Origin of the sequence: Moorena sp. SIO3A2, assembly GCF_010672265.1 — a bacterium.
Lineage (GTDB): Bacteria > Cyanobacteriota > Cyanobacteriia > Cyanobacteriales > Coleofasciculaceae > Moorena > Moorena producens.
In genome coordinates, this window is the sequence record NZ_JAAHHC010000003.1 from 57,672 (window position 1) to 107,702 (window position 50,031).

A 50,031-nucleotide genomic window follows, 5' to 3' on the forward strand; every position below is an offset into this window, starting at 1 on the left:
CCCAAGCTTCAGTACCGTTAACAACCAAGTCCACCACATACTTCTCTATATTCAACGCTCGCTTAATTGCAGCACCCAAGTCTGGCTCATCTTCAACTAGCAGTACTCTCATCTGTCTTTTCTCGCTGGATACTTTGTCTATAGTAGCGATATGCGCGAAACAAAGCGGGGCAGAGTGTAACTTTCTGTGGATAAATTAGCTTAAAGCTGCACGCACCTATAGTCAATGTATGTAATAGCAAAGGGAATTTCGGAGCAGGGAATAGCGAGTAGCAATTCTAGAATATGGCATCAAAAAGTATCACAATTACTACACGTAGCCTAAACCATTAATTCTAAAACATAGAATTAAATTGTGACATTAATTAAAAAAAATAATTAACAAATCAATTTCCTACTCTCAGAAGCTGAAGGCTTACCAAAGTCCTAAAAAAAATAATTTCATTGATACCTAAAATTTCATCCTGATTTCATATTTGCTTGTGATACTTAATCAAGACGACAGCAAATGACCATCTGGATGCAAACCTTAGGTATCTGGGTGGAGGCTATGGTGACTACTTGCACCCTCTGCTGAGCATCAAAAGCACTGATCCATTATGCACAAGACAGAAAAAATCCTGGCTTCAACGTTTACCTTTTTGCTGGTGATAGCGATCGCACCAGTTGCTGTTTTCGCCCATGCCGGGCATGGAAATGAGTTCCAAAGCGGAACCGAAGCCACCAGCAATCCCGAAGGAATTAAGGTAGATGCCACAACCGCTAGTCAAATTGGGATTAAACTCCAATCCGTCTCTAGGCAGTTTTTGGATATTGGTATTCAAACCACGGGGCAAATTGAAACCCAGCCCAACCAACAGGCGCAAGTAACAGCACCGATTCCCGGTACAGTTGCTAAACTTTTGGTCAAACCAGGTCAGAGGGTCAAGAAAGGTCAAGCGGTTGCTGTCATTTCTAGCTTGGAGTTAATTGAATTGCGGGTTGAGTCTCTCGACAGACTGACTGAAGCTAAGGCCACATTGGGAGAAGCTCAGGCAAATCTGGAACTAGCTAGGGAAAATTTAGAACGTCAGCGTCAAATTGCTGCTGCTGAAATCGATGAAGCTGAAACTCAGCTAGCAGTAGCCCAAGAAGAGTACGATAAAGACCTAGCATTAGCAATCGAAGGTGCTCTGGCTCGACGTCAGATGCTAGAGTCGAAAACTAAGCTAGCAGAGGCTAAAACGTTACTGAAAAGAGCATTTAGCCGTCGGGAAGTTCTCGAAGCAGAAGCGGAATTAAAACGGGCTCAAACAGCGGTTAAGGCTGCCAAATCCCGGGTTCAACTGAGCGATACTACCTACAAAACCCGACTGCAACAACTTAGTAATTCTGCTAATGAGCAAGGAAAGGTAACGGTGCTTGCTCCAATTTCCGGTACAGTAGCGCAGTGGAAACTAACCTTGGGTGAATCGTTTGAAGACGCAGGTGGGCAACTGATGACGATTGTTAACAATAATCAAGTCTGGGCAACTGCTAATATTTATGAAAAAGATTTATATAAGGTAAAAATAGGTCAGAAGGTCAGATTAGAAGTTTCTAGTCTGCCTAATCAGACTTTTACAGGTCAAGTTACCCAAATCGACCCTATCGTGGCAGGTCAGACACGAGTAGTGCCAGTGAGGGTAAAGTTGGATAATCCTGGAGGGCAACTAAAACCAGGAATGTTTGCTCAATTAAATATTCTTACTGATAAAACCAGTGTAGCTACTTTAGCGATTTCTCAAGATGCTTTGGTGGATGCTAATGGTAAACAACTGGTTTATGTAGAAAATGGTCAGAACTTCTATGAACCTGTAGAACTTACTCTTGGTTCAACTTTTGGGGATTTGGTAGAAGTCAAGAATGGTTTATTTGAAGGTGACCAGATTGTGGCTGAAGGCGGGGTGATGTTGTATGCCCAATCCCTAAGGGGTGGCTCTAAAGCTGATCACCATGACCATGAGCAAGAAGAACATAATCATAAGGCAACATCGACTAATGTTAATGTTGCTAGCCTACCCTGGTGGTGGGTTTTTCCTGTAGGAGGGGTAATTACAGCTGGTGCTTTTATGCTCGGACGCCGCACTGCTTCACAATCAAGACCAGCACCTATAGAAATTTCCGATGGGCTGACCAATAATAGCTATCATCCCACTGCTGATGTAAAAGGAAATGCCCAGAGCAATGGGGATGGCTATTTAGATTCGGCCATTCCTAATAGTTTCGTAAACAGGCAATAATCAGCAAGGCTGTAGGTAAGACCAAAATGCTTAACTCGATCCTGAAGTGGTCTATTGCTCGACGCTGGCTAGTTGTAATTGGCGCTATCATCGTCACAGTTTGGGGATTTGGCATTGTTTCCCAAATGCCCTTAGATGTATTTCCCAATTTTGCTCCTCCCCAAGTTGAAATTCAAACGGAAGCGCCGGGATTGGCTCCAGAAGAAGTGGAATCTTTAGTTACAATGCCTGTCGAAAGTGCGATCAATGGCATTCCTGGATTGACTACAGTACGATCCTCTTCGGGAGTGGGCATTTCTGTAGTAAAAGTTATCTTCAAATGGGATACTAATATCTATCAAGCTCGCCAGTTAGTAACTGAACGATTACAACAAGCTGCTGCCAGATTACCAGAAGGAGTAGAATCACCGCAAATTTCTCCCCTTTCCTCGCCCATTGGTACCATTCTTTCCTACGCTTTTACCATTGACGAAGATGTAGAGACAGGAGATGTCCCCTCTGAAATTGACCTAATGGCTGTGCGTCGATTGGTTGACCGAGATATTACCAACCAATTATTGGCAGTAGCGGGGGTAACTCAGGTAATTGCCTATGGGGGAGATGTACGTCAGTATCAGGTACTGGTTGACCCTGCCAAGTTAACCGCTTTTGATGTTTCCTTAGCAGAAGTTACCGAAGCAGCAGCAGCAGCAAATACTAATGCAGCGGGTGGCTTTCTGATTAGTCCAGACAAGGAACTATTAATTCGAGGCATTGGACGAGTTGAGTCAATAGAGGATTTAGAACAATCGGTGGTAGTGGCACGTAATGGCACACCATTGCTGCTTTCTGATATCGCCGATGTCCGAATTGGTGCTGCATTGAAGCGGGGTGATGGTAGCTTGGATGGAAAAAAAGCGATTGTGGTGCTAGTTAACAAACAACCCCTGGTTGATACTCCTACTGTTACCAAAGCCGTAGAAGCAGCCATGGAGGAAATTAAAGAGGGTTTGCCGGAGAATGTCAAGGTTACTGTTACGTTCCGCCAATCCGATTTTATTGATGCCTCAATTAAAAATGTCAGGAATGCCTTGCGCGATGGCATCATCATTGTTTCTATTATTCTGTTTCTGTTCTTGATGAACTGGCGCAGTGCCATTATTACCCTCAGCGCCATTCCTCTGTCTTTGTTGATTGGGATGATGCTACTCAATCTCTTTGGTTTGGGAATTAATACCATGACTTTGGGAGGACTAGCTGTAGCAATTGGGTCAGTGGTGGATGACTCGATTGTGGACATGGAAAATTGCTACCGGGGATTACGGAAAAATCAGCAAGCAGGAAATCCCCTCAACCCTTTACAGGTGGTTTATAACACTTCAGTGGAAGTGCGAGTAAGTGTGCTGTTTTCTACAGTAATTATTGCTGTAGTCTTCGCACCAATTTTTACCCTTACTGGTGTTGAAGGTCGTATCTTTGCACCGATGGGAGTAGCCTATCTAGTCTCAATTTTTGCCTCTACATTTGTAGCCCTGACCCTGAGTCCAGCTTTGTGTGCTTTCTTGCTTGCTACTGTACAGTTACCGGAGGAAGAAACTTGGGTAGCGCGCTTTTCTAAAAAACTATATCAGCCATTAATTCGGTTTTCTATTCATGCTCCCAGTCTAGTTTTGCTAACAGCAGTAGCAGGGTTTGTCGCTTCTCTAATTATTTTTACCTCTCTAGGACGAGTCTTCTTACCAGAGTTTCAGGAGCGATCGCTTGTCAATGCTTTCACTCTCTATCCCGGTGTCTCTCTGGAAATGACGAATCGCGCTGGTTCAGCGATGCAACTAGCTCTCAAAGATGACCCCCGGTTTGAGTCAGTGCAGTTACGTTCAGGGCGTGCTCCCGGTGATGCTGATGCTGGTAGTGTTACTCTCGGCCATTTGGATGTGGAAATTTCAGAGGAGGGGATGAAAGACCGAAAAGCAACGATTGAGAAACTCCGTGAGGAATTTGCTAAGTTACCGGGGGTAGCCCCTAGTATTGGTGGTTTTATTTCCCACCGCATGGATGAAGTCCTCTCAGGAGTCAGGAGTGCGATCGCAGTAAAAATTTTTGGTCCGGAACTTTCGGAATTACGAACTATTGGTGCTCAAGTTCGAGATGGGATGCAAGAGATTCCTGGTGTGGTGGATCTAATTCTTGAACCCCAAATTCCGATCAAACAGGTGCAAATTAAGTTTGACCGCGCTGCTGCTGCTCGTTATGGTCTTAGTGTTGGTCAGCTGGCAGAAATTGTTGAAACTGCTCTCAATGGTAGAGTTGTCTCCCAGGTACTGGAAGAGCAACAGTTATTTGATTTGGTAGTGTGGTTAAAAGCCGAATACCGCAATAATCTTAATACCATTAGCAACCTGCTAGTTGATACTCCCACGGGCACTAAAATTCCTCTTGCCCAAGTTGCTAACATTAGTTATGGTAAGGGACCAAACACAATCAACCGCGAAAATGTTTCTCGTCTGATTGTGGTCTCAGCTAATGTTGCTGATCGAGATTTAGGTAGTGTAGTTGAAGAGATTCAAGCCACAGTCAAGGAGAGAGTAAAATTACCTTCCGGCTACTTTATCCAATATGGAGGACAGTTTGAATCAGAACAACGAGCATCTCAAAATTTACTAGTATTCGGTACTCTGGCACTGATTGTGATTGCTGTTTTAATGTACTTTGCCGTCAAGTCAATTTCAGCAACAGTGATGATTATGCTCAATCTACCTCTAGCATTAACTGGGGGAATTTTTTCCGTTGCCCTCGGTGGTGGTATTATCTCTGTTGCTTCCATGGTAGGATTTATCACTCTCTTTGGTGTTGCTACCCGCAATGGTTTACTTCTGGTAGATAATTACAACAATAAATTGGCTCAAGGAATGCCTTTGAAGCAAGTCATTATTGAAGGTTCAACGGAACGATTAGTGGCAATTTTAATGACGGCGTTGACTTCAGCTTTAGGGATGGTTCCTCTCGTAATTGGCACGGGGGCAGGGAAAGAAATTTTACAGCCATTGGCAATAGTTGTTTTGGGAGGATTGTTTACTTCTACAGCTTTAACCTTATTGGTATTACCAGCTTTGTATGCTCAGTTTGGTCGCTTTTTCATATCTAAACCCATCAATCCAGGGATTTTACCTGAAGACTTAAATTCATCCTTTAAACGTGGTTCAGTGGTGGGTCAATAGGTAAGTATTCAGCTGTAAGCTGTCAGCGGTAAGCTTAGTCAGTATCAACTTTTTTACTGGTTATCAAAAAAATCAATTAGTTTGAAAGGAGTAAAAGTATGGGTTTGTGGTTGCAGTCAAGTTTAATTGTTCTCTCTAGTGTGGGACTGATGTTTCTAGCCTCCTGTGGCAATAGTACGAAAGAGACTAGTCAAACTACCTCTTCAGAAACTGTCACCAAAACTGAGAAGGTTGATTCCTCCAGCCATGGTGATGGTTACTCCCAAGGTGGTCAAATCATTGAATCTGGCCTTTATCATTTAGAATTGTTGCCTATTGTCGAAAAACAGGGAATTCACTTAGACTTTTTTCTACAACAGGGTGAGGAACACAAAAGTGTATCTAATGCCAAAGTCAAGGCTCAAATCCAGTTACCAAATGGTGAACAAAAGAATCTAGATTTCAGCTATGATCAGGCTGGTAAACATTACGCTGCTTTTTTACCTGGGAAAGCTACTGGGGAATATAAGGTGGTCATTCAAACTGACATTAACGGGAAAAAAATCAACGGTCGCTTTTCCTTTAAACAATAAATATTGAATAACTTTTGTGGGTAAAGACATCATGAATCGTTTGGTTAGCGCATTACTAGTTAGTTCTACTTTATTGCTGGCTCAAAGTTGTTCAACACTAGGGCAATCTGGAGATGCATCTGTTGAGGGAGATAAACACCATGGTCACCATAATCACAATGAGCATGGTCATCACCATGGTAGCCATGGTCACGGAAATAAACCATCAGTAAAGACTAAAGCTATACTAACGACTCCTTCAAAAATTACTTTAGATAAACCAAATAGTTTGGTAATTGATATTCAAGACTCTGAGGGAAATGCTGTTCCTGATTTTGAGGTTTTCCAAGAAAAAATAATGCATTTAATTGTCGTCAGTGATGATCTGGATTTTTACGATCATATTCATCCTGAATACAAAGGTAATGGAAGGTTTGAAGTTGAAGCTAATTTTCCTAAACCCGGTGATTATACTCTTTTTAGCGATTACAAACCAACTGGAAACCCAGAGCGAGTTTCGGTGCTAAAAGTAAAAGCACCAGGCATTAATTCATCTCTAACTGATAAAGAAATTAAAAATACTAAAGTCTTTGGCAAGACCAAGATTGAGTTGAGTTTTGATAAACCCAAAGTTCAGGCGAATGAAGAAGTAATGATTAGCTTTCAGTTAAAAGATGCTGCTAATAATAATCCGGTTACTGATTTACAACCTTATTTGGGAGAATTTGGTCATTTAGTAATTGTTAAACAATCAGAATCTATAACAGCATCTGATTACATTCATGCTCACGCACTTCCAGGTAAAACTACTGAACCGATACGTTTTGCTACCCAATTTCCTGAAACAGGCACATATAAAGTCTGGGGTCAATTTAAGCGTAATGGTGAGATTGTAACTGCTGATTTCTGGGTCAATGCACTTTGAGCAAATATCTAATTTGGTAAGCACTCAGTAGTTGGCGATCAGCGATTAGCTGATCGCACTTACCAATAATCACAATAAGGGATATCATAATTACTCTACTGGAGTTGATCAGATTTCTAAATCTTCTCCTGTCATCCTTTATCCTTGATAAGTCAGCCTGGAAATGACCGAGTCTTCCTATCCCAATTACAGTGAACAGTTGCGACAACTTATGGCAAAAGTGGATATTCCTAGTTTTAGGCAACTCAGTCTCAGGGCTGATGTTTCCGAGTTGCAACTGAGGCGTTTGCGGAAAGGTCAGGTGTCGCAGATGCAGCTAAAAACGCTGCTTAAACTTGCTCAAGCGTTGCAGGTGTCGGTGAATCACTTACTGGTTCTGTTTTTGCCAGATTCTGTTTCTACGTTACAGCAGGAAGACTCAACATTCAAGCAGGAGTACCAGCGTCTGGAACAGCAGTTGGAACAGCAGCGCGAGACTTTAATGCAGGAGTTTCAGCAATCTAGTTTACAAGTGCTAGAATCCTGGCTAGTGCAATGGCCCACTGCTGCTTATGCGGCACAACAGAATCAGCAGTTACCAGCAGTGAGATTATTGCCCCTGGTAAAGCCAGTGGAACAGTTGTTAGAAAAATGGGGTGTGGAAGCGATCGCATCTGTGGGGCAAGAAATTCCTTACGATCCACAACAACACCAACTCATGTCAGGCAGTGCTCAACCAGGTGATCGGGTTAGGGTACGTTACACTGGCTACCGCATTGGTGATAAGTTGCTGCATCGTGCTAAAGTTAGTCCAGTTTAACAGAGTGAGCGGGAATTCCCCTTCCTCGCGCTAGCAGGTGGGGGATGAGAGCGAACACCAGGATTTTATTTTTGCCCGGAATATAGTTATAACAAATTGTATATAATAATAACAAGGAGGTGATCAAAAGATGAGACACTACGCAATCAAAGTCAGGATCTATCCGAGCGATGAACAAAAAGAAATATTAGCTCAACACTTTGGTTGCGCTCGGTGGTGGTGGAATTATGCTCTAAACCATTGCATTGAAACCTACAAATCCACAGGGAAAAGTGTAAGGCAATCTAGTCTCAATGCCCTGCTTCCAAAGCTTAAAAAAGCCGAGGAAACAGAATGGCTAAAAACCTGTTATTCTCAGGTGTTACAAGCTGCTACCTTAAATCTGGTCACGGCTTATAAAAACTTCTTTCAAGGTAGGGCTAGGTTCCCTAGATTTAAGTCAAAGAAGCGTAAACAATCTATTCAATATCCCCAAAAGGTAAAACTAGTTAATGGTAATTTGAAATTTCCTGGGAAAGTTGGTGTAATCAAAACCAAGTTTGACAAACGTCCAATTGAAGGAGAAATCAAAACTGTTACTATTTCCATGACACCATCTGGGAAATATTTTGCATCTATTTTGACTGAGTTAGAAGGGGATAATCCTCAACCTAATCATGAGGGAAAAGTAGCAGGTGTAGATTTAGGGGTTAAAGATTTTGCCATAGTTAATGATGGGAATAAAACCTCCAAGTTTGCTAACCCTAGACACTTGTACAAATCCGAGAAAAATTTAGCCAGAAAGCAAAATAAATTATCTAGAAAACAAAAAGGTAGTAACACCAGAAACAAAGCCAGAAGAATAGTTGCTAGGGTTCACGAACGTATTAGCAATACCCGTCAAGACTACTTACATAAGCTATCAAGAAAGCTTGTTGACGATAACCAAGTCATCGTAGTTGAAAACCTCAATACTAAGGGTATGCTTCGGAACCACAATCTAGCTAAAGCAATATTGGATGCCGGATGGGGGATGTTTGTCAATTTCTTGTCTTACAAATTAGAAAAGGAAGGCAAGGTACTAGTGGAAATTGACAAATGGTTTCCTAGCTCTAAAACATGTTATAGTTGCCTTTATCAAGTGAGTGAAATGCCATTAGATATCAGGGCTTGGAAATGTCCTAACTGTGGCGCTCACCATGATAGAGATGAGAATGCAGCCAAGAACATTAGAGCAGAAGGTATCAGGATATTACAATCCTCTGGGACGGGGGATTCTGCTAGTGGAGGGGATGTAAGACCAAAGCGAGGAAGTAAACCCAAGCTAAGGCAATCCCCTGTGAAGCTGGAAACCACCTGCTCTGCGTAGCAAGCAGGTGGTAGTTCATCTAACTGCTTTGATACCATTCAGACGCCCATCTTCCATATTAACAATCCGGTCAGCAATATCGAGAATTCGATTGTCGTGAGTAACGAGTAAAATTGTACAGCCCTGTTCTTTAGCTAACTGCTGCATTAAATCCACCACTTCACGACCGGATTTACTGTCTAGTGCTGCTGTTGGTTCATCGGCTAAGAGTATCTTGGGATTACCCACTAAAGCACGAGCGATCGCGACTCGTTGTTTTTGTCCTCCAGAAAGTTTATCTGGGTAGTAATTCACCCACTTACCTAAGCCCACTTCTTCCAATATAGCTACTGATTTAGTAATAGCATCTTTAACAGAAAGTTCTGGGTGTAGTTCTGCTGACATTTGCACATTTTGGCGAGCTGTTAAACTCTTGAGTAAGTTATGAGCCTGGAAAATATAGCCAATATGACGCCGCACCGCTATCAAATTACGTTTATTGGCTCCCAGCAGTTGCTGTCCTAGGATTTTAAGACTACCAGATTGAGGCGATCGCAATCCTCCGATTAGGGTTAGTAATGTCGTCTTACCCGATCCAGAAGGACCAGTCATCAACACAATTTCTCCTTGGTGGATGTCTAGGTCAATATCAAACAAAACCTGTTTCCGTAGAAAACCTTTACCAAAGTAATGATTAAGATGCTTAATGGATACAACTGCTTCGTCCACCATGACAGTTTTCCTTCCTAGCTAGTTATTGGTTATTGATTATAGTTTTAGCAATAGTTTAAAAAATATCAGCGGGATCGGCTGCTTGGAGTTTCCCGATCGCGATCGCACCGGAAATACAACACATAATAATCGTCAGAATCAAAACTGTCACTGCCCTAGCTAGACTCATGGCTATGGGTAAACTGGTAGCATTTTTCGTTAAACTATACAACCCTAGTGCCAGTCCATATCCAGGAAAATAACCTAAAATTGCCAGAATCAGAGCTTCTTGAAAAACAACTATCAATAGATACCTGGTTTTATAACCCATGGCTTTAAGGGTAGCATACTCAGGCAAATGATCCGCGACATCAGTATATAGAATTTGATAAACAATCACTGTACCCACGATAAATCCCATAGCGCTACCGAGGGTAAAAATAAAGCCTATTGATGTACTGCTTTGCCAGTAAGCTTTCTCCCAATTAACAAACTCTTCCTTGGATAAAACTCTAACATCCTTAGAAAGTTCGCGCCTCATATTCTCTACAACTATCTCCACATCTAACCCTGGTTCTAATTTAATCAAACCGATATCAATTAGTCCTTTATGGCGATCAGGGAAAAGGCGTAAAAAGTTTAAATCACTGGTGATCACATTTCCATCTGCTGCAAAGGAAGCCCCTAGGGTGAATAAGCCTCCTACTCGAATGCGACGTTCTTTGACTTCAGTGGTTATCTCCTTGCCCTGATTAAACTCTTCAGCAATAGGACCATATTCAGGTCTGGAGCTGTCATCGAACAAAACTACATCGGGCATTTTTATCGTATCCAGATTGCTGGTTACTCCAGATAAATTGAAGACGTTGTCAGTAGGATTAAACCCAATCACAAGTACATTGCGAGTTTCACGGGTTTGAGGATTTTTCCAGAGGCCATAGTCCATATATATCCCACGGATCGATTTGACCCCATCAAATGCAATACTTTGATACAACCTGCGACTAGGAAAACTTTTCAGAGCGAGTATTGATTGGGACTGGGGACTAATCAAAAAAATGTCACCCTGTAAGCTATTATGTAGTGTCACATTACTGGCAAACAGGGCATCCCTAAAACCCATTTGCATAAACATTAAAATATCGGCAAAAGCAATTCCTGCCAGTGCCACCAGCAAACGCATTTTTTCATGGGTCAATTGTAACCATGCTAAAGGTATTTTCATGATTAATATTTACTGGTTAATTACTATTTTTTAATTAAAAATTAAAAATTAAAAATTAAAAATTAAAAATTAAAAATTAAAAATTAAAAATTAAAAATTAAAAATTAAAAATGAATAACCTTATACTTTGTAAGTGTTTCCACCGGATACAAGCCCACGAATTAATTTATAGGTTAGTTTTGAATTTTGAATTGATAATTTTTAATTGGAGCAAAGCGATTGACTAATTACTAATAACTATTTTTACGATGACTTGGGAGTTAGTTAAATCAGTCACGGTCTTGCTGTCTTCTGGATTTAGACGAATATCTACTTCAACAACTCTGGCATCTACGTCAGCGGCTGGATCAGTGTCAAGAACATCCTGTTTGTCAATTTGTTGCCCAATTCTAACTACACTGCCATTGAGTTTACCCTCAAATGCCTTGCTTTCACTAATAATTGTTACTTTCTGTCCTAGCTTGACTTTACCAATATCACTTTCGTAGACTTCAGCAACAACCATCATTTGGTCAGTTTGCCCTAGTTCCACAATTCCCTTTTCTTGATCTACGGTTTCTCCTGGATAAGTGTTAATTTTCAAAACTTGACTATCTAGTGGAGAATGGACGTAAGCAAATTTTAATTCTGCTTCGGCTTGCTTGACTTGTGCCATAGCCATTTCTAGCTCTGCGTCAGCCTGTCTAATATCTACAAGACGTACTTCTTTAATCTCTTCTAGGGTAGCTTTGGCTTCGTTAATCTGTGCTTCTACTACAGCTAGGGTCTGCTTGCGGTTGACCATAGCTTCTTTGAGTTGTTCCCTGAGGGTGCTTATAGTTTGGGTGCGGTTGGCTATGGCTTCACTCACGCTCTCTTGGGCAGTTTCTACGTTTAGGCGGCGGCTGTCCAATTCGGAAATTGCGATCGCACCGTCTCGTTCTAACTGCTGATAGCGCTGAAAATCTGCTTGGACATTCCTTAACTGAGCCTCTAATCGCCTGACTGTGGCATCTTTCTCTTGTTGTGTTTCTTGCAGCTGAGTCTGTAAACGGTCAATGCGAGTTTGTAGCGCCTCCTTCTGCCCCCGATACTCTGCCTCTAGTCGTTTAATCTTAGCCTCCTGAGCAGCAATGGTGCCGCTTTTAGCACCGGCTTTGACTTTCTCCAAGTTCGCACGGCTTACTTTAACCTCCGCTTTTGCCCGTTCTAAATCCGCTTGTAAGCGTCCGCGATTTTCCATGATGGCAATCAATTGATTGGCACCTACTTTATCCCCTTCCTTAACCAGTAACTGAGCCACCCTTGGTGCTTGAAAAGTTGTTGGAGCAGCTAATTGAATAACTTCCCCCTCAGGTTCGAAACGTCCTAGAGCCGTGACAGCTCGGATAGCTGGGGTTTTACTGGCGGATGGCACTGGTTCTGGTGGGCGCTCACGGACCATTTCCAAACTATATCCGCTAGCGACCACAGTTGCCAGAATCCCAACACCAGCCAGTACAATCACCCAACGGCTTAGGGGCTTTGAGAATCCCTGATCTTTTATGCCAATTTTTGGCTCCATGACTCCTCCGGTTAAATCAACCTTTGTCGGTTATATGAGTCATAACCATCTCTTGTGTGCCATATTATATGGCTCCTTACTATTTAATTTACCATAAAGTAAATACTAGATGAGCACCGCTAACAGATTTTTTGAGCAATCCCTCATTACTGGCTCAGCTGAAATTCAGCTGAGTGCATAGCAGGGGTTCCCGCTCGCAACTTTGCTAAAAGTTTAACGAAGGTTTTCTTTTCTGCGCCAGTCAGGTTAGCCATCAAACCTGTCACCCGATTAAAGTGCTCGGGAAGCATTTGCTTCAAGAACTGCCAACCGTTTGGAGTCAGGTTAACCATCAGCATCCGTCGGTCATCTGGGTGGGGCTGGCGTTTAACTAACCCTTGACGTTCAAGACCATCAAGCAGACCTGTGATCGTCCCACGAGTAACACCAGCCTGTTGAGCACATTCGGAAGGAGTCAAGCCTAACGAACCCGCTTTGTGTAATAGCATGAGTACAGTAAACTTACCGATTGATAACTCGTAGCGACCCATATGAGTGTCAATCGCTTCGTAGATTTCAGTGGTAGTTTTCAGGAACGACAGACAAGTAAACACTGATTCTATATCTAGCTCAGGGTACTGTCTCGCGAAATTTAGCAGTTCCTGCTCTGAGGGAAGGTCACGTCTAGTGAACATAGTCTATCCCCTTAAAAAAGTTTGCCGACTTATTATTATCGTGCCTTACTATAGTATTTCTCAAATAGGTGAGGTATACAAGTTGTGGATTTTAGGGAACAGGGAACAGGTAACAGGGAACAGGTAACAGGAAAAAAATCCTGTGTACCTCATTAATATGAGAACCGCTATCATCCATTGCTCCATCCCTAAACTAATCAGCAAACTAATCAGCTTTACGATTGATTAAGTATCAAGATACTGGCAAGTCAAATAGTACCGAGGTCATATAGTTCTCTGCCCATTCAACACCAAAAGCTTTTTCAAGCACCCGCCGGGTTTTGTCATTCTGCCGCTGCTTGCTGCAATAATAGTGTTGACTAGCAATAATTTCTGCTTGCTTTTCTCTAGAGACCGGTAGGGCATTAGCAGCATGGGCACAGTGAATCTGTAATAAATCATCCACCCATGCCAGGAACTGTGCTTCTTCTTCTGGACCATTGGGACGCACAAAAATGCAAAATTCTGAAAAAATGTCTGCCCAAGGTGGTAAGTCACGGGGCTGTTTAAACTCAGGTTTTGGTAGGGTCTGTAACGAACAGTGATAGGCTTCTGGTAAGGTACGTTTAGGGTTGAGTGGAGAAAGGTCTGCGATCGCAGCACTAATTTGTCCTCTAGCTGCCACCACATCACAGCCAAACATGGGCAGAGCATACTCTGGACGAGGAAACATTACACAGTGTAAAATGTCCAACATCTTACCTATTTTTGCCAATTCCAGGTGCATTTTCCGAAACTGACGTGTCTGATAGCAACGGTTTTCGATAGTCAGTTTCTCTCCCTCAAGCCGTCCTTCCACGTAGCCTAACTCGGCTGGTAAATGATAAGGAGAAAGGTCGAAGTAGCGCCGCCAGTTCGACTCTATACAGTCTGCCAGCTTAGCGCACAGAGGGTTTTGTTGGGTTCTTAGGGATGGCGTGGAAGTGGTTGACATTCCTTAACACTTAAAGGCTATGGGTAAAATGGAGGCAACAGGCTTGCAGACAAAAGGGTTGGATGGGTTCTCCCCCCATTATCCCCCTTAACAAGAGGGGTAGGCAAAAGACAAAAGGCATGCAAGACTTGAAGTATCAACCATTGCATTGATTGTAACCTTTGCAAATGGTATATTTTTATACTTTATCTTTCCTCCTTCATCCTTCGACCTCTATCTTCTCACCTTATCGGTCACCATCAATTGCAGCAAGATATCCTAGTATGGACTTCGGATAAGCTTAGGATATCAGCTTGCCATGGTCAATCCTGTAACGCTACACAAAACTTTGTTACTGCTGGGATTGGATAAAGGATTTTGTTTGCGATCGCATAAAATTCCTTGCTAGTAGCATGGACTAGCGGGGCATTGCTGAATCTTCGGATGAAGGTGAGTGGGGTGGGCATCCTGCCCGCCCGAAAATGACCAAAAATTTGGGTCTCAAGCCCCGTCCTTCTAGGAGACGAAACCTGTTTATTGTGGAGTCTTAATCAATAAGTTTTAACCCTTTTACGCATAGCCTGCCAACCATAAAGACTCCACTATCTTACGGTAACTTGGCCGTAGGCCACGCTGCGCGAACAACGGACGGCTTTTTCTTTTTGTGCTACAATGTTACCTAGAGTTGTCCCACGTCAAGATGATAGTATTAGAATTTAAGGTCAAAGGGAATAAAACTCAATATGCCGCCATAGATGAGGCGATACGTACTGGTCAGTTTGTACGAAATAAGTGCATCCGTTACTGGATGGACAATAAAGGGATAGGACAAAAAGACCTGTATCGCTATAACACGTGGCTCAGAGCTGAATATCCTTTTGTTAAAGACTTAAACTCTCATGCCTGTCAAACTTCAGTGGAAAGAGCCTATAGTTCAATTTCTAGGTTTTACGATAAGTGTAAAAAACAAGTCCCTGGCAAAAAGGGTTATCCCAAGTTTAAAAAGTTTTCCCGGTCAGTTGAATACAAGACATCAGGCTGGAAACTTTCCCTTGATACCAAATCAATAAAATTCTTAGACAAAAAAGGAATTGGGAAACTAAAACTCAAGGGAACCTGGGAACTGTGGCGTTACGACCAAAAGCTGATCAAGCGAGTTAGGTTAGTACGTCGAGCAGATGGTTACTATGTCCAGTTTTGTGTCAAAGCTGATGTTAAAGAATCTCTAGAACCATCACATACCAACATTGGGTTAGATGTAGGACTGAAAGAATTTTATACCGATTCCAAGGGAAACACAGAGCCAAATCCAAGGTTTTATCGCAAGGGCGAGAAGCGGTTGAAGTTTCATCAACGCCGAGTTTCTCGCAAAAATAAAGGCTCATCTAGCCGTAAGAAAGCCGTTAATAGATTAGGCAGGATGCACCTTAAAATAAGTAGGCAACGTGAAGAACATGCGAAGAGACTCGCGCGTTGCGTAATCCACTCTAATGATGTGGTCGCTTACGAAGATTTAAGGGTGAGAAATTTGGTCAAAAATCACTGTCTCTCCAAGTCTATTAATGATGCAGGTTGGTATCAGTTTAGAAAATGGTTAGAGTATTTTGGACGAAAGTTTGGTAGAGAAACTGTAGCAGTCAATCCTACCTATACTAGCCAAAATTGCTCAAACTGTGGTGAAGTTGTCAAAAAATCGCTATCTACTAGAACCCATACCTGTAAGTGCGGGTGTGTGTTGGATCGCGACCATAATGCAGCTATCAATATTCTAAAAAGAGCCTTGGGTACTGTAGGGCATACAGGAACCTGGATCATTGATCCGAACGCTTATGGAGAACTGTCCTCTACTTTTCCTGGCTCCGGCCTGGTCGAGCAAGACGGCTCTGTGAAGTAAGAATCCCCGTCCTAGAAGGACGGAGAGTGTCAATACTTTGAGTGGGCGACCGAGATTGACCTAGGTTGATTGTGCGCCTGGTAAAACCGTAAAGTAGATTTGTTAGAGAATTTTTTTGCTTGGCCGTGAAGTAGGATGGGCTAAGTGCTATCAAGCAGTTCAAGGTTAATTCAAAGTTAACAGGAGTTTGGAGAAAATTGGTATGTTTGGTTTAGGATGGCCCGAAGTGATGATTATTGGCGTTGTGGCAGTTGTGATTTTTGGACCGAAGAAAATTCCTGAAATCGGCAGCGCCCTAGGGAAAACCCTCAGAGGCTTCAAAGACGAGATGAATAATCCGACATCAGACCCTGAGGAGTCACAAACTGAGCAGAAAGATTCATAATTAATAAAACGTTCAGGGATTGAGTCATCCTACGCTGACTTTACGGTTAAGACCTGGTTATCCCAGGCGATGGAAGCTATATCAATTCCTGCAATCAGCACGTTTCTCATAGTAACGAGGTACAAACGAGGTACACAGGATTTTTTCCCGATTCCCGACTCCCGACTCCCGACTCCCTAGTCTTTTCATCCTTCGTTGTCCGCGATCGGCGTTCGCGCAGCGTGGCCAAAGGCCTCAGCCGCGCCAAAGGCGATCGCATCTAACTGCTGCCAGTCATTGATAATAATTTTGCCTCCCCGCTTGTAGGTAACCACTGAATTGATGGCATTTATCTTTTTGAACAAACGCACGCATTCTTCATAGGTTATACCTATACTGCGAGCAATTTGATAGTAAGGAAGGTTGATATTTAAGGAGTCTCCCTGAGCAACAGACTCAGTTCCATAGCGAGTTGCATAGTATTGCAGCAGACGCACCAGTCGTACAATTGCCCTTTCAGAAATTAGTCCATGTACGGTGTTATGAATTTGTTGCAGGCGTTGGTTAAAGACTTCCAGGATTCGCAACGCCACTTCTGGGGTATGGCGAATGGTCTCTAACAGCGCCTCTCGTTCTATGGTTAGCACTAGGGAGTCCACCTGACAAATAACTGTTGCGGGTGCAATACCATTACCAAAAATTGCCGGAGCCGCAAAAATATCACCCTCAGGGATGATGCGCAAAAGGCTTTCTTTACCATTAGTCCCGGTTTTTTTAATTTGCAGGGTTCCCTTGATTAAGGCATAGAGTTGGCAGGGGAGGCGATCGCCCTCGTAGATCACAATCTCATCCCGAAAATAAGCCCGTACATTGGTATAAGGCTGAAGATTCTCTAGCGCTGAGGTTTCTAGGTCTTTCAGCACCCAGACTTGAGCTAATTGTTCTATTGAGACCATGCCTACCAGTCCTTTGACAGTGTTTGATAGTTATAGTATTTCTGAATTTGGTAGGGAGCAGGGAACAGGGAACAGGGAGCAGGGAGCAGGGAACAGGGAGCAGGGAACAGGGAACAGGGAACAGGGAACAGGGAACAGGGAACAAGGAGAAGAGTGTGGGGAGAGGGGGTAGTGTGGGGAGAGAGGGGAGAGCACAAGAGTGTGGGGAGAGGGAGGAGAGGGAAGAATTAGTTTGAGATTAATTTGGTATCTTTAAATACTTTTTTTCTAATGGTCTTGATGCATATCCTCATCTGACTCCCCATTTCCCCATCTCCCCATTTCCCCATCTCCCCATCTCCCCATCTCCCCATCTCCCCACACTTCCCTCCCTTTCCCTACTCCCTACTCCCTTTGCTATTACTCCGTTTATGAGCTAGCTCAAGGACAGGGCTAACTTTTTCTGTCACAGTAAAAGTAGCAACGAGTTCAGAGATATTTACCAATCTTAGAAGTTTCTAAATTTGAGATGAGGAAAGGATAATGGTTAATGCGATCGCTACAGCAAACACATCGTTTAGCACTCCCCTACAAAAATTAGCTGACTATCCAGATACAGGGATGATTAGCAAAGTTTTGCTCAAGGATAACAATTGCCAATACACCCTATTGTGTTTGGCAAAAGGTACAGCAATTGAGGAGCATACTTCACCTCGTAATGCCGCAATCACGGTAATTGAAGGGAAAGGAATTCTGACCTTAGACCAGAAAGAGATTACCTTAGAACCAGGAGTCTTTATCTTTATACCGGCTTTTGCACCTCATAAGTTACAAGCCCAAGAGAATCTGAAATTTTTGCTAACCCTCTCCGAAAAGCCCAAACCGGTGAATCAGGTGAGCCAAGAAACTATAGATATCATCAAGTCCACAGCTCCCCTGCTCAAAAAGAATGGTAAGCAAATTACTACTCGGATGTATGAAATCATGTTTCACAACCATCCAGAGGTAAAAGCACAGTTTGATATGTCAGCTCAAGCCAATGGTTCTCAACCAGCTAAGTTAGCGACAGCAGTCTATAGTTATGCTACCAAAATTGATAATATGGAGGCTTTAAAATCCATGGTTGAGGTGATTGCTCATCGTCATGTAAAAACCCATGTTAAACCAGAACAATATCCCATTGTGGGAGAGAGTCTACTACAAGCGATGAAGGATGTGTTGCATGAAGCGGCGACAGAGGAAGTGATAGCAGCTTGGACAGAAGCTTATCAGATATTAGCTGATGTTTTTATTAACCGAGAACATCAAATTTATGAATCATTATAGCAATCTAGGAGTAGGGAGTAGGGAGTAGGGAGTAGGGAGTCGGGAGTCGGGAGTCGGGAACAGCGATGCATCGCTTCTGCCTTCTGCCTTCTGCCTTCTGCCTTGCTGTTGTGCATTTTAAATGCACAACAACTTAGTTTAAATTCCCAGCAGTCAAAACTTGCTCAACGGTTAACATCAGCTCAGGAAACGTAGGTGATGTTAACCGTTGATTTCCAGTTAACACTGTTTCCTGATATAACCCTTCCTCTAACACCAGCAGTGAAACCTTTTTCTTCGGGGGGTCAACAATCCAATATTCAATGATTCCCAAGGCAGCATACTCTGAACGTTTGTAACGATAATCTCGCTTAACAGAATCAGGACTCACCACCTCTACTGCTAATAATGGAGGAGTATCACATACTGCTGAGTGATCTAGCAATGCCATTACCTGATCTTTGGTTACCACATAGACATCACTTAGCCGTGACTTGCGCCATCCTGTCCGAATTCTAGCTTCTTTAAAACACAGCCAAGGCAAACCCAAACGATTAATTTCTGCTTCCAATACTTGTTCAATAAACTTAGCAATCAGCAGATGCCTAAAGGTTGGTGGATTCATGATTTCTAACCTCCCATCCACCAATTCATAGCGGTTGTCGGTACCATCATCATAGTTGAGGTATTCTTCAAAGGTGTATAATCCTTCTGTGGTTATAGTTGTCATGTTGAGCAATCCGGGAAAGTTTACATTTGGTAATCTATAGCAAAGGGAACAGGGAGTAGGGAGTAGGGAGTAGGGAGTAGGGAGTAGGGAGTAGGGAGTAGGGAATAGGGCATCACAAATTCTCACAATTCAATTAGGATACCTATATATAGGGTTTATAAATAGGTCATGAACAATCTTGCTGATTTTTAAGAACACCAAAAAATCATCCAAGCTCTTTCCTACTGCTCCGAACGCGCCCCGCGTGGCCTACAGTCCCTGCTCCCTCCTCCCTGCTCCCTTTTCCCATCAATCCTATATTCACAACTCAAATACAAACGCTATATATACCAATCCTAATTGAAACCTCAGAGAAATTAGTCCCACCTAAAAAGCAGTAAGGGGGCGGACGGCTATACCCGTTAGGCTAAACCCAACGGCGTTGCTGATTATGGGTATGGTTTTGCCCCCCTAGCCCCCCAATTTTGCGGTGCGACCCGTGGCGAATTTAATTCGCCGACGGAAAGCGCACCGGTGGGGGAACAAGACTTTCTTGCGTCCCTTCCGGTGCGCGCCTCCTAGGGCGAGTAAATCGCCCTTGGGTCGCACCGCAAAGTTGGGGGACCCACGGGGGCTTGACCAAAACCAGATGATCGCGCATTCATTCCTTGATTCAGCAACGCCAACCCAACTGCCCACCAGGCAATAGACATGGCGTTGCTTAATAATGGAATGATTTTAAGAGTTTTGTGGAACGGGCATGTTGGCGGAACGGGCATGTTGGTGGAACGGGCATCTTGCCTGTTCCTTAGATTGTCGGGCAGGCAGGATGCGGGGCATGTTGGTGGAACGGGCATGTTGGTGGAACGGGCATGTTGGTGGAATGGGCATGTTGGTGGAATGGGCATGTTGGTGGAATGGGCATGTTGGTGGAATGGGCATGTTGGTGGAATGGGCATGTTGGTGGAATGGGCATGTTGGTGGAATGGGCATGTTGGTGGAATGGGCATCTTGCCCGTTACAATTCCCAGACGGCCAGGATGCCCACCCCACTCCTATTCATCCCTTGATTCAGCAATTGCCTTGCATTCAGCTATCAGCCATTGGCCAACGGCTGACGGCTGACGGCTGACGGCTGAATGCTTACGAAAAATAATCCGAGTTGAAAATTCCTAAAAATATTACGATATATTTCATTGTTGAAAATCCCGAAAAATATTACGATATATTTCATTTTTCGGGATTTGCTCTCTTTCTTTGTTTTTCATGTTAGTGTTATTTTGGTGGCAGTTAGAAGTATAGAAAAGGTATTTCCCTATTCCATCATTCAACTCCAAGGGTACTCCCGTTATAGTCGAAGACTTAGCGGTAGGGGAATTGGAGAATGAATTTGTAGCGTATCTTGCCTATTTTTGTTAGGATAAGATTACACGATTAGCAAGATTGCTATCGATCACAATCCCAAAATTAAACGATTAAGGGACACGAAGCAATCAGAGTTTTCTCAGGTTCCAATATATGCATTAAAAGACAAGCTGAAAAGCCTCTGTCGCATGGAATTAAGCTGATCATAAACATACAAGTAACCCCAAGGATTTTATCGGAGGGTCTAGAGGCTGTTTGGTTCAGCCGTTAAGGGTTTTATACTCTTAAGAATCCCTCGCTATAATCTTCGATTTAGCGACGGGAGTATCAAAGTCTTCTGGTCAAGATTATCCTCCAATTATTAGGCGGGATAGATACTAGCTATGTTGGAACATGTTCTCTCGTTTCTTAAGGAACAACTCAACAGCTACATCCGAGTAAAAACCGGAGGTCAGGCTTTTGAGGTCTTATTTCTTCAGGATCGCAACGGGAAAGAAGTTTCCTTAGAAGAGAATGCCATTACTACCTTATTAGTTAACTTAGAAGAAGACTATACCTTTCGTTCTGGTGCTGCCTATGACAGGATGCCTAATCAGGGGGGGAAGCAGCAAAACAACCCTAATCTTTACCTCAATTTATACGTTCTATATGCTGCTAATTTTACTAATTACAGCCAATCTTTAAAGTTTTTGTCCCTAATTATCAAATACTTTCAAAGTCATCGGTTATTTGATTGTCGTAACTCTCCAACCCTCAGTGCTGAGATCCAAAAATTGACCATCGAACTGGTTAATTTGCCTTTTACTGAACAAAGAGAGGTTTGGTCTGGTTTAGGCATGTCTTATATGCCTTCAGTCATTTATAAAGTCAGAATGGTTGTCTTTGCCGATGGGGATACGGTGGAAATTGGCTCTGATGTAACTGATAGGGAAGTTAGTAGTTCAAGAATCTAGTATCGCCGCCAAACTCAAACCCAAGGGTCATCTAGATTATGCTTTATAAGCAACTCTTTGAATTAAGTATTCTTCACGACTATTATCGGGATAAAGTCTGCCCGGACTTAAGTGTTGAACCAACACCTGAATGTAGCAGGGTACTTAGGGGTCATCGTCTGATTGTTAAGAATAAAGTTAACGGAATAGTGGTCATTACCCCAGTATATTCAGAAAATTCAGAAAATTCAGAAAATTCAGAACAGAAACCCTGGGTAGAGCTTGCTGATAATTTGCAGTTTACTTTTATATTAAAACTCAAAAATCAAGATTTTATAGATTTCACAGATATTGACTGGAAACCCGTTGATAATGTTAGTTATCATTTTAGTAATGAAAATAATAATGAAAATAAAGCGTCAGATTTAGATATAATTCATACTCAATGGTGTTACATAAAAGTGCCCAGGGTACAAACTATTTTTGGCATTGTGGATATTTATAATAACTCCTCCATGTCTAAAGATTTGAATCAGGGGAGTGACTATAAAATCACCTTTAACGCCAAAAAACAACCGTGGTACTATTACCTGGTAACGGATCAGTTAACTAATGGCGATGAATTCTTGATTGAAGATAAAGATCCGACCAGGAAACCAGAAATTAAATTTACTAGATCTACGAGTGCCGACGCTAAAGAAACAGATCCAATATTTTCTGCTCTTAACCAACAATTTCCTGAATCTCAACAATATTGCTTTAAATCTGACTCAGAAATTGCTTGTCAGGAAGCTGGGAGACAAAACATTCAACTTTTAATAAAGAAAAAGAATGAACTTGGCGATCCCTCTGTGTGGATTGATCATTTACCTAATCCCCCTAATCATAACGGAATTAAAGTCATTAATGCCCTGAAATACCTATAAAAATTGAAACCTAAGGATTGAACCATGGTAACGTATAAAACTCCTAATGTTTATGTCGAGGAAATTTCTACATTTCCCCCTTCAGTCGCTGAGGTATCTACAGCGATTCCAGCTTTTATCGGTTACACAGAGAAAGCTGGAATAGGCGACCAATTAAAGAATAAACCCACTCGAATTAGTTCACTGCTTGACTATGAAACTTTGTTTGGCAAAGCTCAAGCAACCAGCTTTGAGGTAACAACAAAGGTTGATGATACAACTAAGGCCGAGGTAATTACTAGCATTGACACTCCTGAACTCAAGTATTTAATGTATTATGCTTTGCGCCTGTATTTTGATAACGGTGGAGGCAGTTGTTACATTGTTTCGGTAGGTGATTATAGTCAAGATAAAGATAAAGGTAAATTTGAGGACGGATTAAAAGCTTTAGAAAAAGAAGATGAACCCACCTTAATCCTGCTTACCGATGCGGTAAGTTTAGGTGATACCAATTATTACGGACTTTGTCAAAAAGCTTTAGAGCAATGCAATAAATTAAAAGATAGGTTTGCCATTTTCGACGTTCTGAAAGTTGATGGATTCCGAGAGGGAATTGGCACAGATTATTTAAAATATGGCGCAGCTTATTATCCCGACCTCCAAACATCACTCAACTACTATTACACCGATCATTCTGTAACTATCAAGGGAGGTGGAGGAACCACCGATACAGGAGGAACCACCGATACAGGAGGAACTACTGAATCAAACCTGAGTAACAGCAAAACCAAGAACACCGATATTTATAACAAAATTAAAGCTGAACTAGCTAAACAGCGAGTTGTATTACCTCCAAGTGCTGCTGTAGCAGGGGTATATGCCAGGGTAGATCGGGACAGGGGAGTTTGGAAAGCACCTGCTAATGTCAGCTTGGCATCGGTACTTGCGCCTACGGAAAAAATTACCAACGAGGAACAGGAAAATCTCAACGTTGATCCCACCGCTGGTAAATCCATCAATGCTATTCGCAGTTTTACCGGAAAAGGAACTTTAATTTGGGGAGCAAGGACTTTAGCGGGTAATGACAATGAATGGCGCTATATCCCTGTGCGCAGACTGTTCAATCTCATTGAAGAATCGATTCAGAAAGCCACTGCATTTGTGGTCTTTGAGTCTAACAACACCATCACCTGGCTGAAAGTGAAGTCCCTAATTGAAAGTTATCTAGAGGGATTATGGCGACAAGGTGCCCTGGCTGGTAGCACTCCTGAACAAGCTTTCTTTGTTAATATTGGACTGGGTAAAAGCATGACAGCACAGGACATTTTAGAAGGACGGATGATTGTGGAAATTGGTCTGGCACCAGTTCGTCCAGCTGAGTTCATTATCCTGAAATTCTCCCATAAATTACAGGAAGCATAGGGGGAATTAAAAATTAAAAATTAAAAATTAAAAATTAAAAATTGTAAGCATTCAGTGGTCAGCGGTCAGCGGTCAGTGGTCAGCTTATTTTATTCAAAAGCACCGATTGCGCTACGCGCATTAGCTGTTCGCGTAGCGTGCGCGTAGCGCTTAAGCTGATAACTGATAACTGATAGCTGATAGTTGATAGCTGATAACTGAATGCTGATAACTGAATGCTGAATGCTGAATGCTGAATGCTGAATGCTGAATGCTTAAACTAAACCTAAAGTAATTAAGGAAACATAAATCATGGCAACCACACCAGAAGAAATAAAAAACAGCTATCCAATTCCGGTATTTCATTACCGAGTCACCATAGAGGGAGATGATGCCCACGCTTTCTCAGAGGTATCGGGATTAAGCATTGAATACGAAACCATTTCTTATCGAGATGGCATGAGTTATAAAAATGGGGTAAAGCATATGCCAGGATTAAGCACTCCCGTTAACCTAACCCTACAAAAAGGAATTGTCAGAAAAGACAGCTATTTATTGGAATGGATTAGTAGCGTTCGATTAAATACCGTCGTAAAGCGGGATGTCAGGATTGACTTGTTAGACGAGTCAAGTGAAGCAGTTGTCTCCTGGACAGTTATAGATGCTTTCCCCAAGAAATTAGATGCACCGTCATTTAATGCCACTAGCAACGAAGTCGCCATTGAGAGTTTAGAACTAATGGCTAGCGATCTCAAGGTTGATTATTCAGGATAATCATTAGACTTCGCGGCAGTTGTCGGGAACAGGGAATAGGGAACAGGGAACAGTGGACAATAATTGAAAATAACACTATCGGACAAATAACTATTTTTGCAAGAGGTCTATTAATTCAAAACTCAAAACCCAAGGTTGACAAGCTGATTAGTGATGGCAGATAAGTGATGGCAGATAATTTCCCCATTCCGGAACTTACTTTCACTGAAAATCCCCCGGTTGGATTTAATTTTATGGTCGTCTTTTTCATTGCCGGAATTGTGCCTAATCCCTTAGATATTCGCTTTCAAAAGGTATCGGGGATTTCTGCGGAAATAAGCACAACGGACATCCGTGAAGGGGGTGAAAATATTTTCAGACATCGTTTGCCTAATCAGGTTACCTATAATAATCTGGTTTTAGAAAGAGGAATGGTGATTGGCTCTCCTCTGAATATAGAGTTTAACGTTGCTATGAGTACCATTAAATTTGCTCCCAGCAATGTCTTAGTCATTTTGCTTGATGAAAACACTGCTCCTGTTTCTAGTTGGTTATTTAAGAGAGCTTATCCAGTAAAATGGACGACATCTGACCTAGATGCTAATGCCAATGCTGTGGTTATAGATACGATGGAATTAGCCTATGCCAGATTTAAAAGTGTGAGGATTTAGCTATGCCAGTGGAAATCAAAGAATTAATTATTCGTGCCAACATTGTGGATAATAGTGATGCTAATTCAGAATGCCAGATTGAAGGGACTTCTGGACAGAAACAAGAAATCATTGCTGCTTGTGTGGCACAGGTACTAAAAATACTGGAGCGGAAAAAAGAGAGATAAGAAATAGATATGCTCAAAAATACTTTCAAACTAGAAAAGCTAAAAATTAAAGTATTCAGCAAAAGGCGGAGAAAAGAAACTGATTATATCGATACTTTCGAGGTCATGTTCAACCCTGAATCTTATTCTTTGAACTATGAAAATACTTACGATTCAAAACAAGGTTTGAATTCGAGTGGGAAAGAAGTGAAATATCTTCTAAGTAAACCAAGTCAGTTATCTCTGAAGTTACTCTTTGATGACACAGGTGTAGCAGATTATGGACTTTATGGGAGGAAAGATGTCTATACGCAAGTAAAAAAATTCCGCGAACTAACAACTAAAATGGCAGGGAAAGAGCATGAACCATACTTTCTGATTATTCATTGGAGTCGGCTTTATTTTAAATGTAGGCTTAAATCTTTTGATGTTAAATATACTCTATTTAACCGCAGTGGAGAGCCAATCAGAGCAGAGCTAGATGCCTTATTTGTTAGTGATCTTGATGATTATGAGCGGGTTAGATTAGAAAATAAAAGCTCACCCGATCTCACCCATACTAAAACAGTAAAAGCTGGAGATAAGTTGCCTTTGATGGCTCAAGAGGTATATGGTAACTCGGCTTATTATATCCAGCTTGCCCGTGCTAATAATCTCAATAACATCAGAAAGTTAAAAACAGGAATAACTATCAATTTACCGCCAATAGAGAAGTAAAAAATAATGAGTGGTGTTGTCACAGCAACAATTTTGAGTAAAGGTAAAAAAATGAACCCTGAATATAATGTCATGTCGATTGACATTATCAAAGAGGTGAATAAAATCCCGATAGCTCAAATCATTTTATTAGATGGTGACGCGGCAGAACAAGAATTTGCTATTAGCAACACGGAGTTTTTTAAACCAGGCAAAGAAATTGAAATAAAGCTTCGCTATGAAGGGGAAAAACAAAAGGAAGCAACAGTGTTTAAGGGAATTATAGTTAGACACTGTGTGCAAGCCGATCGATATAGTTCTCTGCTCACTGTTGATTTAAAAGATGCAGCATACAAACTAACCACCCAAAGAAAAAGTGCTGTCTTTCGAGATATGACAGACAAGGATATTATCGACAAAGTCATCAACACTGGGAGGTTAAAATTCAAATCTACTGCTACAACTCAACCCAAGCATAAGGAAATGGTGCAATATTACTGCACTGACTGGGATTTCATTTTATCTCGTGCGGATGTCAATGGTCTGTGGGTTTTAGTTGATGATGGCGAAATTACTGGGGTCGAGCCTAATCTAAAGAAAGCCAAACATAGCTTTGAGTATGGCATTGATGAAATTTACGAGTTTGAAATGGAAGCTGATATTTGCGATCAGAAAGCGTCGGTAGAAAGTACAGCTTGGGATATCAAAACACAGAAATTATTACAATCACAAAAAGCGAAAGAGTTTTCTATCACCCAGGGTAATTTAAAAGGAGATAAATTAGCAAAAACAATTGGTGCAGACAACTATCAATTAATCAGTTTAGCGACCTTAGATGACCAGGAAGTAAAAGCTTGGGCAGATGCCAAGTTACAAAAAAGTCGTCTGTCACTGTTTAAAGGTCGCTTCAAAGTACCTGGATTTGCTGATATTAAACCAGGAGATAGTATAGAAATTGCGGGAATAGGAGAGCGCTTCAATGGTAAAACCTTAGTAACCGCTATTCGTCACCAAGTTACTACCCAAGGCTGGCAGACCGATGTACAATTTGGCTTGTCAGCTAGCTGGTTTTATCAACAAAATAATGACATTATTGATACACCAGTAGCGGGATTGATTCCAGCTATCCATGGGTTGCAAATTGGGATTGTGGATAAGTATGAAGCGGATCCAGATAAACAGTTTAGGGTAAAAGTCAAAATCCCCTCAATTGAAACAGATGGTATTGTTTGGGCAAGATTAGCTTCGGTTGAGGCTGGTAATAAAAGAGGTATTTTCTTTAGACCTGAAACCGGCGATGAGGTTATTCTCGGTTTTATCAATGATGACCCTAGACAAGCCATAATTCTTGGTGCGGTGCATAGTGGTAAAAATGCTTTGCCGCCTGGTTTGACAGTAACCAACGAAAATAATAAGAAAGGAATTGTCACTAAAGAATCCCTTAAAATTATATTTGATGATGAAAATAAGTTAATCGAAATTAGTACACCCAAAGGCAATACCTTAAAATTATCCGAGCAGGATAAAGGGATTAAATTGGAAGATGAAAATGGTAATACAATAACGATGGATAATCAAGGAATTAAAATAAAATCAAGTAAGGACCTTGTGATGGAGGGTAAATATATCAAGATTAAAGGCTCGAGAGTGGATATTAATTGAGCTAAGAAGCAAGGTAAGCTATCAGCGGTCAGCGGTCAGCGGTCAGCGGTCAGCGGTCAGCGGTCAGCGGTCAGCGGTCAGCGGTCAGCGGTCAGCGGTCAGCGGTCAGCGGTCAGCGGTCAGCGGTCAGCGGTCAGCGGTCAGCGGTCAGCCGTCAGCGGTCAGCGGTCAGCCGTCAGCTGATAGCTGACCGCTGTTCGCGTAGCGTGCGAAGCGCGATCGCGTAACCAACCAAAATCCCGAGGGTGTGTTAGCAATAGAGTAACCCACCAAAGTCAGTACGTAAGCATTCAGCTATCAGCTAATGCGCGTAGCGCAATCGGTGCTTTTGAATAAAATAAGCTGACGGCAATAAAATAAGCTGAGGGCTGACGGCTGACGGCTGAATGCTTACGTCAGTACTGCTAAAAAAACCCATGTCTCAAACCATTTTAAAACCCAAAACTACAATTCCACCCCTCGAAAACGGTGATCAACTTACTCAGGTTGAATTTGAACAGCGTTATGAACAAATGCCTGATGTCAAAAAAGCGGAATTAATCGAAGGAATTGTTTATATGGCATCACCCTTAAGAATGACCCAACATGCTAATCCCCATGCTCGTATTATGACTTGGTTAGGTACATATTGGTCAGCTACACCAGGGGTAGAAGTGGGAGATAATGCGACTGTACGTCTAGATGCCGACAATGAACCTCAACCGGATGCTTTACTAAGACTAACGGTAGATGGACAATCAAGGATTAGTGAAGACGGCTATGTAGAAGGTGCGCCAGAATTAATCGTAGAAATAGCAGCCAGTACGGCCTCTATTGATTTAAATGATAAATTAAAAGCTTACCGACGTAATCAAGTTCAAGAATATTTAGTTTGGCGGGTTTATGACGGAGAACTTGATTGGTTTCGGTTAAGGGAAGGAAAATATATTAAACTAAACCCGAATGATAAAGGCATTATCTGTAGTGACTACTTCCCTGGGTTATGGTTAGCCCAAGATGCTTTACTTACCGGAGACTTAGGCCAAGTATTAGCCATTTTACAGGAGGGATTAAAATCACCGGAACATGAAAACCTAGTTAAGAAATAGGTAAGCATTCAGCTATCAGCCGTCAGCATTAAGCTATCAGCATTCAGCTATCAGCATTCAGCTATCAGCATTCAGCTCTGGGCTCTGGGCTTTGAGCAAAGAGCTTTTAATTCAAACAAGTAAGCATTCGTTTAATCTTTGTTACGTCAGCTGAGAGGTTGTCTGAGAAGTCTCATTTGCTACATCCAAGCCCCCTAAATCCCCCGAGCGAGCAATCCCTCGCTCGGGGGACTTTTAGCAGCAAATTGATTCTTGTTCCCCCCAAGCGAGGGATTGCTCGCTTGGGGGGCTAGGGGGGCAAAATTCAGTATAAAAAAACTTTTCAGATATCCTCTGACGGCTGACGGCTGACGGCTGACGGCTGACGGCTGACCGCTGACCGCTGACCGCTGACGGCTGACGGCTGACGGCTGATAGCTTACAGTACTATTAAGGCAAGAGGCAAGAGGCAAATGGAAGAAAACAGCTCTTTTTTAGGGACAGGATGGAGTTTTCCCCCTACATTCAACCAGGATACAGGAACGGTTGAGATGGTTTCTGATGAAGAGGATATTGTCCAAAGTTTGGAAATTATCCTGTCAACCCGTCCAGGGGAACGGATTATGCAGCCTGATTTTGGTTGCGAATTGAGTCAGTTTCTGTTTGAGGAAATTACTCAAGGGTTAATTACGGGAATAAGAGGCACGATTTCTGATGCTCTGTTGAACCATGAGCATCGTATAGATGTAGAGGAGATAACTATAGAGGACAGTGAAATAGAGGGATTGTTGTTAATAAGTATTACCTATACGGTGCGAGTCACTAATTCTAGGTTTAACCTCGTTTATCCTTTTTATATTAATGAGGCACAAACGGTTTGAGTAATTAAAAATTAAAAATTAAAAATTAAAAATAAAGTAGCTTGTAGGGTGGTAAGCATTCAGCCGTCAGCTGTCAGCCGTCAGCTGTCAGGTAGTTATTGTAGGGTGGGCAAATGGCAGTACCTCATTAGGATATAAACTCTATAGTTATTGTAGGGTGGGCAAATGGATAGGATTCCTGATTACATGGTCAGAGGGTCAGCATTTGCCCACCCTACGCCTACTGATCTTTTCGAGCGGGCAAGATGCCCACTCTACTCCTCCCCGCGCCTTGTAGGGTGGGCAAATCGACCCGATTCCTGATTACATGGTCAGAGGGTCAGCATTTGCCCACCCTACGCCTACTGATCTTTTCGAGCGGGCAAGATGCCCACTCTACTGTGACTCCCCGCGCCCGGGCCCCACTTTTCGAGCGGGCAAGATGCCCACTCTACTGTGACTCCTCCCTATTACCTATTACCCATTACCCATTACCCATTACCTATTACCTATTCCCTATTCCCTATTCCCATTAACTCCCCACAACTAAAACCACCCTTCAATCTCTTCGTTTGTCAACATTTTCTTCAACTTTTGATATTCCCGTTTTGTGGCTTCATAGATATGTTCCATGTTCACGGCTTCATCGGCGGCGGCGGCCAAAAAAGCGGCATTAAGGGCAATATTGCGAATATTTCCGCCAGCTACTTTTAGTTGACCGAGTTTCTGGTAATTTAAGTTTTGGGTTGGTGTCATAGTCGGAAAAATCCGCTGCCAAATTTGGGTACGGATTTCGGGTCCGGGAAACGGAAAGGAGACCACAAAGCGAATGCGGCGCTCAAAGGCACTATCGAGAGCGCTTTGGAAATTGGTGGTCAAAATAGCTAAACCTTGATAGGCTTCCATTCTCTGCAGCAAATAGCTGACTTCGATGTTAGCGTTGCGGTCGTGACTGTCTTTAACTTGGGTACGCTTACCAAACAGGGCATCGGCTTCGTCAAACAGCAGAATAGCACTTCCGGTTTCTGCGCAATCAAAGATCCGCCGCAGATTCTTTTCGGTCTCTCCAATATATTTACTGACAACTCTACTTAGGTCGATGCGATAAAGAGAGAGGCGAAATTCGTTGGCTAATACCTCTGCTGCCATGGTTTTACCAGTTCCGCTAGCACCGTAAAATAGGGCGCTGATGCCCAAACCCCGGTCGCCTTTGTGGGCGAAACCCCATTCCTGATAGACTTTATACTTGTATCTCAGATGAGTGGCAATATCCCCAAGAAGCAGCCGTTGTGGGGTAGGTAAAACCAGATCGTCCCAGGTAGCCGTAGCATTGATAGGTTGCGCTAAGTGTTCTAATTGATTACGGCTGATTTGGCGGCATAAATCCCATAATTGAGTGGGTTGGTGGGTTTCGTCTCTGAGATTTTTGCCCCCTAAATCCCCCAATTCTGGGGGACTTTGAAATCTGTCTCCCCCAGGTTCCCCTCCTGGGAGGGGGTAGGGGTGGGTTAGGGCGCTAGGGGGGCTAGATCCGGGATTTTGTGGGAATTTTTGATTTTGAATTTTGAATTGATCACAGGCGGCTTGAATACTAGCACTACTGAGGTTAAACTGAACGGCGATGCGCTCAAGTTGACCGTTAAGTTCGGCTGCTGCTGACCCTATATGGCATTCCCACAGGTCATATTGTTCCTGGTGGCTCAATGGGGGGATGTCAACGTTAACAACAGTCCGCTTACAGTCAATTTTTCGGTGATTGCAGCTGAGGATTAAACGAGTATTGTTACTATCAATAAATTGGCTCAGAGCATACTCCCGCCCTGGCTCAGAAAAATTATAACTATCGCAGTCAATAAACAGGACACTATTGCTTAGTATTGCTTCCCTTTGCCAACGCATCGCGAGTTGGTAGACCAACTGGGGGTTGGTGGTCAGAGCGGCAGGGTCGAGAGTTTGTAACTTTAACCCCAAACCCTGACAAGTGGCGGAGGCAATTTGGTATTTAGTGCTTCGATCCGAGCGAGATAATTGCACCACGGGATAGCTATTTGTCCCCTCGCCCCCAGACCAAATGGTGATCAATTGCGACCCTATACGTAACTGAGAGGTAGGCAAAATAAGAGGGTTGGTCTGAGGCGGTATGGGAGTGATCTTGCCTGCTAATTGCTGGTCTGTGGCATCGTATCCTAACAGAAAGCAGAGGATTTGCTGGTCAATATGGAGGGGGGATAGGGTCTGGATCAATCCTGGTTCTATCTGGAGCAGTTGCCAGTATTGTAAAGGGCTTTGGGGAGAAAGGACATGCCAACTGGCTCCGGGAAGGGCGTCCATAGCTAAACTTAGAGTAGGATAGTTTTTGTGAGGATGATTTTTTTGGGCTTTGGCCACCAAAGACTGGAACATAGGTTCTATTTCCATGCCCACGCACATGAGCAGGATATCCCTTTCAAATGGGGTTAGATTGAAGAGGAAACAAAGTTGAGCCAGGGCAGAGGTATCGTCAACAATTTCCGTAACGCTTTGTTGATTTTCTTTACCTTCTATGTATTTTTCTAAATAGTTACGAACTCGGGCGATTTCTTGTAACAGAGAACTAAAATTAGTGTGATACCAGTTGGTTTGAGTTTGGGGTGCCATGTCGCGCTCCAGGAAGAGGGTGGGATCGACTGATATTGTTTTCTAATAGGGTACTTGGTAAAAGGAATAAAATATGCGCACTCATACCTATAAACCGAAATCTTCTCACTCTTCCTCGTGGACAATTGCTCAGAAAAAGAAAGACTCCAGACCGAAAGGTTATAGAGAAATATTGGAAGCAGAAGAAAGGGAGTGGAACGCGGAAGAGGCGGTCGGGGAATGGGGAAGTATGAGTGCTAATGTGATGCGCACCTTAGAATCAGGACAATACCAGCCGGAAACGGGAAGGAGAGAAATGGGGCTGCAAGGGAAGTTTTCTTTTGGACAGCCGGGAGATAGAAGCAGGCAAGGGGCGAATCACGGTGGGCAAATGGTAGTGCAGCCGAAAAGGAATATGGTGCAGCGAGCAGCACAACCGTTGACGGGGGATTCGTTGACCTATGGCGAAAGCATGAGGGAACTGAGTAGCAAAAAAGAAAACAAAACTGGCTTGCCTGATCGCCTCAAGGCAGGCATAGAGAACCTCTCGGGCTTTTCGATGGATGATGTGAGGGTGCATTACAACTCGGAGAAACCGGCACAATTGCAAGCACTTGCCTATGCACAGGGGACGGAGATTCATGTGGGGCCGGGGCAGGAGAAGCATTTGGCCCATGAGGCGTGGCATGTGGTGCAGCAGAAGGAGGGAAGAGTCAAAGCAAGAAAGTACTATAAAGGTATGGAAATAAATGACGAAGTGGGGTTGGAAACCGAGGCGGAGGAGAAGGGAAGGACTGTCTTGAGTAAAATGCGTCCCCGTGGCAGAGCGATGGAAGCCCAATTAGGGAGAGTGGCAACTACCTTGGGCAACCAAAAACAGAAAGGTGCGGAGAATCCGAAAACCCCCGGCCAAGTTATTCAGTGCGTTACATTCATGATCGGAGAACCTAGCGAGTCAGGTGATAAATTCCCGGCGTTAGCGGCCTCGTTATTGGAAAAGCGAACTAATGAACGAGCAAAATCATTTCACAGCACAGACTATAAATATGAACAGAAAAAATCTTTTTGGCCAAGATTCACTAAGCAACGGGGCAAGGAGGAGGTGTACATTATAGGCCACGGTTATACAGACCAAGTCAGTGGGTTAGACGCGAATGGCATAACCAGAAGGCTTGGCGAAATGGGTCTGAACTCGGAAAATATAAGTAAAATCATATTAGTGTCATGCGCAACCGGAGCCAAAGATACGGGTGTAAGTGGTGAAACAATAGCGCGAGACTTAGCCGGACAAATGAATGTGGATGTGTATGCGCCTACGCATCTAATTTCGGTGATTTCTAACTTGGATGAAAATGTAGACAAAAGTGGTTTCGCAGCAAAAAAGCCTTACAAATTCACGGTAAGAAACACAGAAGTCGAGGTCGTGAGTGGCAAAGGACTACAAAAGTTCGAACCAAATGGAAAAGGTTACGCTCCGCCGTATGGGCTTGCCGAATGACCACATAGTTTGAAACCGTTGAGTTGCCAAGGATTATGAATGGCGAGCGCTGATCTGGTAGGGTGGGCAAAAGTGCGATCGCACTTGTCGGTTGTTCAAATGGACATAATTCCTGATGTAATTGCCAAACTCTCATAATTTGCCCACCCTACCCTACGGAATGCCTACGCCTCTGTGGTTGGTTGGGTTAAAGCCATGTAATGCAACAACCCAAAACCAAACAGACTCACCCCATCCACCCCACTTCTAACCCACCGCCACCAATGGTTAAGTGCGATCGCTCTTGTCGGGTGGGCAAATGGAGATGATTCGTGATCAATTGGTCTTTCATTCATTATTTGCCCACCCTACCTCACGTTCATTATTTGCCCACCCTACTCCCCTGCTTTATCTTCTAAATCGCGAAAATCTAGAACTTGTGGTAAATTCCTCCCACAACAACACCCCCAATCGGGTCGATACTTGCCTCGCTCCACCCATTTGTGAAAACTGGAATATTCCCACAAATGTGGACAAGACACCAAACCATGCTTAACCGGATTATAGTGAATATAATCGTTTAGGTCGGTGTAAATCATGGTCATTACGAATTGTATGCTCCCAAAACCGACGTTGCCAGACATTGCTTTCTCGATGCTTACGACGAGAAGGGGAAACATCACCAGATAATGAGCGTTTTCCCGGTAAAGAGCGGGTAAATAACACCTTTAACCGAGAGACTCGCTGAGAATAATTAGAATCATCCGGTGGTAACGACCAGATAAAATGAAGATGATCCGTTGACACTCCCCGTCAATCGCGGAGCGGGGATTCTTCACTCAACGACCCAGCTTGCTGAACCTGATTCGCCGTAGGCGACGCTTCGCGAACGGAATCAAGAACAGTAGAGGCCAAATCTCCTGAAGCGTTTGGATTTAGAATCCAAGTTCCGACGTGCCCCGTCGTACTTATAGCTCGATTTCGGATATTGATAGCGGCATTATGGTCTCTGTCTAACTGGCAGCCACATTTACAAATATGAGTCCTAGTAGATAGGGACTTCTTGACGACCTCGCCGCACTCAGAGCAGTTTTGACTGGTATAGGCAGGATTTACTGCAACAGTTATCCTGTCAAATTTAGTGCCAAAGTGCTCTAACCATTTCCTGAATTGATACCAACCAGCGTCATTAATAGATTTAGCGAGACAGTGATTTTTTACTAGATTCTTAACCCTTAAATCTTCGTAGGCGACCAAATCGTTAGATCGGATTACGCAACGTGCCGGAGACGAAACCTTAGAAGAGTGCAGCCTTACAACAAAACCTGCCACCTTTGATGCATAGCCTATCAACTATAAAGGCTGCACTCTTCTTGCGGTAACTTCTAACCAGTCTCTTGGCATGTTCTTCACGTTGCCTACTTATTTTAAGGTGTTGCCTGCCTAATCTGTTAATCGCCTTTCTGCGATTGGATGAGCCTTTCTTTTTCCGGGAAACCCGGCGTTGATAAAACTTCAAGCGTCTCTCCCCTTTTCTGTAGAATCGGGGACTGGGTTCGGAGTGACCGTTGGAATCTGTGTAGAACTCTTTGAGTCCTACATCCAACCCAATCATTTCGCCTGTGTGCTCTACTTCCTCTTTTACGTTGACCGCAACACAAAATTGAACGTAGTACCCATCAGCTCGCTTGACTATCCGAACCCGGTTAATTTGCTTCTTGTCGAAGCGCCACAAGTCCCAGGTGCCCTTTAGCTTAAGCTTCCCAATCCCTTTTTTGTCTGTGAATGTTATCGACTTTTTGTCAGGGGATAATTTCCATCCTGACTTTTTGTACTCGACCGACCGAGCACGCTTTTGGAACTTAGGAAAACCCTTTTTGTCTGGGACTTTTTTCTTACAGTTATCGTAGAAGCGAACAATCGATGACCATGCCCTCTCAGAGGCAGCCTGACGGGCTGTAGAGTTTAATTCATTAGCAAAAGAGAACTCTTTAGCCAGGATTTTAGAGTACCTACTAAGGTCACTTTTTCCCGTTCCTTTATTATCCAGCCATAAACTAATACAGCTATTTCGGATAAACTTGACCGTCCGGATAGCTTCGTCTATAGCTGAATATTGGGACTCTTTGCCTTTGGCTTTAAACTCTAATATTATCACCGAATATCGACCTATTTTGATATACATTTATATTAACATGTTTGTATAAAACTATCAAGTCTGAGCCCAAGAAAAAGCCGTCGAACGAAGGACGGGGCTTTAAACCAAAATTTTCGGTAAAACAACGGCTGCTGTGATGTCAAAGGGTTTTTCTGTCCGCATTTTTGCCATCGCCTTCCGTAACCGAGATATATTCTCAACATCTGAAAATAGAGGAATACGGCGATAAGTGACTAAAGTCAGAAAAAATACTCCTCCTGGCACATAAGAACGACGATAGTTCGACATATTGAGATATTGATGGTGGCGAGCATCCTCTGTTTCAGTTTAATCCCGATTCAGAGTAGGGTGGGCATTGGTCGATAAGCACGCTATCAAATGGTATTAGAATGATAATTTGCCCACCCTACAACTCACCTTGTCGGGTGGGCAAATGGGCATGACACTATGATGAAATTGCCAAACTTTCATGATTTGCCCACCCTACCCGACGGAATGCGATCGCACTAAAGTCAGAAAAAATACTCCTCCTGGCACATAAGAACGACGATAGTTCGACATATTGAGATATTGATGGTGGCGAGCATCCTCTGTTTCAGTTTAATCCCGATTCAGAGTAGGGTGGGCAAATGGGGATGAGCACGCTATCAAATGGTATTACAATGATAATTTGCCCACCCTACAACTCTGAATGCGATCGCACTATATTTTAAAATAAGGGAAAAACCCCCCATATCTATGGTCGAAACCCCTTGGCAACCCTTACCGACATTGGCTTGCCTGATCACAACTGATCCCAATAGTAATCGTCCAGTCATTGCAGGAACTCGAACCTCTGTGCGCCGAATTGCTGGCCTATATAATCAAGGTAACAACGCCGAAGAAATAGCCAGACGATTAAATCACCTAACAATCACTCAAATTTATGCTGCATTAACTTATTATCATGCTAACCGTCAGGAAATAGACCAAGATATAGCAGCCGAACAAACTGCCTATGAAGAACTCGCCAAACAACATTATCAGGCAACCAAACCCTAAAAATGACACAAATTCGTCTTTATTTAGATGAAGATACCATGGATAGCGATCTGATAACGGCCTTGCGTCTTCGCAACGTGAATGTTGTCTCGACAGGGGAAGCTCAAGGGAGTAGGGAGTAGGGAGTAGGGAGTAGGGAGTAGGGAATATAGCATCAAAAATTCGGCTCTTCCGTACTTGTTATGTTAAATCAACACTTTGGCACAGGGAGCAGGGAGCAGTGCGATCACACTCTTGTAGTAGGGTGGGCAAATGGATATGATAACTGATCAATTGGTATGACGTTGATTATTTGCCCACCCTACCCCACATTCAGGTTTGGTGGGCAAATGGATATGATAACTGATCAATTGGTATGACGTTGATGATTTGCCCACCCTACCACACATTCAGGTTTGGTGGGCAAATGGACATGATAACGGAACAATTGGTATGACGTTGATGATTTGCCCACCCTACCCCTACTTACAACCACAAAATGGAGAGAAAATGTCCCTAATTCAAGAAGATATCGAACAAACGTTTAGGCAACTCGTTGACCAGTGGCGGGAAGAAACCAGAGGAATTTCATCAACCACTCAAGCAGCTATGCATCCTGCTTATCAACAAATTATTGGCATGGGAAAAGAAGCAATTCCGTTATTATTAAGGGAACTTGAACAAAAATCTGGACGGTGGTTTTGGGCTTTAAAATCCATTACTAGAGAAGATCCTGTTCAAGAAGAACATCAGGGGAATACTCAAGAAATGATCAAAGCATGGCTAAATTGGGGAGTCCGTAACGGTTATAAATGGTAGGAAATGAGGCGTGGTTATCGCAAGTCAGACAATGGATTGAAAGGGATTATCCTAATTTAGCCTCTACAAATTATCACATTACCAGTGCTGTGGCTTGGGCGGCTGAAGATACTCAAAGATGGTGGTGGCCAGATCCAATGAAAGAGAGTTATTGGCCCGTTAATGTTCCAAGAGTTGAGACACTTTTGGCTTTTATTAAAGCTTTTGAAACTCTTGGTTATGTAATCTGTGAAACCCCGGATTTAGAAGAAAATTATCAAAAAATAGCCATTTACATGTTAAATGGTCAACCCACTCATGTGGCTAGACAATTATTAAACGGAAAATGGACGAGTAAATTAGGACAGGATGAGGATATTGAACATGATACATTAGAAGGGTTAACTGGAGAAAGATACGGTCAAGTCGCCCAAGTTATGAAGCGAAAAGTAGGTAGTAGGGTAGGCATTGGTCGATGATTGGTGATCAAATGGTATTACTTTGATTATGTGCCCACCCTACCCCAGATTCAGAATTTGCCCACCCTACTCTACTACCCAACTACCGAACCGAATGCGATCGCACAACCGCACCGAATGCGATCGCACAAGCGCGGAAGCTGAGGCCGTAGGCCACGCTTTGCGAAGGCTTCATCCCGTAGCGTGGCCTACGGCCAATCGCTGATCTTGTTTGGTGGGCAAATGAACATGACACTTTGATGAAATTGCCAAACCTACATAATTTGCCCACCCTACTGTCGTAGCTACGGCCAATCGCGGATCTTGTTTGGTGGGCAAATGGTCTTGGGTTCGAGATGAAATTGCCTTCCGTTTAGTATTTGCCCACCCTACCCGCTCCGAATGCGATCGCACTACATAATTTGCCCACCCTACTGTCGTGGCTTGTTTGGTGGGCAAATGGTCTTGGGTTCGAGATGAAATTGCCTTCCGTTTAGTATTTGCCCACCCTACCCGCTCCGAATGCGATCGCACTAAAGCAACATTTAAGGCTTGCCACGCCACACCATGAATCTTGACTAGACTTTCTGTTATACATATATTATATGTATGACCTTTGAATATGATCCAAGAATTGCAAAAACCAATTGGCAAAAGCATGGTGTTTCCTAAGCGAAGCTGAAATGGTGTTTTTCGATCCCCTTGCCATTCATGACATTGATCCAGATTCGATTACTGAAGAACGTTTCATCGAGCGCGGGAATAGGAAACTCTGGATTACCATTGGTCGTTGTATATACCATGCGCGGTGAGGTGATTCGACTAATTTCTGCTCGTCGCGCCACAAAACAGGAGACAAAAGCTTATGAGAAAGGAATATGATTTTTCTAAAGGAAAACGAGGAGCTGTAATTTCTTCTAAAGGAAAAACACGCATTACTATTTATCTCGATGATGAAATTCTTGCCAATTTTCGAGAACAGGCCGAAACGGCTGGAATTGGTTATCAGACTCTAATAAATGAGGCTTTAAAAAAACATCTCCAGTGCCCTTCTGAGCAACCTCTCACCCAAGGGGATCTACGCCGTATTCTTCGTGAAGAATTATCAGTGCGATCGCGTAGCGTGGCCTATGGCCAATCGCCGCTCAAGTAGTGCGCGATCGCACTCTTGTAGTAGGGTGGGCAAATGGACATGTACACGCGCTCCTATTGGTATGACGTTGATGATTTGCCCACCCTACCCAACTACCCAACTACCCAACCGAATGCGTACGCACAACCGCACCGAATGCGTACGCACTACCCCGATGAAAGCGCAATGGTAGGGTGGGCAAATGGACATGATAACTGATCTTATTGCCTTCCGTACAGAATTTGCCCACCCTACCCAACTACCGAACCGAATGCTACCCAACTACCGAACCGAATGCGATCGCACTACGCCGATCTACGCCGATCTGTAGTAGGGTGGGCAAATGGGCATGACACTATGATTAAATTGCCAAACTATCATGATTTGCCCACCCTACGCCGATCTATTATGAGCTGGGAACAGTGGAAAAGAATTGACGTAAACACTATCATAAAAATACTTTGGCAAGAGGTCTATTTGTTGGATAGGGATAATTTTTGCATTCTTCAGCTAACTTAATTATGCAATCACCTAGCATTACTAACTCCTTAGACACTTTTCTCCAACAACCGAATATAGAAGCATCTCCTGCTTGGGAATTCATCCATGGACACCCGAAGCAAAAGCCTATGCCAACATTGTTTCATTCCCGCCTCCAACGCAACCTCGTAAACGCCATCAACAATCAAACCCATGCTTGCGTTGCGATTCAAGAACTCCGGTGCATCATTCCTCCCTTATCCCCTGTACCAGATATTGTCGTTGTTAAAAGCGTCCGCCTCAGGGATGAAGATGGCCCCCTGCAAGGTTCACCAGACTGGTTAATTGAAATTCGCTCCCCTGACCAAAGCACATTAGACCTACAGAACAAAATTTTGCACTTTAGGTGCGCTTTCCGTTGGCGAATTAAATTCGCCACGGGTCGCACCTCTTGAGCAACGGGACTCAGCTGGCTTGGCTAATCGATATTCAGCGACAGCAAATCTGGGTTTGGGAAAACCAGGAGCTACCACTGGTGTTTGCCGGAACTGACATACTCCCGACCCTTGACACTATCTCAGACTTTACCGTAGACGCAATAATTGGAATGACCCGACAGCGATAATGTAAGTATTCAGCTATCAGCTTTAGCCGATAAAGTAGGGTGGGCAAATCGACAGGATTGTTGATATTATTGCCTTCGCTACAGAATTTGCCCACCCTACCCAACCGAATGCGAACACACTATCAGCTTTAGCAAAGGGAACAGCGGATCTGGGAGTAGGGAGTAGGGAGTAGGGAGTAGGGAGTAGGGAGTAGAAATATCTCTCATTTGAGATTTATTTTAAACATTAGGCTGACGGCTGACAGCTAACCGCTGATGGCTGAATGCTTGCGCGATAACTCAGTGCGATCGCTCTTTTTGGGTGCAAACCATTAAATGTAAACAAATAAGTAGTCCCCGGTATAATTTGAATAGATCTGTACAAAATTAGGGCTTATGAATAAGAGTGACTTAGGAGAAATTGAACGTGCTGTCAGTCAACTGTCTAGTGAGGATCTCGCCAAATTTCGGAATTGGTTTGCAGAATTTGATGCAGCAAATTGGGATCGACAATTTGAAGCAGATGTTGCGGCTGGTAGGCTAGATGCACTAGCAGACAAAGCACTGAAAGATTTACAACAAGGAAATTGTACTGATTTGTGAAACATCTTGCTACACCAGATTTTGGGTATTATTATCGACAGCTACCATCGGAAATCCAAGAACTTGCCGATAGATGTTACGAGTTGCTCAAACAGGATCCTCGATATCCCTCACTACATTTCAAGAAAGTAGGTCGGTTTTGGTCAGTTCGAGTGGGTTTACACTACAGAGCGATTGCGGTAGAAAAGGATAATGATCTAGCTTGGTTTTGGATTGGAACACACGCCGAATATGACAAAATATTAGGCTCAAAGTAGCGATCGCCTGGTGCGATCGCTCTTGTCGGGTGGGCAAATGGACATGATTCTTTATCAAATTGTCAAACTCTCAGAATTTGCCCACCCTACAGTGCTTTCAACCTTCAATATCCCAACCTTCAACCTTCAACATCCCAACCTTCAACCTTCAACATCCCAACCTTCAACCTTCAACATCCCAACCTTCAACATCCCAACCTTCAACCTTCAACATCCCAACCTTCAACCTTCAACCAACTAACCTTCAACCTTCAACATCCCAACCTTCAACATCCCAACCTTCAACCTTCAACATCCCAACCTTAAAAAAAATAGCCGCAGAAATACTATCCACGGCTAGGAATGTTACCTTATGTCATTCAGTTTTATAACCTATCCAGACGTGCTCCTATGTTATTGGACCGGATGGTTTGGCCAGGGGGAAAACCCCCCAGCAATGTCTTGATGCAGTCGCTCATGGGGGAAACCCCCAAGACCGTAATGGTGCGTTTTCCGTAGGCGAATTAAATTCGCCACGGGTCGCACCTCTGCATCGCTTTAACGTTTTAACGGAGCCTGAAGTACTTGGTCATAATTGTTATGAATTCTCCGGGAACATCCGTCCGCTGCAGAGGACTCCACTCGGATATTTGGGCGTAGCCCATTGCATACAGGGCATGCATGGTATTAGTTACTGCCTTGCGGTCGCCCTTTAAAATGTGCTGAACACGGATTTTTTTGTTGGAAGAATCCTCTGGATTGTTGTCTGGATTATTAGTTGGAAATTCTGATGGCATAAGGGTAACCTTTTGCTTTTTGTTTACAAATATAATCGTAATGATTATAATTTAATTTGTCAAGGGTTTTTATAATTTTTTTTTTGAGGGAGAATGTAAATAAATGCGATCGATAGCTATCAGCTATCAGTTATCAGCTATAGCAAAGGGAGTAGGGAGTAGGGAGTAGGGAGTATTGAGACTCATCACTTTTAGTTCTCAACTGTACCTCAACCGTAGTTGTTACATCAATTCCACGATGGCGTAATTCCCGGGCAATTACCGATTTAATATGCTCATCCAAATGATAACGAATCCTTTTACTCACCCTTTAAATTCCTAAGTTTTTCCTGTAATAAAGAAGGGTTATTTTTAGCAAAATCCTGAGCAAATGCTTCACCTTCTGCCCTACGAATTTCCAGTTCTTCTCGATGATCGTAATAATAGGCCATTGCCGCATGAACCGAAGCTAGAGATAAATTATAATTTTGAGCAATATCTTCAAGAGATTCTGACAGTTTTAGATAGCAATTGACAATATCAATAACAGCTATCCTTGTTCCCATAATGCAAGGTTTACCGAAGCGAATTTCGGGATTAATACTAATATGTTCTGTACTTACTTGTGTCCTAGTCATTTTTTGATTAGATATCCTTTTAATTCAATTATAGCAGTTTTCAATTAGGTGTTGTACAAAGTGCGATTGGCCGTAGGCCACGCTACGCGATCGCTTTTGTAGGGTGGGCAAATGGACATAATTCCTAATCAAATTGTCAAACTCTCAGAATTTGCCCACCCTACCACTAATAGGTGGGCAAATGGACATGATTCGTGATCAAATTGTCAAACTCTCAGAATTTGCCCACCCTACGACTAATAGGGTACGCTCTACGCAACAGCAAATTCCGTATCTTTCCTGCGTTCAGGTGACTTAAAACCCAAAACAATTTGCTCTTTTGGGACACCAGCTTCAACGAATTCGTTAGCCACTCCAACTTCTGTGCCATCTCGTTGAATCCAGATTTTTCCATCGATAATATCAACATGGATTAAACAACCATGCTCATAGTGCTTATTCTGACGGCCTAAAATCATCAGCAGGTAGCGATCGGATTCCCGATCAAAGACCGTCTCAAACTTAATGTCTCCATGCTTATAGGGCACTTTTGTATGATTTGTGATAATTTCTCGAATTAGTTTGCGGTAATTAGTTAATCTATCCATCGGATAATAACCTCCCGATCGGGGTCAAAGACAATAATAGGCACGTTGTAATCACTGAGAATGATTTCTCCCAGGGGTTCTGTAAAGAAATCTTCATATACTTCTTCGTGGAGTGCTAGATAAAGCTTGCGTTGAGGTTCTAAGCGTTTAATCACAGAGAGATAAATAAAATATTGACCTAGGGATTTTTGAGCATCAGCAATTGAGCTCGGACCACCAAAGGTTTTAATCTCAACAGCAATCTGCTGCTCATCTTTGACCGCTAGGAGCAGTTTTTCGGCTGCTAGATCAACGTACATATCTTGCTTACCCCAACGCAGGCGAAGGGGATCATCAGTAATCAACCACCCGTCTTTTTCTAGGGCACGGCGAACACCATAATGGAAGCGATCGCGGTTAGGCATCTTGTGCAGATCAGAACTGAAATTAACTCAATTATACAAGTGATGTGGGGCATATGGGGGGACGATATTGCTTGAAACGATTGATAGGCAAAGAGTGTAACCATTTGTGATCTAAAAAGATAGTGCGATCGCTACTCTTGTAGGGTGCGAAGCATGAAATGTAACGCACCATCTATCTGGTAATATTCGGTGCTTTATCGATTAAAATAGTACAATACAGCTATCCTTAATCAGATGTAAGCTAAAATGAATGAATATAAAGCAAATTAGTGATGCAATTCTTGATTATCGATTTTGGATTACCGATCATGCTGACGAAGAAGCAGAAGAATATCAATTGTCTTTTGATGAAATTTATCATTCTGTTCTGTATGGTGAAATCATAGAAGACTATACTAATCATCAACCTTATCCGCGCTGCCTAATCTATGGCGAAAACTTTGCAACTGAGCCAATTCATAGCGTCTGGGATTATGATCAAGAAACAAACACAGCTATTTTAGTTACTGTATATCGACCTGATCCGAAAAAGTGGATTAATGGCCAAATAAGGAGATAGTGATGAAAACCCATAAAAAATGTCCTAATTGTCAAGGAGAATTGACCACCAAACAAGTTAAAAAACTCCTCAAAGGTGGGGGAAATACAGCCATTGTTCAAGTAGAAGCCGAAGTCTGTTTACATTGTGGCGAACGATTATATAACCCCAATGTTGTTAGACAATTTGCTCAGATTCGAGCCAAACTTAAAAATCAAGAAACCAAAGACTTTGAATTAATCGGACAATCGTTTAGGGTGGGATCGCCGCTCTTGTCGGGTGGGCAAATTAGCCATGATTTCTAATCAAACCGACAACCGCTTGAATTTTGCCCACCCTACCTATTCTTGTCGGGTGGGCAAATAGCTTTTTAAAGTAAGCATATGCGCTACGCGCACGCTGCGCGAACAGCTAAAGGCCGTTGGCCACGCTTTCGGCAAAGCCGACGCTTCGCGAACGCGAACAGCCGTCAGCCGTCAGCTTTTATTCAAAAGCTGATAGCACCTCAAGTAGCGTGGCCTACGGCCAATGGCTGATCGCTGATCGCTGATCGCTGATCGCTGATCGCTAATGGCTGATAACTAAATGCTTACACCAAATTTTATTTTCCTTCCTGATATGAAGATTTATTACTTTATTTTAGATTAGCTTGTTAATAAAGTTTACATCCGCCCTCCTGATCAATGATATAGAATTTAGTTATGAATACAAACAATAAAATTATACATCATATTTTTCGTGATGGCGTTAGTCAGCGCGGACGCTTGCTAAGGGAACTCGAACCAGATTATGTTTCCGTAGATGAGCGCGATGTTTCTGATTTACTCACCTTCGTACAAAAGTATGCCACAAAACTAAACTATTACGATGAGTCCAATCGGATAAATGGGGATTGGTCGAGTTTCTTTGGGGGAGATGTTGAGCAAATGCTTGCTTACATTAATAACCCGGAAAGTTTTGCCGACGATCCATCGACACAAAGGCAATTAGCCCAACCTCATCTAGTTTTGTTGTTCACGTTTTTACAATTATTACGCTATCCTCAGCAACAGTTCAAGGCACTGACCCAAAGATATCTCGATTTTTATTATAAAGAGGTACTGCAGTTAAGGACAAAAGAGGAAGTTCCAGACAAAGTTAATGTAATTTTTGAGCTGGGGCAAGGAGAAGAAGCCCATCTTATTAACAAGGGTACTTTGCTCAGTGCTGGACAAGATAGTCAAGGGGTTAATATTAACTATGCCACCGATGAAAACATAGTTGTTAATCAAGCTCAAGTAGCCAGCATCAAAACCTTATTTCTGGAAAAAGATTACATCAGTTTAGAAAATATTCATCAGCAAGATAACAAGAGCGATCAAAGCTTTGAAAACATGCTGCGCTGGGCGGTTGGTAGCCCCAACCAAGGAGACCAACTTCCTGATTTTAATGGTGACGCTGTTGATATTGATTATCTTAAAGAACGTATTTATCAACAAATCAACGATATTGAGATTGAACAAATTCCTCAGGAACAAGAGGATTATATTAAAAATAAACTTTTTTTTGCCACTGTAGAAAATTTCAAATATTGCTTTGAGATACATGATCGGCAAATAAAGAAGGGAGATGCAGACGTCCAAGAACCTACAGAATTAGAATGGAACGAAGTTTATAAAATACTAGAAAAAGCTTACAGAAAAAAAATTACCATGGGGAGGCGTAATGCCTTAAAAGAAAAACGAGAACAAGAAGAGCGAGAACAATTGGCTTTCAAGAGCATGATGGAATTGGCTCTTGGGTCACCTAATCCTGGCGATCCTTTGCCGAAAATGCCTAATGGTTATACAACCCTCCAAGAGATATTTGATCACCTTGACCAAGAACCAGTTATTAGATATATCAAAGAAGAACTGTATCTGAGTGTGGCAGATTTCCGGAAGATTATGGAAATCCAAGCCACTACAGAAAATCCAGATTGGGAAGAAGTCTATCGCCTCGTTGAGAAAGCCCAAACTAAGAAAAGGAACTTTACTTATCCTCCTATTGGTAGAAGCGAAATTAAAAATATTCATGCAACTTCTCTAGTTGATGCAGAAAAGGTTCAAGCCACTATATCACAACCTTTTCATACTTTTGGCGAGATTAGTCAAACCTCGCAAAACTTCATCGGTTTTACCATTACTTCTCCCGTATTTTTGTTGCAAGAAGGTACACGTACTATTACCCTCACCTTCGCTTCTCAAGGAAACACTTTGAATCGGGATGCTTTCCAAGAAATACTAAGCAGTGAAAATGAACCTTTTGAAATTTACTTGAGTAGTGAAACCCAATGGATACAACTTCAATCCTTTGGATCTAAAATTGGAGATTTTATTGTAGAAGAACCTCTTAAATCCTATCCCGCTACAGAACTATCTCTGAGTTCGACTTCTTCGGAAAATGGTAACTTTACAAGTGTTTCTTTTCGTGAAGGTTCTGAATATACCTTTTCCGATGTGGGGCAGCTTCTTGTCTGGGATGACGGTAAGATATTCAAGATTACAGGATTAGTCAGCGATAGCAAGAAGGAAGCTTATATAAAGCAAATTGGGAATTTCCCTCAAGAGGCTGTTAGTACTGACAAGATTAACCTCTATCGTTCTTCTGCTATTTACCTTAACAGTTTACAGTTTCAGTTAAAACTCGATTCTACCCTACCAGCTATCTTGCCACCAAAACCAGATGAGTCAACTTTTTTCATCGCAACTTCCTATCCGATTGTAAAAATTCTGTTGAAAGAAATATCAGCAGCAGAAAATTCCCAGTCAAGACTTATCTATTACGAGGAATTTAAATCGGTGCGCTTAGAAAAAGTCAAAATACAAGTTAAGGCTGAGAATATTCAAGATATCAAACTGCGAAATGATAACTCAGTACTCAATACCAAAAGTCCTTTTCAACCCTTTAGCAATAATCCTAAAGCAGGTTCGGGTTTTTACTTCGCCAATACAGAAATTAGTACCAAAAAATTAGATAGTCTTGCTATCAAGATGGAATGGATGGGACTTCCTCAAGACTTTGCAACCCATTATCAGGCATACTCAATCACTGGCATAATTCCGAATGCGATCGCTAATAACAGCTTTCAAGCCAGTTTGAAACTTCTCAATAACAGAAGCTGGGTGGATATTGAAGGTCCCAAATCCATCTTTACCGAAAATAACAATACTTTAAATAATTCAATTAACCTCAATTATCAAAACTTTAATATTCCAGGCTATTCTCTCGATACTTCTAGCTTAGAAACAGAAACAGACGATACTTTTGAGCAAAATCGGTATTTCAAACTAGAACTAGAAAGTCCAGATTTTGCCCATGATTTATATCAGATAGTCCTATACAAGGTGGCTTTGTCAACGGATGATGCTATCAAATCTCTGACAGTTTATCCCCCTTACACCCCGCAAGTGAAAGCCATCTCCCTCGACTATACCGCCTCAGTAGAGATTGACTTGCAAGCCTCCCAAAGCGAGCAGGAACCTAGTCAAATCTTCCAACTTCATCCCTTTGGCTATGCGGATATCCAAACTCTCAATCAAGACAACCAATATTATCTCCTACCGAACTATCAAGAAGAAGGAACATTATACATCGGTATCCGCAATCTGCAACCACCCCAAAACATTTCCATCCTCTTCCAAATGATACCGGGCAGTGGTAATGGGGAACTAACTCCACCACAGATTCACTGGAGTTACTTGAGTGGTAATTCTTGGCGAGAATTTCAAGATACAGAGATGCTTTCCGATAGTACCAATGGGTTAGTGGATGCAGGGATTATCCGCTTGAGTATCCCTGAGGGAGCCACCAGTCAGCATAACTTGTTACCCAGTGGTTTACATTGGTTACGAGCCACCGTCACGGAAAACGCTGCTGCCATTCCTGATACTCTCGACATCAAAACCCAAGCAGTCAGGGCGACCTTTGTGAATCAGGGGAATGCAGCCGACCATTTAAGTAAACCCTTAGCTGCTAATTCTATTCAAGGATTTGTCACACGAGAACCCGCCATCAACACAGTACAACAGCCCTATAGTTCCTTTGGCGGTAAACCAAAAGAAGACAATCGCGCTTTCACCATGGGGGTGAGTGAAAGACTGCGCCATAAACAGAGGGCTATAACTGCCTGGGATTACGAACGCCTGGTACTGGAAAAGTTCCCCCAAATCTATAAGGTGAAATGTATCACTTCTGCTGCTGGCAACCACAATCCTGGTGATGCCAAGGTAACAGTAGTAGTTGTTCCCGATATTGCCAATACAGCGCCTTTCTTTCCCCTCGAACCCAAAGCACCTTTGTATTTACTCAAGGAAATCCAGGCATACCTGCAAAACTATACCTCACCATTTGTGCAAATCGTGGTTAAAAATCCTCGCTACGAACGCATTAAATACAGAGTGGCTATCCGTTTTCGCCCTGGATATGACCAAGGGTACTATCTCAATCAACTCAATGAAGATATTAAACGTTTTTTGTCCCCGTGGGCCTATGAAGAACAAGCAGATATTACCTTTGGGAGTTCAATCCATAGTTCCTCAATCGTCCATTTTATTGAGAAAAGACCCTATGTAGATTATGTTGGCTATCTCAAATTAATCGAGCAAGTCGGCATCAAAGCAGGATCTGGCGGCAAGTCAGATACTTATTATCGGCTTAATCAGTTTAATCTCGCCCAAGTGCAACACCCCGATTCGATTTTGGTTTCTGCTCCTCAACATATTATCGACCTAATTGGCACAGACAACTATGATCAGGAAGATTTCGAGGGCATTGGTTACATGATTATTGGTATTGATTTTATTGTTAGTTAACAGGAGTATTGATCATGGCTCAAAAGAATAGAAGCGAACTGCAAGGATTATTCAAGACAGGGGCAAAGCCTTCTCAACAGGATTTCGCAGATTTTATTGAATCCACTCTCAATATTAAAGATGATGCCATAGAAAAGCCCTTTGGGGCAGATACTCCCCTGAAGATTATGGCGCAGGGTACGGATGAAAAACTGTTGGATTTTTATGCGGGTGAGGCAAAGACTTGGAGTATTAGTCAAAAATCAGGAGATAAGCAAGGTTTAAATATATCTAATTCCTTTGGAGATAGTAGGCTTTTTATTGACAGTGGTAGTGGTAATGTGGGGATTGGGACGACAAATCCAGGGGCAAAACTATCTATAAATGGCGGTTTGCATGTTGGTGGTGATTCAGATCCAGGGGATAAAAACCTACTGGTAGATGGGACTACAACCACAAATCAATTATCTGTCTCAAGAAGTCTCAGCTTTGGTGCATCAACCAGACAGATGATTAACTTGTGGCGTCAAAATTACGGCATCGGGATACAGGCTGGTACCCAATATTTCCGCACTGACAAGAACTTTGCTTGGTATAAAGGTGGTACTCATGATCACAATGAACTGAACCCTGGTACTGGCGGAACAGTACAGATGGTCATCAAAGATGGCAATGTCGGGATTGGTACGGATAGTCCCGATCATCAGCTTGTCGTTGGTCCCCCAAACGCAGGACGTCATTTAGTAGTCAATGATATCCCCACAGCCCGCTGGGGATTTGCGACTGGCGGCTACAGTTTGGCAATTCAGAACGATGGCGATCAAGAGTGGAAAACCCGTATGTTACTCACCAAAGATGGCAATGT

62 protein-coding genes and 5 pseudogenes (1 of these 67 cut by a window edge) are annotated in these 50,031 nt (G+C 42.7%); 42 read left to right on the forward strand and 25 right to left on the reverse strand.

Going from position 1 to position 50,031, the window contains the following annotated elements; translation table 11 throughout:
- Positions 1 to 112 carry the 5' portion of a two-component system response regulator RppA gene (rppA, locus tag F6K64_RS04495; RefSeq protein ID WP_008186212.1) on the reverse strand. The gene continues 584 nt to the left of window position 1, outside the view, so only the first 112 of its 696 coding nucleotides appear in the window; its start codon is at positions 110 to 112; the stop codon falls past the left edge of the window.
- Positions 113 to 599: 487 nt separating this feature from the next.
- On the opposite strand from rppA, the gene F6K64_RS04500 reads away from it, so the two are divergent.
- From F6K64_RS04500 to F6K64_RS04525, 6 genes are all read left to right on the forward strand, one after another.
- Positions 600 to 2,261 (forward strand): efflux RND transporter periplasmic adaptor subunit, encoded by a 1,662-nt coding sequence (locus tag F6K64_RS04500; protein WP_008186214.1) that lies wholly within the window; start codon positions 600 to 602, stop codon positions 2,259 to 2,261.
- A 26-nt stretch (positions 2,262 to 2,287) separates the two neighbouring features.
- Positions 2,288 to 5,458 (forward strand): efflux RND transporter permease subunit, encoded by a 3,171-nt coding sequence (locus F6K64_RS04505; RefSeq protein WP_287264936.1) that lies wholly within the window; start codon positions 2,288 to 2,290, stop codon positions 5,456 to 5,458.
- Positions 5,459 to 5,556: 98 nt separating this feature from the next.
- Positions 5,557 to 6,030 (forward strand): hypothetical protein, encoded by a 474-nt coding sequence (locus F6K64_RS04510; protein ID WP_287264937.1) that lies wholly within the window; start codon positions 5,557 to 5,559, stop codon positions 6,028 to 6,030.
- A 16-nt stretch (positions 6,031 to 6,046) separates the two neighbouring features.
- Positions 6,047 to 6,934, forward strand: a complete 888-nt coding sequence (locus F6K64_RS04515; protein ID WP_287264939.1) for a DUF8832 domain-containing protein — start codon at positions 6,047 to 6,049, stop codon at positions 6,932 to 6,934.
- Between the two features lie 163 nt (positions 6,935 to 7,097).
- Positions 7,098 to 7,733 (forward strand): nucleotide exchange factor GrpE, encoded by a 636-nt coding sequence (gene grpE / locus F6K64_RS04520; RefSeq protein ID WP_287264941.1) that lies wholly within the window; start codon positions 7,098 to 7,100, stop codon positions 7,731 to 7,733.
- 130 nt (positions 7,734 to 7,863) lie between these two features.
- A complete protein-coding gene (locus tag F6K64_RS04525) occupies positions 7,864 to 9,081 on the forward strand; it encodes an RNA-guided endonuclease InsQ/TnpB family protein (RefSeq protein WP_008186223.1) in 1,218 nt (405 codons plus the stop codon).
- 15 nt (positions 9,082 to 9,096) lie between these two features.
- On the opposite strand, the gene F6K64_RS04530 is transcribed toward F6K64_RS04525, so the two are convergent.
- From F6K64_RS04530 to F6K64_RS04550, 5 genes are all read right to left on the reverse strand, one after another.
- Positions 9,097 to 9,792, reverse strand: coding sequence for a DevA family ABC transporter ATP-binding protein (locus F6K64_RS04530; protein ID WP_008186224.1), 696 nt, complete (start codon positions 9,790 to 9,792; stop codon positions 9,097 to 9,099).
- Positions 9,793 to 9,847: 55 nt separating this feature from the next.
- A complete protein-coding gene (gene devC / locus F6K64_RS04535; RefSeq protein WP_008186225.1) occupies positions 9,848 to 10,996 on the reverse strand; it encodes an ABC transporter permease DevC in 1,149 nt (382 codons plus the stop codon).
- 223 nt (positions 10,997 to 11,219) lie between these two features.
- The gene (locus F6K64_RS04540) at positions 11,220 to 12,539 is read right to left on the reverse strand and encodes an ABC exporter membrane fusion protein (protein WP_008186226.1); all 1,320 of its coding nucleotides are present in this window, start codon (positions 12,537 to 12,539) and stop codon (positions 11,220 to 11,222) included.
- Between the two features lie 146 nt (positions 12,540 to 12,685).
- Positions 12,686 to 13,213 (reverse strand): MarR family winged helix-turn-helix transcriptional regulator, encoded by a 528-nt coding sequence (locus F6K64_RS04545; RefSeq protein WP_008186227.1) that lies wholly within the window; start codon positions 13,211 to 13,213, stop codon positions 12,686 to 12,688.
- A gap of 232 nt (positions 13,214 to 13,445) precedes the next feature.
- The gene (locus tag F6K64_RS04550; RefSeq protein ID WP_008186228.1) at positions 13,446 to 14,186 is read right to left on the reverse strand and encodes a phycocyanobilin:ferredoxin oxidoreductase; all 741 of its coding nucleotides are present in this window, start codon (positions 14,184 to 14,186) and stop codon (positions 13,446 to 13,448) included.
- Between the two features lie 679 nt (positions 14,187 to 14,865).
- Between F6K64_RS04550 and F6K64_RS04555 the strand changes: the two genes are divergently transcribed.
- Both F6K64_RS04555 and F6K64_RS04560 read left to right on the forward strand, forming a co-directional pair.
- Complete coding sequence (locus F6K64_RS04555) at positions 14,866 to 16,059, forward strand: RNA-guided endonuclease InsQ/TnpB family protein (protein WP_008186229.1); 1,194 nt, start codon at positions 14,866 to 14,868, stop codon at positions 16,057 to 16,059.
- Between the two features lie 202 nt (positions 16,060 to 16,261).
- Positions 16,262 to 16,444 carry a Sec-independent protein translocase subunit TatA/TatB gene (locus F6K64_RS04560; RefSeq protein WP_044493720.1) on the forward strand — a complete coding sequence of 61 codons (183 nt, stop codon included), beginning with the start codon at positions 16,262 to 16,264 and terminating at the stop codon, positions 16,442 to 16,444.
- 185 nt (positions 16,445 to 16,629) lie between these two features.
- Here the strand turns inward: F6K64_RS04560 and F6K64_RS04565 are convergent, their stop codons facing one another.
- On the reverse strand, positions 16,630 to 17,379 hold the full coding sequence (locus F6K64_RS04565) for a Crp/Fnr family transcriptional regulator (protein ID WP_008186231.1): 750 nt from the start codon (positions 17,377 to 17,379) through the stop codon (positions 16,630 to 16,632).
- Here F6K64_RS04565 and F6K64_RS04570 point away from each other — a divergent pair.
- The gene (locus F6K64_RS04570) at positions 17,378 to 17,551 is read left to right on the forward strand and encodes a hypothetical protein (protein ID WP_287251553.1); all 174 of its coding nucleotides are present in this window, start codon (positions 17,378 to 17,380) and stop codon (positions 17,549 to 17,551) included. The two genes, F6K64_RS04565 and F6K64_RS04570, sit on opposite strands and share 2 nt — an antisense overlap.
- A gap of 55 nt (positions 17,552 to 17,606) precedes the next feature.
- Here F6K64_RS04570 and F6K64_RS04575 read toward each other — a convergent pair whose 3' ends face one another.
- Positions 17,607 to 17,732, reverse strand: coding sequence for a hypothetical protein (locus F6K64_RS04575; protein WP_008186233.1), 126 nt, complete (start codon positions 17,730 to 17,732; stop codon positions 17,607 to 17,609).
- A 169-nt stretch (positions 17,733 to 17,901) separates the two neighbouring features.
- Here F6K64_RS04575 and F6K64_RS38060 point away from each other — a divergent pair, with 169 nt between their 5' ends.
- Positions 17,902 to 18,684 carry a globin domain-containing protein gene (locus F6K64_RS38060; RefSeq protein WP_353737204.1) on the forward strand — a complete coding sequence of 261 codons (783 nt, stop codon included), beginning with the start codon at positions 17,902 to 17,904 and terminating at the stop codon, positions 18,682 to 18,684.
- On the opposite strand, the gene F6K64_RS04590 is transcribed toward F6K64_RS38060, so the two are convergent.
- Positions 18,669 to 18,800: a hypothetical protein gene (locus F6K64_RS04590; RefSeq protein ID WP_287264942.1), complete on the reverse strand. Its 132-nt coding sequence runs from the start codon at positions 18,798 to 18,800 to the stop codon at positions 18,669 to 18,671. The genes F6K64_RS38060 and F6K64_RS04590 overlap by 16 nt on opposite strands.
- A gap of 17 nt (positions 18,801 to 18,817) precedes the next feature.
- A complete protein-coding gene (locus F6K64_RS04595) occupies positions 18,818 to 19,393 on the reverse strand; it encodes a Uma2 family endonuclease (protein WP_008186235.1) in 576 nt (191 codons plus the stop codon).
- 478 nt (positions 19,394 to 19,871) lie between these two features.
- Here F6K64_RS04595 and F6K64_RS04600 point away from each other — a divergent pair, with 478 nt between their 5' ends.
- The 13 genes and pseudogenes from F6K64_RS04600 (at position 19,872) to F6K64_RS04650 (ending at position 28,991) form a co-directional block, all read left to right on the forward strand.
- A complete protein-coding gene (locus tag F6K64_RS04600) occupies positions 19,872 to 20,081 on the forward strand; it encodes a hypothetical protein (protein WP_287264943.1) in 210 nt (69 codons plus the stop codon).
- A gap of 54 nt (positions 20,082 to 20,135) precedes the next feature.
- Positions 20,136 to 20,504, forward strand: coding sequence for a hypothetical protein (locus F6K64_RS04605; protein WP_287264944.1), 369 nt, complete (start codon positions 20,136 to 20,138; stop codon positions 20,502 to 20,504).
- A 616-nt stretch (positions 20,505 to 21,120) separates the two neighbouring features.
- Positions 21,121 to 21,690 carry a Pvc16 family protein gene (locus F6K64_RS04610; RefSeq protein ID WP_287264945.1) on the forward strand — a complete coding sequence of 190 codons (570 nt, stop codon included), beginning with the start codon at positions 21,121 to 21,123 and terminating at the stop codon, positions 21,688 to 21,690.
- A 38-nt stretch (positions 21,691 to 21,728) separates the two neighbouring features.
- Positions 21,729 to 22,595, forward strand: a complete 867-nt coding sequence (locus F6K64_RS04615) for a hypothetical protein (protein WP_287256434.1) — start codon at positions 21,729 to 21,731, stop codon at positions 22,593 to 22,595.
- A gap of 24 nt (positions 22,596 to 22,619) precedes the next feature.
- The gene (locus tag F6K64_RS04620; RefSeq protein ID WP_287264946.1) at positions 22,620 to 23,996 is read left to right on the forward strand and encodes a phage tail sheath family protein; all 1,377 of its coding nucleotides are present in this window, start codon (positions 22,620 to 22,622) and stop codon (positions 23,994 to 23,996) included.
- Between the two features lie 291 nt (positions 23,997 to 24,287).
- Complete coding sequence (locus F6K64_RS04625; protein WP_287264948.1) at positions 24,288 to 24,749, forward strand: phage tail protein; 462 nt, start codon at positions 24,288 to 24,290, stop codon at positions 24,747 to 24,749.
- Between the two features lie 167 nt (positions 24,750 to 24,916).
- On the forward strand, positions 24,917 to 25,399 hold the full coding sequence (locus tag F6K64_RS04630) for a phage tail protein (RefSeq protein WP_287264949.1): 483 nt from the start codon (positions 24,917 to 24,919) through the stop codon (positions 25,397 to 25,399).
- Between the two features lie 2 nt (positions 25,400 to 25,401).
- The gene (locus F6K64_RS04635) at positions 25,402 to 25,566 is read left to right on the forward strand and encodes a DUF5908 family protein (protein WP_287264951.1); all 165 of its coding nucleotides are present in this window, start codon (positions 25,402 to 25,404) and stop codon (positions 25,564 to 25,566) included.
- Positions 25,567 to 25,575: 9 nt separating this feature from the next.
- Positions 25,576 to 26,262 carry a CIS tube protein gene (locus F6K64_RS04640; RefSeq protein ID WP_287264952.1) on the forward strand — a complete coding sequence of 229 codons (687 nt, stop codon included), beginning with the start codon at positions 25,576 to 25,578 and terminating at the stop codon, positions 26,260 to 26,262.
- 6 nt (positions 26,263 to 26,268) lie between these two features.
- Entirely contained in the window at positions 26,269 to 27,903 is a 1,635-nt protein-coding gene (vgrG, locus tag F6K64_RS04645; RefSeq protein WP_287264953.1) for a type VI secretion system tip protein VgrG, read from the forward strand.
- Positions 27,899 to 28,012 (forward strand): annotated as a pseudogene (locus F6K64_RS38065) (hypothetical protein); the annotation flags it as partial. The gene vgrG and the pseudogene F6K64_RS38065, both read left to right, overlap by 5 nt.
- Positions 27,984 to 28,130, forward strand: a pseudogene (locus tag F6K64_RS38070) (hypothetical protein); the annotation flags it as partial. The pseudogenes F6K64_RS38065 and F6K64_RS38070, both read left to right, overlap by 29 nt.
- A 189-nt stretch (positions 28,131 to 28,319) precedes the next feature.
- Positions 28,320 to 28,991 (forward strand): Uma2 family endonuclease, encoded by a 672-nt coding sequence (locus F6K64_RS04650; protein ID WP_287264955.1) that lies wholly within the window; start codon positions 28,320 to 28,322, stop codon positions 28,989 to 28,991.
- A gap of 194 nt (positions 28,992 to 29,185) precedes the next feature.
- Here F6K64_RS04650 and F6K64_RS04655 read toward each other — a convergent pair whose 3' ends face one another.
- Positions 29,186 to 29,443, reverse strand: coding sequence for a hypothetical protein (locus F6K64_RS04655; protein WP_287264956.1), 258 nt, complete (start codon positions 29,441 to 29,443; stop codon positions 29,186 to 29,188).
- On the opposite strand from F6K64_RS04655, the gene F6K64_RS04660 reads away from it, so the two are divergent.
- Positions 29,444 to 29,851, forward strand: a complete 408-nt coding sequence (locus F6K64_RS04660; protein WP_287264957.1) for a GPW/gp25 family protein — start codon at positions 29,444 to 29,446, stop codon at positions 29,849 to 29,851.
- A gap of 245 nt (positions 29,852 to 30,096) precedes the next feature.
- The gene (locus tag F6K64_RS04665; RefSeq protein WP_287264959.1) at positions 30,097 to 30,366 is read left to right on the forward strand and encodes a hypothetical protein; all 270 of its coding nucleotides are present in this window, start codon (positions 30,097 to 30,099) and stop codon (positions 30,364 to 30,366) included.
- 10 nt (positions 30,367 to 30,376) lie between these two features.
- Here F6K64_RS04665 and F6K64_RS04670 read toward each other — a convergent pair whose 3' ends face one another.
- Positions 30,377 to 32,467: an ATP-binding protein gene (locus F6K64_RS04670; RefSeq protein WP_287264960.1), complete on the reverse strand. Its 2,091-nt coding sequence runs from the start codon at positions 32,465 to 32,467 to the stop codon at positions 30,377 to 30,379.
- 73 nt (positions 32,468 to 32,540) lie between these two features.
- Between F6K64_RS04670 and F6K64_RS04675 the strand changes: the two genes are divergently transcribed.
- Entirely contained in the window at positions 32,541 to 33,944 is a 1,404-nt protein-coding gene (locus F6K64_RS04675) for an eCIS core domain-containing protein (RefSeq protein WP_287264962.1), read from the forward strand.
- A 164-nt stretch (positions 33,945 to 34,108) separates the two neighbouring features.
- Here the strand turns inward: F6K64_RS04675 and F6K64_RS04680 are convergent, their stop codons facing one another.
- The 5 genes and pseudogenes from F6K64_RS04680 to F6K64_RS04700 form a co-directional block, all read right to left on the reverse strand.
- On the reverse strand, positions 34,109 to 34,279 hold the full coding sequence (locus tag F6K64_RS04680) for a hypothetical protein (protein ID WP_287264964.1): 171 nt from the start codon (positions 34,277 to 34,279) through the stop codon (positions 34,109 to 34,111).
- A 39-nt stretch (positions 34,280 to 34,318) separates the two neighbouring features.
- Positions 34,319 to 34,721 (reverse strand): annotated as a pseudogene (locus tag F6K64_RS38730) (REP-associated tyrosine transposase); the annotation flags it as partial.
- Positions 34,722 to 34,736: 15 nt separating this feature from the next.
- Positions 34,737 to 35,255 carry an RNA-guided endonuclease InsQ/TnpB family protein gene (locus F6K64_RS04690; RefSeq protein WP_502708027.1) on the reverse strand — a complete coding sequence of 173 codons (519 nt, stop codon included), beginning with the start codon at positions 35,253 to 35,255 and terminating at the stop codon, positions 34,737 to 34,739.
- Positions 35,221 to 36,081 (reverse strand): RNA-guided endonuclease InsQ/TnpB family protein, encoded by an 861-nt coding sequence (locus F6K64_RS04695; protein WP_287264968.1) that lies wholly within the window; start codon positions 36,079 to 36,081, stop codon positions 35,221 to 35,223. Before F6K64_RS04695 ends, F6K64_RS04690 begins: the two co-directional genes overlap by 35 nt.
- Before the next feature lie 99 nt (positions 36,082 to 36,180).
- Entirely contained in the window at positions 36,181 to 36,369 is a 189-nt protein-coding gene (locus F6K64_RS04700; RefSeq protein WP_287264970.1) for a hypothetical protein, read from the reverse strand.
- Positions 36,370 to 36,819: 450 nt separating this feature from the next.
- Here F6K64_RS04700 and F6K64_RS04705 point away from each other — a divergent pair, with 450 nt between their 5' ends.
- Positions 36,820 to 37,122 carry a DUF433 domain-containing protein gene (locus F6K64_RS04705; RefSeq protein WP_287264972.1) on the forward strand — a complete coding sequence of 101 codons (303 nt, stop codon included), beginning with the start codon at positions 36,820 to 36,822 and terminating at the stop codon, positions 37,120 to 37,122.
- Between the two features lie 23 nt (positions 37,123 to 37,145).
- On the opposite strand, the gene F6K64_RS04710 is transcribed toward F6K64_RS04705, so the two are convergent.
- Positions 37,146 to 37,280, reverse strand: coding sequence for a hypothetical protein (locus F6K64_RS04710; protein WP_287264974.1), 135 nt, complete (start codon positions 37,278 to 37,280; stop codon positions 37,146 to 37,148).
- Positions 37,281 to 37,491: 211 nt separating this feature from the next.
- Here F6K64_RS04710 and F6K64_RS04715 point away from each other — a divergent pair, with 211 nt between their 5' ends.
- From F6K64_RS04715 to F6K64_RS04725, 3 genes are read left to right on the forward strand one after another with little or no spacing between them, the layout of a single operon-like run.
- On the forward strand, positions 37,492 to 37,920 hold the full coding sequence (locus tag F6K64_RS04715; RefSeq protein ID WP_287251678.1) for a hypothetical protein: 429 nt from the start codon (positions 37,492 to 37,494) through the stop codon (positions 37,918 to 37,920).
- A complete protein-coding gene (locus F6K64_RS04720) occupies positions 37,914 to 38,378 on the forward strand; it encodes a DUF7689 domain-containing protein (RefSeq protein WP_287251679.1) in 465 nt (154 codons plus the stop codon). The genes F6K64_RS04715 and F6K64_RS04720 overlap by 7 nt, the downstream gene beginning before the upstream one ends.
- Positions 38,379 to 38,381: 3 nt before the next feature.
- Positions 38,382 to 38,522, forward strand: coding sequence for a hypothetical protein (locus F6K64_RS04725; protein WP_287251680.1), 141 nt, complete (start codon positions 38,382 to 38,384; stop codon positions 38,520 to 38,522).
- A 27-nt stretch (positions 38,523 to 38,549) separates the two neighbouring features.
- On the opposite strand, the gene F6K64_RS04730 is transcribed toward F6K64_RS04725, so the two are convergent.
- The gene (locus tag F6K64_RS04730; RefSeq protein WP_287264976.1) at positions 38,550 to 39,017 is read right to left on the reverse strand and encodes a hypothetical protein; all 468 of its coding nucleotides are present in this window, start codon (positions 39,015 to 39,017) and stop codon (positions 38,550 to 38,552) included.
- Between F6K64_RS04730 and F6K64_RS04735 the strand changes: the two genes are divergently transcribed.
- The 7 genes and pseudogenes from F6K64_RS04735 to F6K64_RS04770 all read left to right on the forward strand — a co-directional run bounded on the left by F6K64_RS04735 (position 39,005) and on the right by F6K64_RS04770 (position 41,804).
- On the forward strand, positions 39,005 to 39,169 hold the full coding sequence (locus tag F6K64_RS04735; RefSeq protein WP_287264977.1) for a BrnT family toxin: 165 nt from the start codon (positions 39,005 to 39,007) through the stop codon (positions 39,167 to 39,169). The genes F6K64_RS04730 and F6K64_RS04735 overlap by 13 nt on opposite strands.
- Positions 39,170 to 39,222: 53 nt before the next feature.
- Complete coding sequence (locus tag F6K64_RS04740) at positions 39,223 to 39,510, forward strand: BrnA antitoxin family protein (protein ID WP_287251683.1); 288 nt, start codon at positions 39,223 to 39,225, stop codon at positions 39,508 to 39,510.
- A 187-nt stretch (positions 39,511 to 39,697) separates the two neighbouring features.
- Positions 39,698 to 39,820, forward strand: a complete 123-nt coding sequence (locus F6K64_RS04745) for a hypothetical protein (protein ID WP_287264979.1) — start codon at positions 39,698 to 39,700, stop codon at positions 39,818 to 39,820.
- 190 nt (positions 39,821 to 40,010) lie between these two features.
- Positions 40,011 to 40,594, forward strand: a pseudogene (locus tag F6K64_RS04750) (Uma2 family endonuclease).
- 375 nt (positions 40,595 to 40,969) lie between these two features.
- Complete coding sequence (locus F6K64_RS04760; protein WP_287264983.1) at positions 40,970 to 41,176, forward strand: hypothetical protein; 207 nt, start codon at positions 40,970 to 40,972, stop codon at positions 41,174 to 41,176.
- Positions 41,173 to 41,433 (forward strand): ParE family toxin-like protein, encoded by a 261-nt coding sequence (locus F6K64_RS04765; RefSeq protein ID WP_287251686.1) that lies wholly within the window; start codon positions 41,173 to 41,175, stop codon positions 41,431 to 41,433. Before F6K64_RS04760 ends, F6K64_RS04765 begins: the two co-directional genes overlap by 4 nt.
- Before the next feature lie 59 nt (positions 41,434 to 41,492).
- On the forward strand, positions 41,493 to 41,804 hold the full coding sequence (locus F6K64_RS04770) for a hypothetical protein (RefSeq protein ID WP_287263412.1): 312 nt from the start codon (positions 41,493 to 41,495) through the stop codon (positions 41,802 to 41,804).
- A 22-nt stretch (positions 41,805 to 41,826) separates the two neighbouring features.
- Here the strand turns inward: F6K64_RS04770 and F6K64_RS04775 are convergent, their stop codons facing one another.
- The 6 genes from F6K64_RS04775 to F6K64_RS04800 form a co-directional block, all read right to left on the reverse strand.
- Positions 41,827 to 41,949, reverse strand: coding sequence for a hypothetical protein (locus F6K64_RS04775; RefSeq protein WP_267872082.1), 123 nt, complete (start codon positions 41,947 to 41,949; stop codon positions 41,827 to 41,829).
- Between the two features lie 29 nt (positions 41,950 to 41,978).
- Positions 41,979 to 42,209, reverse strand: coding sequence for a hypothetical protein (locus tag F6K64_RS04780; RefSeq protein ID WP_009149621.1), 231 nt, complete (start codon positions 42,207 to 42,209; stop codon positions 41,979 to 41,981).
- A 133-nt stretch (positions 42,210 to 42,342) separates the two neighbouring features.
- Positions 42,343 to 42,516 (reverse strand): hypothetical protein, encoded by a 174-nt coding sequence (locus F6K64_RS04785; protein ID WP_287251688.1) that lies wholly within the window; start codon positions 42,514 to 42,516, stop codon positions 42,343 to 42,345.
- Complete coding sequence (locus F6K64_RS04790) at positions 42,509 to 42,826, reverse strand: DUF433 domain-containing protein (protein ID WP_287264984.1); 318 nt, start codon at positions 42,824 to 42,826, stop codon at positions 42,509 to 42,511. Before F6K64_RS04790 ends, F6K64_RS04785 begins: the two co-directional genes overlap by 8 nt.
- 251 nt (positions 42,827 to 43,077) lie before the next feature.
- The gene (locus F6K64_RS04795; protein ID WP_071102561.1) at positions 43,078 to 43,413 is read right to left on the reverse strand and encodes a XisI protein; all 336 of its coding nucleotides are present in this window, start codon (positions 43,411 to 43,413) and stop codon (positions 43,078 to 43,080) included.
- The gene (locus F6K64_RS04800; protein WP_287264987.1) at positions 43,401 to 43,817 is read right to left on the reverse strand and encodes an element excision factor XisH family protein; all 417 of its coding nucleotides are present in this window, start codon (positions 43,815 to 43,817) and stop codon (positions 43,401 to 43,403) included. The genes F6K64_RS04795 and F6K64_RS04800 overlap by 13 nt, the downstream gene beginning before the upstream one ends.
- A gap of 250 nt (positions 43,818 to 44,067) precedes the next feature.
- Here F6K64_RS04800 and F6K64_RS04805 point away from each other — a divergent pair, with 250 nt between their 5' ends.
- The 5 genes and pseudogenes from F6K64_RS04805 to F6K64_RS04825 form a co-directional block, all read left to right on the forward strand.
- On the forward strand, positions 44,068 to 44,376 hold the full coding sequence (locus tag F6K64_RS04805; RefSeq protein WP_287264988.1) for a DUF4258 domain-containing protein: 309 nt from the start codon (positions 44,068 to 44,070) through the stop codon (positions 44,374 to 44,376).
- Between the two features lie 2 nt (positions 44,377 to 44,378).
- Positions 44,379 to 44,660 (forward strand): YgiT-type zinc finger protein, encoded by a 282-nt coding sequence (locus F6K64_RS04810; RefSeq protein ID WP_287264990.1) that lies wholly within the window; start codon positions 44,379 to 44,381, stop codon positions 44,658 to 44,660.
- A 78-nt stretch (positions 44,661 to 44,738) separates the two neighbouring features.
- Entirely contained in the window at positions 44,739 to 44,891 is a 153-nt protein-coding gene (locus tag F6K64_RS04815; RefSeq protein WP_154659890.1) for a hypothetical protein, read from the forward strand.
- A gap of 165 nt (positions 44,892 to 45,056) precedes the next feature.
- A complete protein-coding gene (locus tag F6K64_RS04820) occupies positions 45,057 to 49,187 on the forward strand; it encodes a baseplate J/gp47 family protein (protein ID WP_287264991.1) in 4,131 nt (1,376 codons plus the stop codon).
- A gap of 14 nt (positions 49,188 to 49,201) precedes the next feature.
- A pseudogene (locus F6K64_RS04825) lies at positions 49,202 to 50,031 on the forward strand (hypothetical protein); the annotation flags it as partial.

Bases quoted from the DNA above. Each gene is read 5' to 3' on its own strand.
- F6K64_RS04500 (WP_008186214.1), top strand. From the start codon at position 600: ATGCACAAGACAGAAAAAATCCTGGCTTCAACGTTTACCTTTTTGCTG.
- F6K64_RS04505 (WP_287264936.1), top strand. From the start codon at position 2,288: ATGCTTAACTCGATCCTGAAGTGGTCTATTGCTCGACGCTGGCTAGTT.
- F6K64_RS04510 (WP_287264937.1), top strand. From the start codon at position 5,557: ATGGGTTTGTGGTTGCAGTCAAGTTTAATTGTTCTCTCTAGTGTGGGA.
- grpE (WP_287264941.1), top strand. From the start codon at position 7,098: ATGACCGAGTCTTCCTATCCCAATTACAGTGAACAGTTGCGACAACTT.
- F6K64_RS04525 (WP_008186223.1), top strand. From the start codon at position 7,864: ATGAGACACTACGCAATCAAAGTCAGGATCTATCCGAGCGATGAACAA.
- F6K64_RS04530 (WP_008186224.1), bottom strand. From the start codon at position 9,792: ATGGTGGACGAAGCAGTTGTATCCATTAAGCATCTTAATCATTACTTT.
- devC (WP_008186225.1), bottom strand. From the start codon at position 10,996: ATGAAAATACCTTTAGCATGGTTACAATTGACCCATGAAAAAATGCGT.
- F6K64_RS04540 (WP_008186226.1), bottom strand. From the start codon at position 12,539: ATGGAGCCAAAAATTGGCATAAAAGATCAGGGATTCTCAAAGCCCCTA.
- F6K64_RS04545 (WP_008186227.1), bottom strand. From the start codon at position 13,213: ATGTTCACTAGACGTGACCTTCCCTCAGAGCAGGAACTGCTAAATTTC.
- F6K64_RS04550 (WP_008186228.1), bottom strand. From the start codon at position 14,186: ATGTCAACCACTTCCACGCCATCCCTAAGAACCCAACAAAACCCTCTG.
- F6K64_RS04555 (WP_008186229.1), top strand. From the start codon at position 14,866: ATGATAGTATTAGAATTTAAGGTCAAAGGGAATAAAACTCAATATGCC.
- F6K64_RS04560 (WP_044493720.1), top strand. From the start codon at position 16,262: ATGTTTGGTTTAGGATGGCCCGAAGTGATGATTATTGGCGTTGTGGCA.
- F6K64_RS04570 (WP_287251553.1), top strand. From the start codon at position 17,378: ATGCCTACCAGTCCTTTGACAGTGTTTGATAGTTATAGTATTTCTGAA.
- F6K64_RS04565 (WP_008186231.1), bottom strand. From the start codon at position 17,379: ATGGTCTCAATAGAACAATTAGCTCAAGTCTGGGTGCTGAAAGACCTA.
- F6K64_RS04575 (WP_008186233.1), bottom strand. From the start codon at position 17,732: ATGGGGAGATGGGGAGATGGGGAGATGGGGAAATGGGGAGATGGGGAA.
- F6K64_RS38060 (WP_353737204.1), top strand. From the start codon at position 17,902: ATGGTTAATGCGATCGCTACAGCAAACACATCGTTTAGCACTCCCCTA.
- F6K64_RS04590 (WP_287264942.1), bottom strand. From the start codon at position 18,800: ATGCACAACAGCAAGGCAGAAGGCAGAAGGCAGAAGGCAGAAGCGATG.
- F6K64_RS04595 (WP_008186235.1), bottom strand. From the start codon at position 19,393: ATGACAACTATAACCACAGAAGGATTATACACCTTTGAAGAATACCTC.
- F6K64_RS04610 (WP_287264945.1), top strand. From the start codon at position 21,121: ATGTTGGAACATGTTCTCTCGTTTCTTAAGGAACAACTCAACAGCTAC.
- F6K64_RS04615 (WP_287256434.1), top strand. From the start codon at position 21,729: ATGCTTTATAAGCAACTCTTTGAATTAAGTATTCTTCACGACTATTAT.
- F6K64_RS04620 (WP_287264946.1), top strand. From the start codon at position 22,620: ATGGTAACGTATAAAACTCCTAATGTTTATGTCGAGGAAATTTCTACA.
- F6K64_RS04625 (WP_287264948.1), top strand. From the start codon at position 24,288: ATGGCAACCACACCAGAAGAAATAAAAAACAGCTATCCAATTCCGGTA.
- F6K64_RS04630 (WP_287264949.1), top strand. From the start codon at position 24,917: ATGGCAGATAATTTCCCCATTCCGGAACTTACTTTCACTGAAAATCCC.
- F6K64_RS04635 (WP_287264951.1), top strand. From the start codon at position 25,402: ATGCCAGTGGAAATCAAAGAATTAATTATTCGTGCCAACATTGTGGAT.
- F6K64_RS04640 (WP_287264952.1), top strand. From the start codon at position 25,576: ATGCTCAAAAATACTTTCAAACTAGAAAAGCTAAAAATTAAAGTATTC.
- vgrG (WP_287264953.1), top strand. From the start codon at position 26,269: ATGAGTGGTGTTGTCACAGCAACAATTTTGAGTAAAGGTAAAAAAATG.
- F6K64_RS04650 (WP_287264955.1), top strand. From the start codon at position 28,320: ATGTCTCAAACCATTTTAAAACCCAAAACTACAATTCCACCCCTCGAA.
- F6K64_RS04660 (WP_287264957.1), top strand. From the start codon at position 29,444: ATGGAAGAAAACAGCTCTTTTTTAGGGACAGGATGGAGTTTTCCCCCT.
- F6K64_RS04665 (WP_287264959.1), top strand. From the start codon at position 30,097: ATGCCCACTCTACTCCTCCCCGCGCCTTGTAGGGTGGGCAAATCGACC.
- F6K64_RS04670 (WP_287264960.1), bottom strand. From the start codon at position 32,467: ATGGCACCCCAAACTCAAACCAACTGGTATCACACTAATTTTAGTTCT.
- F6K64_RS04675 (WP_287264962.1), top strand. From the start codon at position 32,541: ATGCGCACTCATACCTATAAACCGAAATCTTCTCACTCTTCCTCGTGG.
- F6K64_RS04680 (WP_287264964.1), bottom strand. From the start codon at position 34,279: ATGAATGAAAGACCAATTGATCACGAATCATCTCCATTTGCCCACCCG.
- F6K64_RS04700 (WP_287264970.1), bottom strand. From the start codon at position 36,369: ATGTCGAACTATCGTCGTTCTTATGTGCCAGGAGGAGTATTTTTTCTG.
- F6K64_RS04705 (WP_287264972.1), top strand. From the start codon at position 36,820: ATGGTCGAAACCCCTTGGCAACCCTTACCGACATTGGCTTGCCTGATC.
- F6K64_RS04720 (WP_287251679.1), top strand. From the start codon at position 37,914: ATGGTAGGAAATGAGGCGTGGTTATCGCAAGTCAGACAATGGATTGAA.
- F6K64_RS04730 (WP_287264976.1), bottom strand. From the start codon at position 39,017: ATGCTTTTGCCAATTGGTTTTTGCAATTCTTGGATCATATTCAAAGGT.
- F6K64_RS04740 (WP_287251683.1), top strand. From the start codon at position 39,223: ATGAGAAAGGAATATGATTTTTCTAAAGGAAAACGAGGAGCTGTAATT.
- F6K64_RS04745 (WP_287264979.1), top strand. From the start codon at position 39,698: ATGATAACTGATCTTATTGCCTTCCGTACAGAATTTGCCCACCCTACC.
- F6K64_RS04760 (WP_287264983.1), top strand. From the start codon at position 40,970: ATGAATAAGAGTGACTTAGGAGAAATTGAACGTGCTGTCAGTCAACTG.
- F6K64_RS04780 (WP_009149621.1), bottom strand. From the start codon at position 42,209: ATGCCATCAGAATTTCCAACTAATAATCCAGACAACAATCCAGAGGAT.
- F6K64_RS04790 (WP_287264984.1), bottom strand. From the start codon at position 42,826: ATGACTAGGACACAAGTAAGTACAGAACATATTAGTATTAATCCCGAA.
- F6K64_RS04795 (WP_071102561.1), bottom strand. From the start codon at position 43,413: ATGGATAGATTAACTAATTACCGCAAACTAATTCGAGAAATTATCACA.
- F6K64_RS04800 (WP_287264987.1), bottom strand. From the start codon at position 43,817: ATGCCTAACCGCGATCGCTTCCATTATGGTGTTCGCCGTGCCCTAGAA.
- F6K64_RS04805 (WP_287264988.1), top strand. From the start codon at position 44,068: ATGAATATAAAGCAAATTAGTGATGCAATTCTTGATTATCGATTTTGG.
- F6K64_RS04810 (WP_287264990.1), top strand. From the start codon at position 44,379: ATGAAAACCCATAAAAAATGTCCTAATTGTCAAGGAGAATTGACCACC.
- F6K64_RS04815 (WP_154659890.1), top strand. From the start codon at position 44,739: ATGCGCTACGCGCACGCTGCGCGAACAGCTAAAGGCCGTTGGCCACGC.
- F6K64_RS04820 (WP_287264991.1), top strand. From the start codon at position 45,057: ATGAATACAAACAATAAAATTATACATCATATTTTTCGTGATGGCGTT.